This is a genomic window from Streptomyces sp. NPDC001381, assembly GCF_042895685.1.
Classification (GTDB): Bacteria; Actinomycetota; Actinomycetes; order Streptomycetales; family Streptomycetaceae; genus Streptomyces.
The window spans coordinates 1,444,043-1,497,708 of sequence record NZ_JBIAWO010000001.1 but is presented as its reverse complement, the minus strand read 5'-3'; the positions used below and the strand labels follow the sequence as shown (position 1 = coordinate 1,497,708).

The 53,666-nt window shown below is 71.4% G+C and carries 58 protein-coding genes, 1 tRNA gene and 1 pseudogene (1 of these 60 cut by a window edge); 33 read left to right on the top strand and 27 right to left on the bottom strand.

Going from position 1 to position 53,666, the window contains the following annotated elements:
- Positions 1–105 precede the first annotated feature (105 nt).
- A complete protein-coding gene (locus ACFY2L_RS06695) occupies positions 106–588 on the bottom strand; it encodes an Lrp/AsnC family transcriptional regulator (protein ID WP_390660285.1) in 483 nt (160 codons plus the stop codon).
- Positions 589–710: 122 nt separating this feature from the next.
- Here ACFY2L_RS06695 and hppD point away from each other — a divergent pair, with 122 nt between their 5' ends.
- Positions 711–1,856 (top strand): 4-hydroxyphenylpyruvate dioxygenase, encoded by a 1,146-nt coding sequence (gene hppD / locus ACFY2L_RS06690; protein ID WP_390821648.1) that lies wholly within the window; start codon positions 711–713, stop codon positions 1,854–1,856.
- A gap of 76 nt (positions 1,857–1,932) precedes the next feature.
- Here the strand turns inward: hppD and ACFY2L_RS06685 are convergent, their stop codons facing one another.
- Positions 1,933–3,531: a tetratricopeptide repeat protein gene (locus ACFY2L_RS06685; RefSeq protein ID WP_390821647.1), complete on the bottom strand. Its 1,599-nt coding sequence runs from the start codon at positions 3,529–3,531 to the stop codon at positions 1,933–1,935.
- Positions 3,532–3,623: 92 nt separating this feature from the next.
- On the opposite strand from ACFY2L_RS06685, the gene ACFY2L_RS06680 reads away from it, so the two are divergent.
- Entirely contained in the window at positions 3,624–5,030 is a 1,407-nt protein-coding gene (locus ACFY2L_RS06680; RefSeq protein ID WP_390660203.1) for an FAD-binding oxidoreductase, read from the top strand.
- Positions 5,031–5,050: 20 nt separating this feature from the next.
- Here the strand turns inward: ACFY2L_RS06680 and ACFY2L_RS06675 are convergent, their stop codons facing one another.
- Positions 5,051–5,527 (bottom strand): SsgA family sporulation/cell division regulator, encoded by a 477-nt coding sequence (locus ACFY2L_RS06675; RefSeq protein ID WP_390821646.1) that lies wholly within the window; start codon positions 5,525–5,527, stop codon positions 5,051–5,053.
- Between the two features lie 254 nt (positions 5,528–5,781).
- Between ACFY2L_RS06675 and ACFY2L_RS06670 the strand changes: the two genes are divergently transcribed.
- Together ACFY2L_RS06670 and ACFY2L_RS06665 are read left to right on the top strand one after the other, a co-directional pair.
- On the top strand, positions 5,782–7,338 hold the full coding sequence (locus ACFY2L_RS06670) for an RDD family protein (protein ID WP_390821645.1): 1,557 nt from the start codon (positions 5,782–5,784) through the stop codon (positions 7,336–7,338).
- Between the two features lie 156 nt (positions 7,339–7,494).
- The gene (locus tag ACFY2L_RS06665; protein ID WP_390660200.1) at positions 7,495–8,223 is read left to right on the top strand and encodes an RDD family protein; all 729 of its coding nucleotides are present in this window, start codon (positions 7,495–7,497) and stop codon (positions 8,221–8,223) included.
- A gap of 70 nt (positions 8,224–8,293) precedes the next feature.
- Here ACFY2L_RS06665 and ACFY2L_RS06660 read toward each other — a convergent pair whose 3' ends face one another.
- The gene (locus tag ACFY2L_RS06660; RefSeq protein WP_390660199.1) at positions 8,294–8,584 is read right to left on the bottom strand and encodes a hypothetical protein; all 291 of its coding nucleotides are present in this window, start codon (positions 8,582–8,584) and stop codon (positions 8,294–8,296) included.
- 373 nt (positions 8,585–8,957) lie between these two features.
- Here ACFY2L_RS06660 and ACFY2L_RS06655 point away from each other — a divergent pair, with 373 nt between their 5' ends.
- Both ACFY2L_RS06655 and ACFY2L_RS06650 read left to right on the top strand, forming a co-directional pair.
- Positions 8,958–11,309 carry an immune inhibitor A domain-containing protein gene (locus ACFY2L_RS06655; RefSeq protein ID WP_390660198.1) on the top strand — a complete coding sequence of 784 codons (2,352 nt, stop codon included), beginning with the start codon at positions 8,958–8,960 and terminating at the stop codon, positions 11,307–11,309.
- A 132-nt stretch (positions 11,310–11,441) separates the two neighbouring features.
- Complete coding sequence (locus tag ACFY2L_RS06650; RefSeq protein ID WP_390821644.1) at positions 11,442–11,774, top strand: hypothetical protein; 333 nt, start codon at positions 11,442–11,444, stop codon at positions 11,772–11,774.
- 86 nt (positions 11,775–11,860) lie between these two features.
- Here ACFY2L_RS06650 and ACFY2L_RS06645 read toward each other — a convergent pair whose 3' ends face one another.
- Both ACFY2L_RS06645 and ACFY2L_RS06640 read right to left on the bottom strand, forming a co-directional pair.
- Complete coding sequence (locus tag ACFY2L_RS06645) at positions 11,861–12,448, bottom strand: isochorismatase family protein (protein WP_390660196.1); 588 nt, start codon at positions 12,446–12,448, stop codon at positions 11,861–11,863.
- A 204-nt stretch (positions 12,449–12,652) separates the two neighbouring features.
- Entirely contained in the window at positions 12,653–13,990 is a 1,338-nt protein-coding gene (locus tag ACFY2L_RS06640; protein WP_390660195.1) for a nicotinate phosphoribosyltransferase, read from the bottom strand.
- Positions 13,991–14,047: 57 nt separating this feature from the next.
- On the opposite strand from ACFY2L_RS06640, the gene clpS reads away from it, so the two are divergent.
- The 9 genes from clpS (at position 14,048) to ACFY2L_RS06595 (ending at position 20,595) form a co-directional block, all read left to right on the top strand.
- Complete coding sequence (gene clpS / locus ACFY2L_RS06635) at positions 14,048–14,365, top strand: ATP-dependent Clp protease adapter ClpS (RefSeq protein ID WP_327320744.1); 318 nt, start codon at positions 14,048–14,050, stop codon at positions 14,363–14,365.
- 11 nt (positions 14,366–14,376) lie between these two features.
- Positions 14,377–14,985: a DUF2017 domain-containing protein gene (locus tag ACFY2L_RS06630; RefSeq protein ID WP_390821643.1), complete on the top strand. Its 609-nt coding sequence runs from the start codon at positions 14,377–14,379 to the stop codon at positions 14,983–14,985.
- Positions 14,986–15,351: 366 nt separating this feature from the next.
- Entirely contained in the window at positions 15,352–16,785 is a 1,434-nt protein-coding gene (locus ACFY2L_RS06625) for an amino acid permease (RefSeq protein WP_390660193.1), read from the top strand.
- A gap of 133 nt (positions 16,786–16,918) precedes the next feature.
- A complete protein-coding gene (locus ACFY2L_RS06620) occupies positions 16,919–17,341 on the top strand; it encodes a Mov34/MPN/PAD-1 family protein (RefSeq protein WP_390660192.1) in 423 nt (140 codons plus the stop codon).
- A 67-nt stretch (positions 17,342–17,408) separates the two neighbouring features.
- Positions 17,409–18,437: a LacI family DNA-binding transcriptional regulator gene (locus ACFY2L_RS06615; RefSeq protein ID WP_390821642.1), complete on the top strand. Its 1,029-nt coding sequence runs from the start codon at positions 17,409–17,411 to the stop codon at positions 18,435–18,437.
- 97 nt (positions 18,438–18,534) lie between these two features.
- Positions 18,535–18,630, top strand: a complete 96-nt coding sequence (locus tag ACFY2L_RS06610; protein WP_390660190.1) for a putative leader peptide — start codon at positions 18,535–18,537, stop codon at positions 18,628–18,630.
- Positions 18,631–18,729: 99 nt separating this feature from the next.
- Positions 18,730–19,008 (top strand): MoaD/ThiS family protein, encoded by a 279-nt coding sequence (locus ACFY2L_RS06605; protein WP_390660189.1) that lies wholly within the window; start codon positions 18,730–18,732, stop codon positions 19,006–19,008.
- Positions 19,009–19,024: 16 nt separating this feature from the next.
- A complete protein-coding gene (locus ACFY2L_RS06600; protein WP_390660188.1) occupies positions 19,025–19,975 on the top strand; it encodes a PLP-dependent cysteine synthase family protein in 951 nt (316 codons plus the stop codon).
- A gap of 131 nt (positions 19,976–20,106) precedes the next feature.
- The gene (locus tag ACFY2L_RS06595) at positions 20,107–20,595 is read left to right on the top strand and encodes a hypothetical protein (protein WP_390660187.1); all 489 of its coding nucleotides are present in this window, start codon (positions 20,107–20,109) and stop codon (positions 20,593–20,595) included.
- Between the two features lie 6 nt (positions 20,596–20,601).
- On the opposite strand, the gene ACFY2L_RS06590 is transcribed toward ACFY2L_RS06595, so the two are convergent.
- Positions 20,602–21,060: a type II toxin-antitoxin system PemK/MazF family toxin gene (locus ACFY2L_RS06590; RefSeq protein WP_390660186.1), complete on the bottom strand. Its 459-nt coding sequence runs from the start codon at positions 21,058–21,060 to the stop codon at positions 20,602–20,604.
- Positions 21,061–21,275: 215 nt separating this feature from the next.
- On the opposite strand from ACFY2L_RS06590, the gene ACFY2L_RS06585 reads away from it, so the two are divergent.
- Positions 21,276–22,028, top strand: coding sequence for an MBL fold metallo-hydrolase (locus ACFY2L_RS06585; RefSeq protein ID WP_390660185.1), 753 nt, complete (start codon positions 21,276–21,278; stop codon positions 22,026–22,028).
- A 228-nt stretch (positions 22,029–22,256) separates the two neighbouring features.
- Here ACFY2L_RS06585 and ACFY2L_RS06580 read toward each other — a convergent pair whose 3' ends face one another.
- Positions 22,257–23,510: a PTS transporter subunit EIIC gene (locus ACFY2L_RS06580; RefSeq protein ID WP_390660184.1), complete on the bottom strand. Its 1,254-nt coding sequence runs from the start codon at positions 23,508–23,510 to the stop codon at positions 22,257–22,259.
- Between the two features lie 114 nt (positions 23,511–23,624).
- Positions 23,625–24,917, bottom strand: coding sequence for a PTS transporter subunit EIIC (locus ACFY2L_RS06575; RefSeq protein WP_390821641.1), 1,293 nt, complete (start codon positions 24,915–24,917; stop codon positions 23,625–23,627).
- 127 nt (positions 24,918–25,044) lie between these two features.
- On the opposite strand from ACFY2L_RS06575, the gene ACFY2L_RS06570 reads away from it, so the two are divergent.
- From ACFY2L_RS06570 to rdgB, 4 genes are all read left to right on the top strand, one after another.
- The gene (locus ACFY2L_RS06570; protein ID WP_030782705.1) at positions 25,045–25,278 is read left to right on the top strand and encodes a glucose PTS transporter subunit EIIB; all 234 of its coding nucleotides are present in this window, start codon (positions 25,045–25,047) and stop codon (positions 25,276–25,278) included.
- Between the two features lie 77 nt (positions 25,279–25,355).
- On the top strand, positions 25,356–26,093 hold the full coding sequence (gene rph, locus ACFY2L_RS06565) for a ribonuclease PH (RefSeq protein ID WP_390821640.1): 738 nt from the start codon (positions 25,356–25,358) through the stop codon (positions 26,091–26,093).
- Between the two features lie 96 nt (positions 26,094–26,189).
- On the top strand, positions 26,190–26,603 hold the full coding sequence (locus ACFY2L_RS06560) for a hypothetical protein (RefSeq protein WP_390660284.1): 414 nt from the start codon (positions 26,190–26,192) through the stop codon (positions 26,601–26,603).
- 34 nt (positions 26,604–26,637) lie between these two features.
- Positions 26,638–27,240 carry an RdgB/HAM1 family non-canonical purine NTP pyrophosphatase gene (rdgB, locus tag ACFY2L_RS06555; protein WP_390660181.1) on the top strand — a complete coding sequence of 201 codons (603 nt, stop codon included), beginning with the start codon at positions 26,638–26,640 and terminating at the stop codon, positions 27,238–27,240.
- Between the two features lie 53 nt (positions 27,241–27,293).
- Here the strand turns inward: rdgB and ACFY2L_RS06550 are convergent.
- The 4 genes from ACFY2L_RS06550 to bcp form a co-directional block, all read right to left on the bottom strand.
- Positions 27,294–27,368 (bottom strand) — tRNA-Leu (locus ACFY2L_RS06550).
- Positions 27,369–27,418: 50 nt separating this feature from the next.
- Positions 27,419–27,667, bottom strand: coding sequence for a chaplin (locus tag ACFY2L_RS06545; protein WP_390660180.1), 249 nt, complete (start codon positions 27,665–27,667; stop codon positions 27,419–27,421).
- Between the two features lie 100 nt (positions 27,668–27,767).
- On the bottom strand, positions 27,768–28,472 hold the full coding sequence (locus ACFY2L_RS06540; RefSeq protein ID WP_390660179.1) for a 2OG-Fe(II) oxygenase: 705 nt from the start codon (positions 28,470–28,472) through the stop codon (positions 27,768–27,770).
- 223 nt (positions 28,473–28,695) lie between these two features.
- Complete coding sequence (gene bcp / locus ACFY2L_RS06535) at positions 28,696–29,163, bottom strand: thioredoxin-dependent thiol peroxidase (protein WP_390660178.1); 468 nt, start codon at positions 29,161–29,163, stop codon at positions 28,696–28,698.
- Between the two features lie 132 nt (positions 29,164–29,295).
- On the opposite strand from bcp, the gene ACFY2L_RS06530 reads away from it, so the two are divergent.
- Positions 29,296–29,625, top strand: coding sequence for a DUF3618 domain-containing protein (locus ACFY2L_RS06530; RefSeq protein WP_390660177.1), 330 nt, complete (start codon positions 29,296–29,298; stop codon positions 29,623–29,625).
- 107 nt (positions 29,626–29,732) lie between these two features.
- A complete protein-coding gene (locus tag ACFY2L_RS06525; RefSeq protein ID WP_162252535.1) occupies positions 29,733–30,035 on the top strand; it encodes a co-chaperone GroES in 303 nt (100 codons plus the stop codon).
- A 50-nt stretch (positions 30,036–30,085) separates the two neighbouring features.
- Here the strand turns inward: ACFY2L_RS06525 and ACFY2L_RS06520 are convergent, their stop codons facing one another.
- Complete coding sequence (locus ACFY2L_RS06520; protein WP_390821639.1) at positions 30,086–32,488, bottom strand: transglycosylase domain-containing protein; 2,403 nt, start codon at positions 32,486–32,488, stop codon at positions 30,086–30,088.
- Between the two features lie 213 nt (positions 32,489–32,701).
- On the opposite strand from ACFY2L_RS06520, the gene ACFY2L_RS06515 reads away from it, so the two are divergent.
- The 4 genes from ACFY2L_RS06515 (at position 32,702) to ACFY2L_RS06500 (ending at position 36,100) form a co-directional block, all read left to right on the top strand.
- Positions 32,702–33,502 (top strand): ABC transporter permease, encoded by an 801-nt coding sequence (locus tag ACFY2L_RS06515; protein ID WP_390821638.1) that lies wholly within the window; start codon positions 32,702–32,704, stop codon positions 33,500–33,502.
- An 85-nt stretch (positions 33,503–33,587) separates the two neighbouring features.
- Positions 33,588–34,352, top strand: a complete 765-nt coding sequence (locus ACFY2L_RS06510) for an ABC transporter permease (protein WP_390660283.1) — start codon at positions 33,588–33,590, stop codon at positions 34,350–34,352.
- A 2-nt stretch (positions 34,353–34,354) separates the two neighbouring features.
- Entirely contained in the window at positions 34,355–35,377 is a 1,023-nt protein-coding gene (locus ACFY2L_RS06505; protein WP_390821637.1) for an ATP-binding cassette domain-containing protein, read from the top strand.
- Positions 35,378–35,386: 9 nt separating this feature from the next.
- On the top strand, positions 35,387–36,100 hold the full coding sequence (locus tag ACFY2L_RS06500; RefSeq protein ID WP_390660173.1) for a DUF1707 domain-containing protein: 714 nt from the start codon (positions 35,387–35,389) through the stop codon (positions 36,098–36,100).
- A 98-nt stretch (positions 36,101–36,198) separates the two neighbouring features.
- Here ACFY2L_RS06500 and ACFY2L_RS06495 read toward each other — a convergent pair whose 3' ends face one another.
- Positions 36,199–37,527, bottom strand: a complete 1,329-nt coding sequence (locus tag ACFY2L_RS06495) for an SGNH/GDSL hydrolase family protein (protein ID WP_390660282.1) — start codon at positions 37,525–37,527, stop codon at positions 36,199–36,201.
- Between the two features lie 208 nt (positions 37,528–37,735).
- Between ACFY2L_RS06495 and ACFY2L_RS06490 the strand changes: the two genes are divergently transcribed.
- Both ACFY2L_RS06490 and ACFY2L_RS06485 read left to right on the top strand, forming a co-directional pair.
- A complete protein-coding gene (locus ACFY2L_RS06490) occupies positions 37,736–39,031 on the top strand; it encodes a DUF445 domain-containing protein (protein ID WP_390660172.1) in 1,296 nt (431 codons plus the stop codon).
- Positions 39,032–39,097: 66 nt separating this feature from the next.
- The gene (locus ACFY2L_RS06485) at positions 39,098–40,630 is read left to right on the top strand and encodes an MFS transporter (RefSeq protein ID WP_390821636.1); all 1,533 of its coding nucleotides are present in this window, start codon (positions 39,098–39,100) and stop codon (positions 40,628–40,630) included.
- Between the two features lie 191 nt (positions 40,631–40,821).
- On the opposite strand, the gene ACFY2L_RS06480 is transcribed toward ACFY2L_RS06485, so the two are convergent.
- Together ACFY2L_RS06480 and ACFY2L_RS06475 are read right to left on the bottom strand one after the other, a co-directional pair.
- Positions 40,822–42,234, bottom strand: coding sequence for an alginate lyase family protein (locus ACFY2L_RS06480; protein ID WP_390821635.1), 1,413 nt, complete (start codon positions 42,232–42,234; stop codon positions 40,822–40,824).
- A 109-nt stretch (positions 42,235–42,343) separates the two neighbouring features.
- Positions 42,344–42,709 (bottom strand): annotated as a pseudogene (locus ACFY2L_RS06475) (hypothetical protein); the annotation flags it as partial.
- Between the two features lie 32 nt (positions 42,710–42,741).
- Between ACFY2L_RS06475 and ACFY2L_RS06470 the strand changes: the two are divergent.
- Together ACFY2L_RS06470 and ACFY2L_RS06465 are read left to right on the top strand one after the other, a co-directional pair.
- Complete coding sequence (locus ACFY2L_RS06470) at positions 42,742–42,891, top strand: hypothetical protein (RefSeq protein ID WP_390821711.1); 150 nt, start codon at positions 42,742–42,744, stop codon at positions 42,889–42,891.
- A gap of 90 nt (positions 42,892–42,981) precedes the next feature.
- Positions 42,982–43,893 carry a hypothetical protein gene (locus ACFY2L_RS06465; RefSeq protein ID WP_390660167.1) on the top strand — a complete coding sequence of 304 codons (912 nt, stop codon included), beginning with the start codon at positions 42,982–42,984 and terminating at the stop codon, positions 43,891–43,893.
- A 30-nt stretch (positions 43,894–43,923) separates the two neighbouring features.
- Here the strand turns inward: ACFY2L_RS06465 and ACFY2L_RS06460 are convergent, their stop codons facing one another.
- Complete coding sequence (locus tag ACFY2L_RS06460) at positions 43,924–45,165, bottom strand: hypothetical protein (protein WP_390660166.1); 1,242 nt, start codon at positions 45,163–45,165, stop codon at positions 43,924–43,926.
- A 211-nt stretch (positions 45,166–45,376) separates the two neighbouring features.
- Positions 45,377–45,679 (bottom strand): hypothetical protein, encoded by a 303-nt coding sequence (locus ACFY2L_RS06455; protein ID WP_390660165.1) that lies wholly within the window; start codon positions 45,677–45,679, stop codon positions 45,377–45,379.
- Between the two features lie 158 nt (positions 45,680–45,837).
- Between ACFY2L_RS06455 and ACFY2L_RS06450 the strand changes: the two genes are divergently transcribed.
- Positions 45,838–46,263: an Hsp20/alpha crystallin family protein gene (locus ACFY2L_RS06450; RefSeq protein WP_390660164.1), complete on the top strand. Its 426-nt coding sequence runs from the start codon at positions 45,838–45,840 to the stop codon at positions 46,261–46,263.
- Between the two features lie 73 nt (positions 46,264–46,336).
- The gene (locus ACFY2L_RS06445; RefSeq protein WP_390660163.1) at positions 46,337–46,864 is read left to right on the top strand and encodes a DUF2267 domain-containing protein; all 528 of its coding nucleotides are present in this window, start codon (positions 46,337–46,339) and stop codon (positions 46,862–46,864) included.
- A 158-nt stretch (positions 46,865–47,022) separates the two neighbouring features.
- Here the strand turns inward: ACFY2L_RS06445 and ACFY2L_RS06440 are convergent, their stop codons facing one another.
- Together ACFY2L_RS06440 and ACFY2L_RS06435 are read right to left on the bottom strand one after the other, a co-directional pair.
- Positions 47,023–48,105: a CU044_5270 family protein gene (locus ACFY2L_RS06440; protein ID WP_390821634.1), complete on the bottom strand. Its 1,083-nt coding sequence runs from the start codon at positions 48,103–48,105 to the stop codon at positions 47,023–47,025.
- Positions 48,102–48,785 (bottom strand): RNA polymerase sigma factor, encoded by a 684-nt coding sequence (locus tag ACFY2L_RS06435; protein ID WP_390821710.1) that lies wholly within the window; start codon positions 48,783–48,785, stop codon positions 48,102–48,104. Before ACFY2L_RS06435 ends, ACFY2L_RS06440 begins: the two co-directional genes overlap by 4 nt.
- 331 nt (positions 48,786–49,116) lie before the next feature.
- Between ACFY2L_RS06435 and ACFY2L_RS06430 the strand changes: the two genes are divergently transcribed.
- The gene (locus ACFY2L_RS06430) at positions 49,117–50,289 is read left to right on the top strand and encodes a serine hydrolase domain-containing protein (RefSeq protein ID WP_390821709.1); all 1,173 of its coding nucleotides are present in this window, start codon (positions 49,117–49,119) and stop codon (positions 50,287–50,289) included.
- Here ACFY2L_RS06430 and ACFY2L_RS06425 read toward each other — a convergent pair.
- The 6 genes from ACFY2L_RS06425 to ACFY2L_RS06400 all read right to left on the bottom strand — a co-directional run.
- A complete protein-coding gene (locus tag ACFY2L_RS06425) occupies positions 50,222–50,680 on the bottom strand; it encodes a hypothetical protein (protein WP_390660161.1) in 459 nt (152 codons plus the stop codon). The two genes, ACFY2L_RS06430 and ACFY2L_RS06425, sit on opposite strands and share 68 nt — an antisense overlap.
- A gap of 78 nt (positions 50,681–50,758) precedes the next feature.
- A complete protein-coding gene (locus ACFY2L_RS06420; RefSeq protein ID WP_390660160.1) occupies positions 50,759–51,226 on the bottom strand; it encodes a hypothetical protein in 468 nt (155 codons plus the stop codon).
- A gap of 201 nt (positions 51,227–51,427) precedes the next feature.
- Complete coding sequence (locus tag ACFY2L_RS06415) at positions 51,428–51,841, bottom strand: hypothetical protein (RefSeq protein ID WP_390821632.1); 414 nt, start codon at positions 51,839–51,841, stop codon at positions 51,428–51,430.
- Positions 51,838–52,296 carry a hypothetical protein gene (locus ACFY2L_RS06410; RefSeq protein ID WP_390821631.1) on the bottom strand — a complete coding sequence of 153 codons (459 nt, stop codon included), beginning with the start codon at positions 52,294–52,296 and terminating at the stop codon, positions 51,838–51,840. The genes ACFY2L_RS06415 and ACFY2L_RS06410 overlap by 4 nt, the downstream gene beginning before the upstream one ends.
- A gap of 87 nt (positions 52,297–52,383) precedes the next feature.
- Positions 52,384–53,232, bottom strand: coding sequence for a helix-turn-helix domain-containing protein (locus tag ACFY2L_RS06405; RefSeq protein WP_390821630.1), 849 nt, complete (start codon positions 53,230–53,232; stop codon positions 52,384–52,386).
- Positions 53,229–53,666 carry the 3' portion of a DUF6879 family protein gene (locus ACFY2L_RS06400; protein WP_390821629.1) on the bottom strand. The gene runs 303 nt beyond the window's last position, so 438 of the gene's 741 nt are visible here — the last part of the coding sequence; its start codon lies off the right edge, out of view; the stop codon is at positions 53,229–53,231. Before ACFY2L_RS06400 ends, ACFY2L_RS06405 begins: the two co-directional genes overlap by 4 nt.

Below are 53,666 nucleotides of genomic sequence, written 5' to 3'. Positions count from 1 at the left end.
GGTCGACGCTTCCCGGGTGCGCGTCCGCGTCGCCAGGGGAGGCGCTGCCGCGGAAGATCATCAGGTGCTCCCGGAAGCTCACAGGCCCTCACCACCCCAGGTCGGCTATGTCCTCTCCCGGCCCTCGGAGGCGGCCTGCTCCACCAGCGGGATGATCCGCAGCGGAACGGCGTTCTCCATCACGATCGCGGTGGAGGCCCGGACGATTCCATCAAAACCGACAACCCGGTCGATGACCCGCTGGAGATCGGCGTTGGAGCGGGCCACCAGCCGGCACAGCATGTCCCCGCTGCCGGTGGTGGTGTGCAGCTCCAGCACCTCCGGCACGGTCGCCAAGTAGGCCCGTACGTCCGCCCCTTGCCCCTGCCGGATCTGCAGGGTGGCGAACGCCGTCACCGGGTAGCCGAGCGCCGCCGGATCCACCTCGGGCCCGAATCCCCGGATGACTCCGTTCGACTGAAGACGGTCCAGCCGGGCCTGCGCGGTCCCCCGGGCCACCCCCAGCCGCCGGGACATCTCCAGGACCCCGATCCTCGGCTCCCGGGCCAGCAGCACGATGATCCGCGCGTCCAGATGATCGATCGCCACGCCCGCCTCCGAGATGGTCACCCTGTACAGAAAGCCCGCCGAAACCGCCGTACCGCTGAACACATTGCCCAGCCCCACAGCGAACTGTTGCGCACCTTGCGCCCCGGAGTGAGGCTTCCGCTATGACGCAGACCACACACCACGCTCCCGACACCGCCCGGCAGGCCGACCCCTTCCCGGTCAAGGGAATGGACGCGGTCGTCTTCGCCGTGGGCAACGCCAAACAGGCGGCGCACTACTACTCCACCGCCTTCGGCATGAAGCTGGTCGCGTACAGCGGCCCGGAGACCGGCAGCCGCGAGACCGCGTCGTACGTGCTCACCAACGGCTCGGCCCGATTCGTCCTCACCTCCGTCGTCAGGCCCACCACCCCCTGGGGCCGGTTCCTCGACCGGCACGTGGCCGAGCACGGCGACGGCGTGATCGACCTCGCCATCGAGGTCCCCGACGCCCGCGCCGCGTACGCCTACGCGATCGAGCACGGCGCCCGCTCGGTCGCCGAGCCCTACGAGCTGAAGGACGAGCACGGCACGGTCGTCCTCGCCGCGATCGCCACCTACGGTGAGACCCGCCACACCCTGGTCGACCGCTCCGGCTACGACGGCCCCTACCTGCCTGGCTACGTGGCCGCGGACCCGATCGTCGCACCGCCCGCCCAGCGCACCTTCCAGGCGATCGACCACTGCGTCGGCAACGTCGAGCTCGGCCGGATGAACGAGTGGGTCGGCTTCTACAACAAGGTCATGGGCTTCACGAACATGAAGGAGTTCGTGGGCGACGACATCGCCACCGAGTACTCCGCCCTGATGTCCAAGGTCGTCGCGGACGGCACGCTCAAGGTCAAGTTCCCGATCAACGAGCCCGCCGTCGCCAAGAAGAAGTCCCAGATCGACGAGTACCTGGAGTTCTACGGCGGCGCGGGCGTCCAGCACATCGCGCTCAACACCAACGACATCGTCGCGACGGTGCGCACCATGCGCGCGGCCGGGGTGCAGTTCCTCGACACCCCGGACTCGTACTACGACACCCTCGGCGAGTGGGTCGGCGACACCCGGGTGCCCGTGGAGACCCTGCGCGAGCTGAAGATCCTCGCCGACCGCGACGAGGACGGCTACCTGCTGCAGATCTTCACCAAGCCGGTCCAGGACCGCCCCACCGTGTTCTTCGAGATCATCGAACGCCACGGCTCGATGGGCTTCGGCAAGGGCAACTTCAAGGCCCTGTTCGAGGCGATCGAGCGCGAGCAGGCGAAGCGGGGCAACCTGTAGGCGGCCGGACACGACCCCGCGGTCCGCGGGGTCTGCCACCGCCGCCGGCCGGCGCACAGGTCGTCGGCCGGCGCGCTCACCCGGACGCGGGCGGCGCGGGCAGCGGCACGTCCGCGGGCTCTCCCAGGGCCTTGAGCGCGGCCCGCGCCGCACGCGCGTGCAGCGGGGAGAAGTACGGGTTGATCTCCAGCGCCTCCCGCAGATGACGGCGGGCGGACGCGGTCCGCTTCAGGCCCCGCTCGATCATGCCCCGGTGATACGCGTACGACGCGCTGAACACCGCGCCGCCGTGCACCCGGTCGGTGGCGATCGCGGCGAACCGCAACGCCTCCTTGTCGTCACCGGCCCGGTGCAGCGCCCAGCCCAGCGCGTCCGCGACCGCGATACCCGGCTGGCGCCGCCACTCCGCCCGCAACCGCCGCACCGCCGACGCCGGATCACCGTGGTCCGCCTCCGTCAGACCGAGCACCAGCTCCCCGTCCACCCCGCCCGCCGCGTCCGCGCGCACCCGCTCGCGCACCAGGGCGTACTGCGCCCTGGCCGCCGACGTCCGCCCCGACGACTCGTACAGTTCGCCCAGTTCGAGCGCGTACTGCGGCAGCGGCTGCCCCTCCAGCGCCGCCCGGTACGCGGTCACCGCCCGCGAGGTCCGGCCCAGCGCCGCCAGCGCCCGTCCCTGGCCCGCCTGCGCGGCCCGCTGGTCCGGGTCCCGCCGCAGGGCCGCCCGGAAATGCCGCAGCGCGTCCTCCCGCTCACCGCGCTCCCAGGCCAGCTGCCCGGCCCGCTCCAGCCAGGCGGCCTCCTCGGCGGGGGAGGAGGCCCCGGCCGCCGCGTCGGCCAGCGCGGCCTGCGCGTCCTCCCGCCGGCCCTGCTCCCAGTACACGCCGGCCGCCCGCGCCAGCACGGCCGGCCCGGACCGCAGCTCCCTCAGCCGCTCCAGCGCCCGGCCGGCCTTCTTGTAGTCCCCGAGGCCCGTGTACGCGTCGATGAGCTGCGCATACGTCGTCCAGCGCGCCGGGGCCCGCCTGCGCGCGTCCTCCGCATGGGCCAGCGCCGCCCGGAAGTCCCGGCGCGCGTTGGCCAGCGCGGCCAGTCCGTCGAGGGCCTCGGGGTTGTCCTTCGGCCGCACCTTCAGCGAGGTGCGCAGCGCACGCTCGGCCTTCGGGTAGAGGACGTCCGCCCCGGCGGTGCGCCGCCCCTGCTCCAGGTAGGCCGCGCCGAGCACCGCCCACGACCGGGCGTCCCGGGGATGCTCCCGCACCCGGCTCTCGCGCTGGTCGATCAGCGCCTTCAGACCGGGCAGCGCGGCCGGTACCCCCGCTCCCACCGCCGCGTGCGCCAGCGCCCCGGGAGCCGGTGCCGACGCCGTGCCGCGTCCCGCCCGCTCCCCGGGCAGACACAGCAGCACCGCCCCGCCGGCCAGCACGAGAGCCCCGACGAGCGAGCAGACCGGCGCCCGCCGCCGGTACCAGGGGGCGGTCCGGGAAGCCTCTCGCGGCGCGGGGGCGGTGTCCTTCCCACCGGCTTCCTCTTCCACGGCACCCTCGCCACCGGCACCCTCGCCACCGGCACCCCCGTCACCGGCACCCCCGTCACCGGCGTCCTCTGCAACGGCGCTCGCTTCCGCCACGTCCTCTTCGCCCGTGTTCTTTTCATTCGGTACGACGCTGTCCATGGCGCTCACTGTGCGGCAGCGCCCGCACCGCACCCGGGCAGGTGACGGCCACCGGGGACGGGGTTCACACCGATGGCCCCGGGTGCGAACCTGTGATCATGAGCCGTATCGAAGCGCCACGCGACGAGGTCACGGGCAACCTCGTCGACCGTCTGCTCGCCGGCCTGCCCGCCGACGCCGTCCTCACCGACCCGGACGTCACCGTCTCCTACGCCAACGACATGGCGAGCTTCTGTCCGGCCGGCAGCCCGGCCGTCGTGGTGCTGCCGCGCACGGTCGAACAGGTCCAGCACGTCATGCGCACCGCGACCGGTCTACGCGTCCCGGTCGTCCCGCAGGGCGCCCGCACCGGCCTGTCCGGCGGCGCCAACGCGACCGACGACTGCATCGTGCTGTCGCTGACGAAGATGGACCGGATCCTGGAGATCAACCCGGTCGACCGCATCGCCGTCGTCGAACCGGGTGTCGTCAACGCCGTCCTCTCCCGCGCGGTGGGCGACCACGGCCTGTGCTACCCGCCCGACCCCTCCAGCTGGGAGACGTGCACCATCGGCGGCAACATCGGCACGGCCTCGGGCGGCCTGTGCTGTGTGAAGTACGGGGTGACGGCCGAGTACGTGCTGGGGCTCGACGTGGTGCTGGCCGACGGACGGCTGATGTCCACCGGGCGCCGTACCGCCAAGGGCGTCGCCGGGTACGACCTGACCCGCCTGTTCGTGGGCTCCGAGGGCTCGCTCGGCATCGTCGTACGGGCGGTCCTGGCCCTCAGGCCGCAGCCGCCCCGGCAGCTGGTGCTGGCGGCCGAGTTCGCCTCGGCGGCCGCCGCCTGCGACGCGGTGTGCCGGATCATGGCGGGAGGGCATGTGCCGTCCCTGCTGGAGCTGATGGACCGTACGACGGTCAAGGCGGTCAACGACCTCTCGCGCATGGGTCTGCCGGAGTCGACCGAGGCCCTTCTGCTGGCCGCCTTCGACACCTCCGACCCGGCCGCCGACCTCGCCGCCGTGGGGGCGCTGTGCGAGGAGGCGGGCGCCACCCAGGTGGTCCCCGCGGACGACGCGGCGGAGTCCGAACTCCTGCTGCGGGCCCGCCGGTCGTCGCTCGTCGCCCTGGAGGCCGTCAAGGGCACGACGATGATCGACGACGTCTGTGTGCCCCGGTCGCGGCTCGGCGACATGATCGAGGGCGTGGAGCGCATCGCGGAGAAGCACCGGCTGACCATCGGGGTCGTCGCCCACGCCGGCGACGGCAACACGCATCCCACCGTCTGCTTCGACGCGCAGGATCCCGACGAGTGCCGCCGTGCCCGCGAGTCCTTCGACGAGATCATGGCCCTCGGCCTGGAACTCGGCGGCACGATCACCGGCGAACACGGCGTGGGCGTCCTGAAGAAGGAGTGGCTGGCGCGCGAGATCGGCCCGGTGGGGCTGGAGATGCAGCGGGCGGTCAAGCAGGTGTTCGACCCGCTGGGGATCCTCAACCCGGGCAAGCTGTTCTGAGGTTCCCGGACCCGGACGGCTCACTCACCCTCCTTCGCCTCGTCCGCCGGCCACGGGCCGCGTGGCCACGGATCGTCCGCCGGGGTCGGCGCGAGCAGTTCGGCGAGCCCCTCGTCGAGACCGAGCCGCTCGCCCTCCCACCCCGGGGGCACCACCCGCAGCGTGCGCTCCAGCCAGGCCGAGACCTGGGCGGCCGGGGCCTGGAGGAGGGCCTCGCCGCCGGGAGAGCTGAGCGCCATCAGCACGACGCTGCGCCCCTCCGCCTTCGTCGGCCACACCCGTACGTCCCCGTGACCGCACGGCCGGAACACGCCTTCCACCAGCAGTTCGCGGGCGAAGGTCCAGTGCACGGGGTGCTCGGAGTCGATGTGGAAGGTGACGTGCACGGCGAACGGGTCGTCGACCCGGTAGCCCAGCCGGGCCGGGACGGGGATGCTGCGCTCCGGCGACAGGATCAGCTTCAGCTCCAGCTCGCGCTCCACCACGGTGTGATGCATGGTCGTTCTCCTCTCGGTACGGATGTGTACGGAGGGAGAGAGCGCTAGGGATGCGGAGTATTACGCGGGTTCGCCGAACTTTTTTCGCGCGTTCCGACGGCTGAACCCGCGGCGGACGGTTCCGAACGTGTGAAGGGAGTGCACGGGGTTGCCCGGAAAGGGGCGGGTACGGCGGGAGTGGCGGTGGGGGTTGCGTCCGTCTGATAGATGTGGATGCCCCCATCCCACCTCCGAGCAGATACGGGACGACGGACATGAGCGCCCCAACCCCGGCACCCGGCGACGACAGGCCCCGCGAGGGGTATTACCCGGACCCGTCCATTCCCGGATATGTCCGGTACTGGAACGGCTCCGCCTGGGTACCGGGCACCAGCCGCCCGGCCCCGTCGGACGGCGCGCCGCTCACCCCTCCGGCGTCGCCCGTGGAGGAGACCGGCCCGCACTTCTTCGACGAGGACCCCGACCCGGCGCAGCAGTACGGCGGCGGCCGCCCCGAGCCCGCCTCGGCCTGGGGCGCCGACCGCTCCCACCAGTCCGGCTTCGGCGGCGACCAGGACCGCCGGATCTCCTGGGGCGCGGCACCCGAGGCCGATCCGAGATCCCGGCTGACCGGCGGTCCCCAGCCGGGGTCCGCGGAGCGGCCCGGGGTTCCCGGTCCGGCGGCTCCGGCCCAGCCCGACGGCCGGTCGGCCAGCACGGACGGCACGGCGACGATCCCCCCGGCGGAGCCGGAGGCCGGCGCGGGTGACGTGGCGTCGGGCGGCACGTTCGTCTTCCGCCGCCCCACGTCCAGGGACGCGGCCGCGGGCCCGTCCGCCGGCACCGCACCCGACCCGAGCACGATGACCTTCGGCCCCCCGAACCCGCGCGCGGGCGGCCCGAGTCCGGCGGGACCCGTCACGGCTCCGGGCGGCGCGGACGCGGCGGCCCCCGCCCACCCCGCTCCCACCACCGCCAAGCCGGGATTCGCCGCGGGCAAGGCCGCCGCCGAGCGGGCGGCCGCCGCCCAGGCGGCCCAGGCGCAGGCCACCCCGGGACTCCAGGGCCCCGCCCAGCAGGGCCCCGTGGGATTCCCGCCCGCCGCCGGGCAGACGGGTGGCCTCGCCGGGGCCCCGCAGGCCGCGCAGGGCGTCCCGCAGCAGTCCGCTCCGGCACCCGCCCCGGCACCCGCGCCCGCGCCCGCGTCCACGCCCATGGCCGCCGGTCCGGGCGGCGGGCAGTCCTCGTGGGCCCAGCAGGTGCACCGGCTGGCGGGGGCCGACGAGCAGCCCGCGCCCTGGAAGCCGCCCGTGGAGGACATCTTCCAGGCGGCCGCGCGCCGGCAGGCGGCCGCCCGGCCGGCCGGGCTCGGGAAGCGGTTCGCCGCCCGGCTCGTCGACACGCTGGTCCTCGCCGCCGTCACCTCCGCCGCGGCCGTGCCGCTCGGCCTGAAGGCCGTCGACCACGTCAACGACAAGATCGACGAGGCCGAGCTCACCGGACAGACCGTCACCGTGTGGCTGCTCGACGGCACGACCTCCGTCTACCTCGGCATCGTCCTCGCGGTCCTCCTCGTCTTCGGGATCGTGTACGAGGCCCTGCCCACCGCCCGGTGGGGGCGCACCCTGGGCAAGAAACTGCTCGGTCTGGAGGTCCGGGACATCGAGGGCCACGAGCCCCCGTCCTTCGGGGCCGCCCTGCGTCGCTGGCTGGTCTACAGCGTGCCCGGGCTGCTCGTGATCGGTGTCGTGGGCGTCGTATGGGGTCTGTTCGACAAGCCGTGGCGGCAGTGCTGGCACGACAAGGCCGCCCACACCTTCGTGGCGGGCTGACACCCGTAGGGGCACCCCGCCCTCGCGGCGACAGCCGTACGGGGCACACCCGTGTCCTTCGGCGACAACCGTACGGGCACACCCGCGCCCCGGCGGCAACACCCGTACGGCCGCTCGCCGGATGCGGCGGCCTGGGCCGCGGGTTCCACTCGGGCCATGACCACCGAACCGCCCCCCGGCTCCGGCGGCCCGCCGGAGGAGGACCCGCTCCGGAAACAGCCCCCGCAGGAGCCGCCGCAGGAGCCCTCGCGGGAGCCCCCGCAGGGCCCGCCGCCCTCGTCCGGCCAGGGCCGGGGCGGCTCGCCGTACGACACCCCGTACGACGGGGAACCGCCCCCGCCCTACTCGGGAGGCGGCGGCCCCTACGCGGGCGGCGGCCCCTACGGGGGTCAGGGCGGTGACGCGTACGGCGGCTACCCGCCCGATCCGCTCGCCGGTATGGCCCCGCTCGCCGACAGCGGCAAGCGCACGCTCGCCCGGATCATCGACATGGTCCTCGTGTACATCGTGGTGGCGCTGCTGGTGTGGGCCTTCCGCGTCGACCAGTACACCGTCGACGCCGACGAGATCGAGTTCGGCAAGACCTTCGGACGCGAGGTCATCACGGTCGTCCTCTACGTCGCGTACGACACGATCCTGATCGCCCGCACCGGCCAGACCCTCGGCAAGAAGTGGCTCGGCATGCGGGTCGCCAACCTGGACGACGGCTCCACGCCGTCCGTGCAGACCTCGCTGATCCGCGCCCTGGTGCTGTGGGTTCCGTTCGCGTTCTGCTGCGCCTGCGTCTGGACCGCGATCGCGGGCGGCTGGAGCTTCTTCGACAAGCCCTACAAGCAGGGCCTGCACGACAAGGCGGCCAAGACGGTGGTGGTCAGCACGACCTGACGCACCGGCGGGCGGGCCACGGCGCGGTGGAGGGCCCGCGCCGCACGGCACGGGCCCTCCACCGGGTCGTTCAGGGCGCCGTGGGTTCCCGGACGGGCTCGGGTGCGCCGGACGCCGCGGCGACGGAGGCGGGTACGGGCACCGGCTCGGGCGCCGCCGGCTGCTGCGGGGCCACGGGGGCGGGCGACGACCGCGTCACCGGCACCGTCAGCGCGACGAGCACGCCGAGCGCGAGTGCGGCGACGGCGACGACCGCGATCCCGGGTCCCGAACTCGTCTGTGACAGCAGCAGCATGGCGAGCGTCGAGAAGATGACGGTGCAGGAACCGTACGTGAGCTGTGCGACAGTCGGACGAGGCATGGCAATCGTGTCCTCGGAAGCGGGGGAGATCTCGACTCTAACGGCTGCATGCCCGAGCGGAACGAACGGTAAGCGTGACCTAACCCACGGTGCCGGTGCACAGGGGGCGCACGGAGTCATGGCGTCCAGCAAGTGGACTGTCCCGCGCGCCCGTTCGAAGCCTTCGGCGGCCGGTCACGTTACGGTCATGTGTCCGCAATGCGAACACCGGCTCTCATTAATGCACTTGATCTGTCCAAGTCAAGGTCTGTTTTTTCTCGTAAACCAGTAGTCAAATGGCGTCACTTGACTACACGCGTATAACCGCGCGCGGATTTTCCTTGACAGGGGACCCCCTTCCGCGCGGACGGGCGCGTGAGTGGGAGGACATCAAGTGACCAGTAGATCCTGGACGTTCAGGACGGCCGCGACGGTCGTCGCCCTCGCGGCGGCCTCGGCGACGTTCACGACGTTCGCCGTGGCGCAGGCCGCCGAGGGCAGTGCGGCGGGAGCGGCGGCGGTGGACCGGCAGGACCCGCAGCCGGCCAAGGCCAAGGAGCACGACTTCGACGGCCCGCTCAGCAAGACGCAGGAGGCGCAGCGCGAGGAGGCCCTCAAGCAGGTCATATCCGGCGAGGCCACGGTCAAGGACCGTGACGGCTCGAAGGTGGTCAGGCTCGACAGCCGCAAGGGCGACAGCAAGTACGTCGAGCTCGGCCGGGAGAAGACCGACAAGATCTTCACCATCCTGGTCGAGTTCGGCGACCAGATCGACAGCCGCTACGGCGGCACCGTCGGCCCGCTGCACAACCAGATAGCCGCGCCGGACCGCACGAAGGACAACTCCACGGCCTGGCAGGCGGACTACGACCAGGCGCACTTCGAGGAGCTGTACTTCGGCACCGGCAAGAAGACCGAGTCGCTGAAGAAGTACTACGAGAAGCAGTCCTCGGGCCGCTACTCGGTCGAGGGCGAAGTGACCGACTGGGTCAAGGTGCCCTACAACGAGGCCCGTTACGGCTCCAACGACGCCCCCACCGGCGCCTGGTACGCCGTCCAGGACGGTGTCAACGCCTGGGTCGCCGAGCGCGAGGCCGCCGGTGACACGGCCGCCGAGATCAAGGCGGAGCTGGCCGAGTTCGACCAGTGGGACCGCTACGACCACGACGGCGACGGCGACTTCAACGAGTCCGACGGCTACATCGACCACTTCCAGATCGTGCACGCCGGCGAGGACGAGTCCGCGGGCGGCGGCGCACAGGGCGAGGACGCCATCTGGGCGCACCGCTGGTACGCCTTCGGTACCGACGCCGGCGCCACCGGCCCGGACAGCAACAAGCTCGGCGGCACGCAGATCGGCGACACGGGCATCTGGGTCGGCGACTACACCATCCAGCCGGAGAACGGCGGCCTGGGCGTCTTCGCCCACGAGTACGGCCACGACCTCGGCCTGCCCGACGAGTACGACACCACCGGCGGCGGCGAGAACTCCACCGGCTTCTGGACCCTGATGTCCTCCGGTTCCTGGCTGGGCACCGGCAAGGAGTCCATCGGCGACCTCCCCGGCGACATGAACGCCTGGGACAAGCTGCAGCTGGGCTGGCTGGACTACGACGTCGCGGCGGCCGGCAAGAAGTCGACGCACAAGCTGGGCGTCGCGGAGTACAACACCAAGAACCCGCAGGCCCTCGTGGTCCAGCTGCCGGAGAAGACGGTCACCACCGAGGTGGTCGCCCCGGCGCAGGGTGCCACGCAGTGGTGGAGCGGCAGCGGCGACGACCTGCGCAACACGCTGACCCGCACGGTCGACCTGACCGGCAAGACGTCGGCGTCCCTGACGCTCGACGGCTGGTGGGACATCGAGCAGGACTACGACTACCTGTACACCGAGGTCTCCACCGACGGCGGCGCCAGCTACACGCCGATCGACGGCACCCTGGCCGACGGCACCGCCATCCCGCGTGACGGCAGCGACAAGCCCGCCCTCACCGGCACGGTGGCCGCCTACCAGAAGCTGACGTTCCCGCTGGACGCCTACGCGGGCAAGCAGATCAGCCTGCGCTTCCGCTACGCCACCGACGGCGGCGTGGCCCAGAAGGGCTTCGCGGCCGACGAGATCACGGTGACCGCCGACGGCGCGACCCTGTTCTCCGACAACGCGGAGACCGCCGACGCGGCCTGGACGGCGAACGGCTTCTCCCGCATCGGCGCGTCCATCACGGACGACTACGAGCAGTACTACATCGCCGAGAACCGGCAGTACGTGTCGTACGACAAGACCCTCAAGGTCGGCCCGTACAACTACGGCTTCTCGACGACCCGTCCGGACTGGGTGGAGCACTACGCGTACCAGAACGGTCTGCTGATCTGGAAGTGGGACACCTCCCAGGCGGACGACAACACCAGCGCCCACCCGGGTGAGGGCCTGATCCTCCCGGTCGACTCGCACCCCACCCCGCTGAAGTGGGCCGACGGCACCCTGATGCGCAACCGCATCCAGGCCTTCGACTCCACCTTCAGCTGGTACCCGACGGACGCGATCACGCTGCACAAGGCGGACGTCGCGACCAAGATCAAGTCCCGTCCGGGCGTCCCGGTCTTCGACGACGGCAGGTCGACGTACTACGACGCGTCGAACCCGCTCGCCGGCGTCAAGATCACTGACACCAACACCTCGATCAAGATCGTCAACGAGCCCCTGAGTGGTTCGACGGTCACGGTCAAGGTCGGCCCGTCGGCGAAGTAGTCTGCATAATCGCAGGTCAGAAGCGTATCGGCGGCAACCCCTGGCGGGTTGCCGCCGATCGTGTTTAGGTGCCTCCTGTGTTTCCCTTATTGACGCCGACCTCGACACCGACTCGCACGGGGGTGTGACCGCATGGCCGCAGGAGGGTTCTGCAAGCTGCCGAACGGCAGAGTGGTGGTGGCCCTGAACCTCCCCAGCCCCGCCCACCCGGACTCCTCGGGCGTACGGGTCCTCGTCCATGCCCAGAACCGCGCGCGGGCCCTGACCCGGCTGCGCAACCTCGGTCTGCGCGCGGTCTACCTCCGCGGCAACGGGGCGCCGCCGACGCCGGACGAGATCACGGCCGTACTGCACCACCCGGACGGCCTGATATGGCGCGCGGCCCAGGACACGGTGCTCACCCCGGTGACGGTCCCGGAACTGTGGCGTCCGATCAGGTCACTGCTGAGAGGCGCGGCGGCCTAGGGAGGGGTCGCACGGCGCCGCGCGGCCGCACTTCGGGCGGCGGCGCCACTTTCGCAGCAGGCCCTGGCCGGCCGCTCCCGGAGGGCTCAGTGCACGACCGGCTTCCCGGTCAGCTCCACCCCGGCCTCGCGCAGCTCCTCCAGGGCCCGCTCGGTCGTCTCCGCGGCGACTCCGGCCGTGAGGTCGAGCAGGACCTGGGTGCGGAAGCCCTCGCGGGCCGCGTCCAGGGCGGTGGCCCGGACACAGTGGTCGGTGGCGATGCCGACCACGTCCACCTCGTCGATGTGCCGGGCCCGCAGCCAGTCGCCCAGCGTGACGCCGTTCTCGTCGGCGCCCTCGAAGCCGCTGTACGCGGCCGCGTAGGCGCCCTTGTCGAAGACGGCGTCGATGGCGCCGGAGGCGACCGCCGGGGCGAAGTTCGGGTGGAACCCGACCCCCTCCGTGCCGGCGACGCAGTGCGCGGGCCAGGAGTGGACGTAGTCGGGGTTGTCGGCGAAGTGGCCGCCGGGGGCGATGTGGTGGTCGCGGGTGGCCACGACATGCCGGTACCCGGCGGGGGCCTGCCCGATCAGCTCGGTGATCGCGGCGGCGACATCGGCACCCCCGGCCACCGCGAGGCTGCCCCCCTCGCAGAAGTCGTTCTGCACGTCTACGACGATCAAGGCGCGGCGCATGGTCGGTGTCCTTCGACTCTGGGTGAAGTAAGCAAGCCTAGAGATTTTCCGGGCCGGGCGACAGTGCCGGGCAAGGAGGGCCCGGCCCCCGAGGGCGGCGGCGCCACCCGGGGGCGGGGCCCCTGCGGCCCTGGCGGCCCTTGCGGTCCCTGGCGGCCCTTGCGGCCCTCGCGGTTCCGGAGGACCGGAAGGTGAGGGCAGGGCCTAGCGGTCCTGGAGGTACTCGGTCGGCAGGACGGGCTCGCCGCGGGAGAGCTGGGTGGCGGACAGCGGCAGGTTGGCGCGCGCCGCCGCGTGCCGGTCGCGTACGACGTCCAGGGGCTCGCGGGCGACCGTCGCGCCCCCCTTGACCAGCTCCGCCAGCAGCAGGCGGTCGGCCAGCGAGGCGGGCACCGGGCCGGTGCCGATCACCTCGGCCTCCGCGACCCCGTCCGCGTCCAGCCGCCGCGCCGCCCACTTGCGCCCGCCGATGGACGTCTTGCCGCCGGACGACTTCTTCGCCACCGGCACCAGGGGGGCCTTCGGATCGGCGGACTCGGCGCGGGCGACCAGTTTGTAGACCATCGAGCAGGTCGGGTGCCCGGACCCGGTCACCAGCTGCGTCCCGACGCCGTACGCGTCCACGGGCGCCGCGGCCAGCGAGGCGATGGCGTACTCGTCGAGGTCGGAGGTGACGATGATCCGTGTGTCCGTCGCCCCCAGCTCGTCCAGCTGCTGGCGCACCCGGTGCGCGACGAGGAGCAGATCGCCGGAGTCGATGCGGACCGCGCCCAGCTCGGGCCCGGCCACCTCCACCGCCATCCGGACGGCCTCGGCGACGTCGTAGGTGTCGACGAGCAGGGTGGTGCCCCGGCCGAGGGAGTCGACCTGGGCCCGGAAGGCGTCCCGCTCGCTGTCGTGCAGCAGGGTGAAGGCGTGGGCGCTCGTGCCCACCGTCGGGATGCCGTAGCGGAAGCCCGCGGCCAGGTCGGAGGTGGTGGTGAAGCCGCCGATGTACGCGGCGCGGGCGGCGGCGACCGCGGCCAGCTCATGGGTGCGGCGGGCGCCCATCTCGATCAGCGGCCGCTCTCCCGCGGCGGAGGACATCCGGGAGGCGGCCGCCGCGATCGCGGAGTCGTGGTTGAGGATGGACAGGATCACGGTCTCCAGGAGCACGCACTCGGCGAACGTGCCCTCCACCCGCATGACCGGGGAGCCGGGGAAGTAGACCTCGCCCTCCGGGTAGCCCCAGATGTCACCCGAGAACCGGTAGCCGGCCAGCCAGTCCAGCGTCTCCGCGTCGACGATGCCCCGCTCGCGCAGGAAGCGCAGGACGCCGGCGTCGAAGCGGAAGTTCTCGACGGCGTCCAGGACCCGCCCGGTGCCCGCGACGACGCCGTAGCGCCGTCCCTCCGGCAGCCGCCGGGTGAAGACCTCGAACACGCTGCGCCGCTCGGCCGTTCCGGCCCTCAGGGCGGCCTGCAGCATCGTCAGCTCGTACTGGTCCGTGAAGAGCGCCGTGGAGGGGACGTCCACCGGCAGCCCAAGGTCCGCTGTGTTCATGGCAAGGATGCTACACCCCTTTGCGTCAGTGTGACGATTTGTAGGGCTCGTGGCAGCATGGGCCTTGTGACGTCACCCGCTCCCCTAGAGATCGAACGCACCGAGTCGGCGGAGGAGGTCTTCGCCGTCCCCGAGCCGGACGTCCCCTGGGTCACGATCGTCCACAACGACCCGGTCAACCTCATGAGCTATGTGACGTACGTCTTCCAGACGTACTTCGGCTACTCCAAGGACAAGGCCACCAAGCTCATGCTCGACGTCCACCACAAGGGCCGGGCGGTCGTCTCCAGCGGCTCTCGCGAGGAGATGGAACGCGACGTGCAGGCCATGCACGGCTACGGACTGTGGGCCACCCTCCAGCAGGACCGGAAGTAGCCTCCTCACTGATGCCTGGACACTTCGAACCGCTCCCCGGCGGCGGCGCGGCCGTCGCGCTCGACGACGTCGAGATCTCGATCATCCGGTCGCTGGCCGTGCAGCTCCTGGAGCTGATCGGCCCCGGCCCCGCCGGTGACGCCCCCGACGACCCGCTCGCCGAGCTCTTCGCCGAGGGGCCGAGCGAGCCCCCCGCCGATCCCGTCCTGCGCCGCCTGTTCCCGGACGCCTACACCGACCCGGAGGGCACCCAGGGGCCGAAGCAGGCGGACGAGCAGAAGGAGCACTCCGCCGAGTTCCGCCGCTACACCGAGAACGACCTGCGGGCCGGCAAGCGCGACAACGCCCTCGCGGTGATCCGCTCGCTGGACGCGCTGGCCTCCGAGGCGGCCGCCGCCGGCGGGGCGGTGCTCGAGCTGGCGCCGCGCGAGTCCCAGCAGTGGCTCGGCGCTCTCAACGACCTGCGGCTGGCGATCGGGGCCCGGCTGGAGATCACCGACGAGGAGGACACCGACGTCCTCTACCGGCTTCCCGACGACGACCCGCGCAAGCCGATGGTGATGGCGTACCTGTGGCTGGGCGGACTCCAGGAAACCCTCGTGACCACCCTTCTGCCGTAGTCTGTGCCGTTTTCGCGCCCGTTGTGCGGGCGCTTCGTGTTCGCTCAGAGGACGCTCAAATCCGGATAACGATCGCATCACCGCGACGGCCGGGAGTGTCCTCTTTGTGTCTGATTCATCCCCTTCTCCCTGTGTCGTGCGCCACACCCGTCCCGGGCGATCAATATTTCAGCCGTGATAAATCTTCACGACCGCCCGGCGAACACCACCCGTATGTTCCGCCGGGTGCGCCACCGAGCCGACCATCGTCGGCCAGGCACGGGCGGGCCCGCGTAGCCCGCCCAGCTCCATCAATCCGGGGGGATCGAAACCCGATCCGAGGCCGACGAGAGGCCCGGGTCGGCATGGAGAAAGGCGCACCACACCATGACCTCCGCTCAGGTCAACACGGAGAAGACCTCCGCAGAGTCCGAAGAGGGGTACGAGCGCGGGCTCGGCAGCCGTCAGGTCCAGATGATCGCGATCGGCGGCGCCATCGGCGTCGGCCTCTTCCTGGGAGCCGGGGCGAACATCGCCAAGGCCGGTCCCAGCCTGATCCTGATGTACGCCCTCGCGGGCGCGATCGTCTTCTTCATCATGCGGGCGCTCGGTGAGCTCCTGCTCTACCGCCCGGTCTCGGGCTCCTTCGCCGAGTACTCCCGTGAGTTCCTCGGCCCGTTCTTCGGCTACTTCACCGGCTGGACGTACTGGCTGATGTGGGTCGTCACCGGCATGGCCGAGCTCACGGCCGCCGCGATCTACGTCCACTACTGGTTCCCGGACGTCCCGCAATGGGTGACGGCCCTGGTCTTCCTGGTGATCCTCTTCGGGGTCAACCTGATCTCCGTGAAGCTCTTCGGCGAGCTGGAGTTCTGGTTCTCGATGGTCAAGGTCACCGCCCTGATCGGCATGATCGTCATCGGCCTGGGCGTGCTCACCTTCGGCTTCAGCGCCGCCGGTGACACGGCGTCGGTCGCGAACCTCTACCAGTTCGACGGCTTCTTCCCCAAGGGCATCGGCTCCTCCCTGATGACCCTGCAGGGCGTGATGTTCGCCTACCTCGCCGTCGAGCTGGTCGGCGTCACCGCGGGCGAGTCGGAGAACCCCGAGAAGACGCTCCCCAAGGCCATCAACACCCTCCCGTGGCGCATCGCGCTGTTCTACGTCGGCGCGCTCACCGTCATCCTCTGCGTCGTGAAGTGGACCGAGTTCGCCCCCGGTGTCTCGCCCTTCGTCGAGGCCTTCGCCAGGATCGGCATCCCGGCGGGCGCGGGCATCGTCAACTTCGTCGTGCTCACCGCGGCCCTGTCCTCCTGCAACTCGGGCATGTACTCCACCGGCCGCATGCTGCGCACCCTGGCGGACAGCGGCGAGGCCCCCGGCGCCTTCAGGAAGCTGTCCTCGACGAAGACCCCGGCCTTCGGCATCACGGTCTCGGTCCTCTTCATGGGCATCGGCGTGGTCCTGAACTACGTCGTCCCGGAGAAGGCCTTCGCGTACGTCACCTCCGTCGCCACCGCGGCCGGCATCTGGACCTGGCTGATGATCCTGGTCAGCCACGTCCGCTACCGCCGCGCGGTCGTCGCGGGCCGGCTGCCCGCGTCCTCCTTCCCCGCTCCGGGCGGCGCCGCGTTCAGCTGGGTGGCCATCGTCTTCCTGCTGTTCGTCACCGGCCTCATCGCCTACGACGCCGACTCCCGCATCTGCCTGTACGTGATGGCCGGCTGGGCCGCCGCGCTCGGCATCGGCTGGGCCGTGCTCAAGGGCCGCAACCCGGAGGTCGCGAGCCGTCGCGAGCCGGAGCTGGAGAAGATCGGCTGATCCTCCCCAGGACGTCCGGCCGCACGGAGCACTCGTGGCGCCCCGCCGCGGCAGCCGCTCAGGACGTCCGGCATACGGGCCGCCCCGTACCGCACTTCGGTACAGGGCGGCCCCTCTGCTTATCCTGACCAGCATGCTGACCATCACCCAGGCCCTGTACGACCAGATCGTCGCGCACGCGCGCAAGGACCACCCCGACGAGGCGTGCGGCGTCATCGCGGGCCCGGCGGGATCGGACCGCCCCGAGCGCTTCATCCCGATGCTGAACGCGGCCATGTCGCCCACGTTCTACGAGTTCGACTCCGGGGACCTGTTCAAGCTCTACCGCGAGATGGACGACCGCGACGAGGAGCCGGTGGTCATCTACCACTCCCACACCGCGACCGAGGCCCACCCCTCCCGCACGGACATCTCCTACGCCAACGAGCCCGCCGCCCACTACGTCCTCGTCTCCACCGCCGACACCGACGGCCTGGGCGACTTCCAGTTCCGCTCGTTCCGGATCGTGGACGGCGTGGTGACGGAGGAGGACGTGCGGGTCGTCGAGGCCTACTGATCCGCACGGCCGCCTCGGCTACCGTTTCCGGCAAGCGCTTCCACAACGGGACCCCACGGAGACGGTGTTGACGCAACGGACGACGGCGAACTTACGGCGGCCCACCCTCGAGGACGTGGCCCGGCAGGCCGGGGTGTCGAGGTCGACCGTGTCGCGGGTGGTCAACGGAGAGGCCCGGGTCAGCGCCGAGGTCGCCACCCGGGTCCGTGCGGTGATCGCCGCGCTGGGGTACGTCCCCAACCAGGCCGCCCGGCAACTGGTCACCCGCCGCACCAACGCCGTCGCGGTCGTCGCGACCCCGCCGGAGGGCCGGCTCTTCCTCGACCCGTTCTTCGACCTCCTGCTGCGCGGGGTGCGCCGCGAACTCGCCGGACACGGCGCCCAGGCGGTCCTGCTCCTCCTGGAGGAACCGGACGACCGGGCCAGGGTGGCCGACTACCTCGGCGGCGGCCATGTCGACGGCGCCGTGCTGTTCTCGCTGCGCCCCGGCGACCTGCTCCACACGATGATCGGCCGGCTCGACATCCCCGCCGTCTTCGGCGGCCGTCCCCTGCTGCGGGACGGCGACACCGTCCCCGGACACGCCTACGTCGACGGCGACAACCGCGGGGGAGCGCGCCAGGCCGTCCGCCACCTCGTCTCCCTCGGCCGCCGCCGCATCGCCACCGTCGCCGGACCCTACGACCAGGAGAACTCCGCCGCCGACCGCCTCGCCGGCTACCGGGACGTCCTGCCGGACGCCACGTCCCACCTCGTCGAGCGGGCCGACTACAGCCGTCAGGGCGGCGCCGACGCCATGGCCGCCCTGCTGGACCGCTGCCCGGACCTCGACGCCGTCTTCGTCGCCTCGGACTTCATGGCCTCCGGAGCCCTGCAGACCCTGCGCGAGCGAGGGCGGCGGGTGCCCGAGGACGTGGCCGTCGTCGGCTTCGACGACCTGACGTCCATCGCCGAGACCACCGACCCGCCCCTGACCACCGTCCACCAGGACGTCGGGGAGATGGGCCGCCGCATGGCCCGGCTGCTGTTCGAACACACCGGCCCCGAGGCCTCCGTGGTGGTGCCGACCCGGCTGGTCCGACGGCGGTCCGCCTGACCGCCCCGACCTGTCCGGTCTCACTGGGTGGCCCGATTCCGTCCGCCATATGGGATCACATTCCGGGAGGCGGGACGGGAATCGATACGATGAGCCCATGGTTTTGAACGACGTGAGCATAAAGACGCCGGGCGCACTGCTCGTGGCGCGGCTGCACGTCGACCTGTGCAGGCTCGCCAGCGCCATCTGTTGACGCAGGCCCCTGCTCGCCGTACGGCCGTGAGCCGCGGCGCTGTCTCACACGCACGTATCCCGCGCTGCCCACACCACCTCCCGACAGGAGCCCTGAGCCATGGCCATCGAGGTCCGCATCCCGACCATCCTCCGCCAGTACACCGACGGTCAGAAGGCGGTGGAGGGCAGCGGTGACACCCTCGCCGACCTGTTCACCGACCTCGAGACCCGGCATGCGGGCATCCAGGCCCGCATCGTGGACGGCGGCCAGCTGCGCCGCTTCGTCAACGTCTACCTGAACGACGAGGACGTCCGCTTCGTCGACGGCATCGACACCAAGCTCGCCGACGGCGACACCGTGACGATCCTGCCGGCCGTGGCCGGCGGCATGGCCTAGGCCGGCAGACCCGGTCATGCGTTACGACTCCCCGCTGGCCGCGGTGGGCAACACCCCTCTGGTGCGCCTGCCGCGGCTGTCGCCGTCCCCCGACGTCCGCATCTGGGCGAAGCTGGAGGACCGCAACCCCACCGGCTCGGTCAAGGACCGCCCCGCCCTGTACATGATCGAGCAGGCGGAGAAGGACGGCCGTCTGACGCCGGGCTGCACGATCCTGGAGCCGACCTCCGGCAACACCGGCATCTCCCTCGCCATGGCGGCCAAGCTCAAGGGCTACCGCATCGTGTGCGTGATGCCGGAGAACACCTCGCAGGAGCGCCGGGACCTGCTCGCGATGTGGGGCGCCGAGATCATCTCCTCGCCGGCCGCGGGCGGCTCCAACACCGCCGTACGCGTCGCCAAGGAGCTCGCCGCCGAGCACCCCGACTGGGTGATGCTCTACCAGTACGGCAACCCGGACAACGCCGGCGCCCACTACGCGACGACCGGCCCGGAGATCCTCGCCGATCTCCCGTCGATCACCCACTTCGTGGCGGGCCTCGGCACCACCGGCACCCTCATGGGCGTGGGCCGCTACCTGCGCGAGCACAAGCCCGACGTGAAGATCGTCGCCGCCGAGCCGCGCTACGACGACCTGGTGTACGGCCTGCGCAACCTCGACGAGGGGTTCGTGCCGGAGCTGTACGACGCCTCCGTCCTCACCACCCGCTTCTCGGTCGGCTCGGCGGACGCCGTGACCCGCACCCGGGAACTCCTCCAGCAGGAGGGCATCTTCGCCGGCGTCTCCACCGGCGCGGCGCTGCACGCCGCGATCGGCGTCGGCAGGAAGGCCGTCAAGGCGGGGGAGAGCGCGGACATCGCGTTCGTCGTCGCGGACGGCGGCTGGAAGTACCTCTCCACCGGCGTCTACACGGCGGCCACCACCGAGGAGGCCATCGAGACCCTCCACGGCCAGCTCTGGGCCTAGGACGGGCCCGGGGCCCGGGGCCCGGGGCGCGCGGCCGGGGCCGAGGTCCGGGGCCGGTCTCCCCGTCACCCGTACGTCCGGCACGGATCCGGACGTACGGGTGGTACGTCGAAGGGGGAGAGGAGGCCTCCATGCGCCGTACGACCCGTTCCACGACCCTCGCCCTGGCGGTGCTGACGCTCGCCTTCGCCGGCTGCGGCACCGAGCGCGACGGTGCCGCGGCACCCCCGTCCTCGTCGGCCCCGCCGGCCCCGCCGTCTTCCTCCCCGTCCTCGCCGGCCGGTGACCGGGACTGCGCGGCGTCCGCGCCCGCCGAGCTCACCACCGCCGACGACGGCCGCACCGTCTGCCTGGCCGTCGGCGGGCAGCTCCGCCTGAACCTCGACGGCACGGCGAAACGCCCCTGGTCGACCGTCGCCGCCACGGGCGACGTGCTGAAGCCCGCCAACGCGGGCATCGTCGTCCTGCCGGGCGACGCCGTCGCCGCCTACGACGCGGTGGCGGCCGGGACGGCCCGGCTGACCGCCTCCCGTCCGCTGTGCGCCGTCGCCACCGGGCCCGGCCAGGTCTCCTGCAAGGGCGTCCAGGAGTGGGCCGTCACCGTACGGGTCACCCCGTGACCGGGCTCAGGTCGCCAGGTGCCTGACCTGGTCCCACAGCACCGGGTCCACCACGCCCACCCGGCGGCGGAAGTCCCGCACCGGGACCTGCCGCAGCTCGTCCGTCTCCAGGAAGCTCGGGCGCCCCCGCGCGTCACCGACCGCGCCCGGCGGCAGCGGGATCACACCGGCCCGCTCGTCGCGGTACCTGCTGGTGATCTTCGCGACCGTCACCCGTTCGCCGCGCACCCCGAGGACCAGACAGGGCCGGTCCTTCGCGGCCGGCCCGTCCTCGAACGGCACGTTCGCCCACCAGATCTCCGCGGGCTGCGGCCGCCCCCGGGCCCCGGGCCCCCGCGCCGGCCGCCCCGGCGGCCGGGTCCTGCGCCCCTGCGGGCGCCGCCCCCGCCCCCAGCCGTCCACGAGCGTGGCGGCGAACGCCAGCAGTACCACCGCCGCGAGCGCCAGCCACCAGGACGTGTCCATACGACGACGTTACCGGCGCGCGCACGTCAACGCGCGCCCTCTCCTGCACCTCGTACGCCGCTGTTCCAGCCGAACCGGTGACAGCACAGGTGAGTTCGCCCACAACAGCCCCTGGTGGAGGAGCGACCCGGGGTTTTGCGCCTTACGCTCGACGAACCGCACGACCCCCGTCGCCCCCTATCTCTCGATTTCCCGCCAGCGGAGGTTTCTGCTTTATGAAGCTCACCGTCGTCGGCTGCTCGGGGTCGTTCCCGTCCGCGGAATCGGCCTGCTCGAGCTACCTCGTCGAGGCCGACGGCTTCAGGCTGCTTCTCGACATGGGCAACGGCGCCCTGGGCGAGCTGCAGCGCCACTGCGGTCTCTACGACCTCGACGCGATCTTCCTGAGCCATCTGCACGCCGACCACTGCATCGACATGTGCGCCTATTTCGTCGCGCGTTACTACCGCCACGACGGCGGGCGCTGCGACCCCCTGCCGGTCTACGGCCCCGAAGGCACCGAACACCGCCTGACCACGGCCTATGCCGACACCCCCTCCGCCTCCTCGATGAGCGAGGTCTTCGACTTCCACACCGTCAAGCCGTCCACCTTCGACATCGGCCCGTTCACCGTGCACACCGAACGCGTGGCCCACCCCGTCGAGGCGTACGGCATCCGGGTCGAGCACGGCGGCCGGTCGCTGACCTACTCCGGTGACACCGGACTCAGCCCGGCGCTGGACGAACTCGCCCGCGACACCGACCTCTTCCTGTGCGAGGCCGCCTTCACGCACGGCAAGGAGAACATCCCCGACCTGCACCTCAACGGCCGTGAGGCGGGGGAGACGGCGAGCCGGGCGGGCGCGAGGAAGCTCGTGCTGACCCACATCCCGCCGTGGACCGACCCCCAGGTCAACCTCGCCGACGCGCGCGCGGTCTACGACGGCCCGGTGGAACTGGCGGTGCCGAGGGTGTCGTACGAGATCTAGGGGGTGTTTCGAAAGTCCTGTGCGGTGCCCGCGGTGTTCGGTGCGTGCCCTCGGCGTGCCGGACGAAGGCCCTCGTAGCGGAGCTACTTGGGTCTTTGGCCGGTGCGGCGAGGGTGCGTGCCGGGCGCCGCGGGTACTGTGCGGGACTTTCGAAACACCCCCTAGGCCCACGCACGAGGCCCCCGGAGCGGTTCAGGGCTCCGGGGGCCTTCGTGTGCGGACGGGCGGCTACGCCTTGGTGAGGTCCTCGACCTCCTCCTCGGGCTCGCGGCCCGGGGTGGCGATGTTGAACCTGATGATGGCGAAGCGGAAGACGACGTAGTAGATCGCCGCGAAGACCAGGCCGATCGGGATGATCATCCAGGGCTTGGTGGCGAGGTTCCAGTTGAGGAAGTAGTCGATCGCGCCCGCCGAGAAGCTGAAGCCGTGGTGGACGCCCAGGGACCAGGTGACGGCCATGGACAGGGCGGTCAGCAGCGCGTGGATCACGTACAGCACCGGCGCGATGAACATGAACGCGAACTCGATCGGCTCGGTGATGCCGGTGACGAAGGAGGTGAGCGCCAGCGAGACCATCATGCCGCCGACGGCCTTGCGGCGCTCGGGGCGGGCGCAGTGCGTGATGGCGAGGGCGGCGGCCGGGAGGGCGAACATCATGATCGGGAAGAAGCCGGTCATGAACTGTCCGGCGGTCGGGTCACCGTGGAAGAAGCGCGGCAGGTCACCGTGCCAGACGGCGCCGGAGGCGTCCTTGAAGGAGCCGATCTCCTGCCAGGCCACCGTGTTGACGAACTGGTGCATGCCGACGGGGAGCAGCGCGCGGTTGATGGCGCCGAAGATGCCCGCGCCCACGGCGCCGAGGCCGGTCATCCACTCGCCGAAGTTGGTGATCACCTCACCGATGGGCTCCCACACCAGGCCGAAGAAGACGCCGACGGCGGTGCCGATGAAGGCCATCAGGATCGGCACCAGACGGCGGCCGTTGAAGAAGCCCAGCCAGTCGGGGAGCTTGGTGCGGTGGAAGCGCTGCCAGGTGACGGCGGCTATCAGGCCCATCACGATGCCGCCGAGGACCTTGGGGTCGTTGTAGGTGGCGGCGACGTCCGCCCCCTTGGTGATCTTCGCATCGGTGATGGGGAACGCGGTCAGTACGTTCTTGTAGACCAGGAAGCCCACGAGCGCGGCGAGCGCGGTCGAGCCGTCGGCCTTCTTGGCGAAGCCGATGGCGATGCCGACGCAGAACAGCAGCGGCAGGTTGGCGAAGACGGCGTCGCCGGCGGTCGCGAACACGTCCGCGACCTTGCCCCAGCCGAGACCGTCCTTGCCGAACACGTCGGGCTGACCGAGGCGCAGCAGGATGCCCGCCGCCGGCAGTACGGCGATGGGAAGCTGCAGGCTGCGGCCCACCTTCTGCAGACCCTGGAACAGACCTGATCCCCACTTCTTCGCGGGGGCCGCCGTAGGCGCGGTGGCGGTGCTCATAGACTTCCTCCATCGGGTGGTGGTCTACACCACTCAGTGGTGTAGACCATGTTGTAGCACGATGAAGGTGGCATAAGGAACCCGCAGTTCCTGTGTTCGCACCGCTACTTTGGGCTATGCCTTCGTGACGTCCTCCCGCTCCTCCTCCGCCTCCCGGCCAGGCGTCTTCAGGTCGAAGCGCGTGATCGCGAAACGGAAGACGACGTAGTAGACCGCCGCGAAGCACAGACCGATCGGGACGATCGCCCACGGCTTCGTTGCCAGGTTCCAGTTGATGACGTAGTCGATCAGCCCGGCGGAGAAACTGAAGCCGTCGTGCACCCCCAGCCCCCACGTCACCGCCATCGACACACCCGTCAGCAGGGCGTGCACCACGTACAGGAGCGGCGCCACGAACAGGAACGAGTACTCGATCGGCTCCGTGATCCCCGTGACGAACGACGTCAGCGCGACCGACAGCATCAGCCCGCCGACCTCCTTGCGGCGGCTCGGCCGCGCGCAGTGCGTGATCGCCAGCGCGGCCGCCGGGAGCGCGAACATCATGATCGGGAAGAAGCCCGAGGTGAACTGGCCCGCGTCCGGATCGCCCGCCAGGAACATGTTGATGTCGCCGTGCACCACCGTCCCGTCCGGCTTGGTGTAACTGCCGAACTGGAACCAGATGGGCACGTTCAGGAACTGGTGCAGACCGATCACCAGCAACGCCCGGTTCGCCACCCCGAAGATGCCCGCACCCCACGCGTCCAGCCCGTCCAGCCAGTCGCTGAAGCTCTCCAGCCCGTCACCGATCGGCGGCCACACCCACAGACACAGCGCGGCGAACGCGATCGCCACGAACGCCATGATGATCGGCACCAGCCGCCGCCCGTTGAAGAAGCCCAGCCAGTCCACCAGCTTCGTCCGGTGGTACCGCTGCCAGAAGAACGCCGACAGTAGCCCCATCACGATCCCGCCGAACACCCCCGGGTTCTGGTAGGTGAACGCCACCACCGTCTGGTCCACCGTCGCCTGACAGCCGACGTTCGGGATCGCCGCCGACCCCGAGGGGCAGTCCTCCGGGAACTGGCGCAGCACGTTGTAGTAGACGAGGAACCCCGCCACCGCCGCCAGCGCCGTCGACCCGTCCGCCTTCTTCGCCATCCCGATGGCCACGCCCACGCAGAACAGCAGCGGCAGCCCCAGCTCGCCGTTGAGCAGCGCCCCGCCCGCGCCCGCCATCACCTTCGAGACGTCGTCCCACCCCAGCCCCTCGTCCCCGAACACATCAGGCTGCCCCAGCCGGTTGAGGATGCCCGCCGCCGGCAGCACCGCGATCGGCAGCTGCAGGCTGCGCCCCATCTTCTGCAGCCCCTGGAACGCGCGCTGCCGCCGTGCCCGGGCGGGACTCGCCTCACTGCCGGAGCTCATGGGTTGGCGACCGCCTGTCCTGTGGTGTAGACCAGTTACCGACGATTGGGTTGCTGTGACGTCATCTTTCGGTACGCACGACACAATCGCTCGCGAAGTTGGGCCAACAGTGCGTGAGGAGACCGACATGGCCAGCAAGGCAGAGAAGATCGTCGCCGGACTCGGCGGCATCGACAACATCGAGGAGATCGAGGGCTGCATCACCCGCCTGCGCACCGAGGTCTCCGACCCCTCGCTGGTCGACGAAGCCGCCCTCAAGGCCGCCGGTGCCCACGGCGTCGTCAAGATGGGCACCGCCATCCAGGTCGTCATCGGCACCGACGCCGACCCCATCGCCGCGGAGATCGAAGACATGATGTGAGCCTCCGGCCCACCGCACAGGGGCTCCTTCCCACCGGGGGAGGAGCCCCTGCCTCCGGTACGGCTAGGCTCGGCGCCATGTCACGCATCGACGGCCGCACCCCCGACCAGCTCCGCCCCGTCACCATCGAACGCGGCTGGAGCAAGCACGCAGAAGGCTCCGTCCTCGTCTCCTTCGGCGACACCAGGGTCCTCTGCACCGCCTCCGTCACCGAAGGCGTCCCGCGCTGGCGCAAGGGCAGCGGCGAGGGCTGGGTCACCGCCGAGTACTCCATGCTCCCCCGCGCCACCAACACCCGCGGCGACCGCGAGTCCGTCCGCGGCAAGATCGGCGGCCGCACCCACGAGATCTCCCGCCTCATCGGCCGCTCCCTGCGCGCGGTCATCGACTACAAGGCGCTCGGCGAGAACACCGTCGTCCTCGACTGCGACGTCCTCCAGGCCGACGGCGGCACCCGCACCGCCGCCATCACCGGCGCCTACGTCGCCCTCGCCGACGCCGTCACCTGGGCCCAGGGCAAGAAGCTGATCAAGGCCGGCCGCCAGCCGCTCACCGGCACCGTCTCGGCCGTGTCCGTCGGCATCGTCGGCGGCGTCCCCCTCCTGGACCTCTGCTACGAGGAGGACGTCCGGGCGGACACCGACATGAACGTCGTCTGCACCGGCGACGGCCGCTTCGTCGAGGTCCAGGGCACCGCCGAAGCCGAGCCCTTCGCCCGCGAGGAACTCAACTCCCTGCTCGACCTGGCCGTTTCCGGATGCACGGAGCTGGCGGCACGGCAGCGCGCGGCACTTGATACCGTCCTCGGAAAGTAAAGGGCGTGCCAAGCGGGGTGCTGACCGGACGCAACCCGGCAGCGCCCCCCGGCGTCTTCGCCAGTACCACCAACGGGGAGGAACACAGCAATGGCCATGTCCGCGAGCCGCCGACACCGGGGCCGAGGCCGCCGTACCGCCATCGCCGCGGGCGCCGCGGCCGTCGCGCTCACCCTGGGCTTCACCGTCACCGGCTGCGACGCCGTCAACAAGGCCCTGGACTGCGTGCAGACCGCCGACGCCATCGCCGACAGCGTCACCGACCTCCAGCAGGCCGTGGAGAGCGCCGCGAACGACCCGACCCAGCTGGAGGAGTCCCTCACCTCCATCGAGAACAACCTCGACAAGATCGGCGACAAGACCGACAACGCCGACGTCAACAAGGCCGTCGACGACCTGAGCACGGCGGTCGCCAACGTCCGTACGGCCGTGGACAAGGGCGACACCACGCCCGACCTCAGCCCCGTCACCGACGCGGCGGGAGAACTGACCAAGGTCTGCACACCGTGACGGACGGGCGAGGCGAGTCGGGATACTGGGGGGCATGACCCGCCTGATCCTCGCCACCCGCAACGCCGGAAAGATCACCGAACTCCGGGCGATCCTCGCCGATGCAGGCCTCACCCACGACCTCGTCGGCGCGGACGCGTACCCCGAAGTCCCCGACACCAGGGAAACCGGCGTGACGTTCGCCGAGAACGCGCTCCTCAAGGCCCACGCCCTCGCCCGGGCCACCGGCCTGCCGGCCGTGGCCGACGACTCCGGCCTCTGCGTGGACGTCCTCAACGGCGCCCCCGGCATCTTCTCCGCCCGCTGGTCCGGCAAGCACGGCGACGACAGGGCCAACCTGGACCTGCTGCTGGCCCAGCTCTCCGACATCGCCGACGAGCACCGGGGCGCACACTTCGCCTGCGCGGCGGCCCTGGCCCTCCCCGACGGCACGGAACGCGTGGTCGAGGGCCGGCTGCCGGGCGTCCTGCGCCACTCCCCGACCGGCACGAACGGCTTCGGCTACGACCCGATCCTCCAGCCCGACGGCGAGACCCGCACCTGCGCCGAACTGACCGCGCAGGAGAAGAACGCGATCAGCCATCGGGGGAAGGCGTTCCGGCAACTCGTCCCTGTCGTAAGGGAATTGCTCGGCTGAGTGGGCAGAAGAAACCCCGCACCTGAACCAAGGCGCGGGGTCTGCCTTTCCGGTGGGCCCGGTGGGACTCGAACCCACGACACACCGGACCTAAACCGGCGCCCTCTTGCCAGCTGGGGTACGGGCCCGCAGCGCTGCCTACTCTACTGGGCGCCGAGGGCCGTTCACGCGAAGGCTCCTACACGCTCGGGCTGGGAGGAGGTCCTGGTGGCCCCGGAGGGGGGGTGAACAGGTTGAGGACGCTTCCCAGGATGTCGGGTGCGAAGACGTACGTGTTGCCGCAGGCGCCCATGACCGCCTCCTGGGCCAGGGCACACACGACTTGGGGCGAGCCGGACTGTTCGCCCGAGTCGGCCACAGCCCAGCCGGCGTCGGCGAGGACGAGACCACCGGCAGCTGCCGCGATGACGGCCGCTTTCCTGATCACTGTGCATCCTTTCCATGTCGGTGTTTTCCGACCACGGTTCCAGGACCGCGCACGACGCACCGGCAGCAGGGACCGGCCGGCGCCGGATCCGGCCCCTATTTCACCCATGCTGCTCAACGGCGCCGCCGGGGCGTCGGCACAGCCAGCCGTTCACGGCGAAGCGGCTGTCCTCCGGCCGTCCGCTCGGGCAGCTGACCTCGCGGACCTCGTGCCATGCGGTGGGCCGGAAGAACACGATGCTGTCGTGCTCGGGCTCCCAGTCCCGCCAGGTGCGGTCCTCCCACCTCCCCACCCTGTCCTCGCCCAGCGGGAGCGCCACGTCGAACACCCGCAACGCGCCGCCCTGGAAGGGCCGGGGTGTGCCGTGCAGGTAGTAGACGAAGGTCAGCAGACGGTCGGAGGCGTAGCCGACCCCGTCGGTGTCCTGATGAGCCTGGTAGAAGTCGCCGTCGTTGTGCACGTTGAGGCCGTAGCTGGGCACGGCGTCGCGGCAGGAGACGCCCAGCGTGTGCTCCACGGCCTCCAGCACCTCGTCGACGGCTTCCAGCAGCTCCGGCGCGGCGAAGCCGCCCGAGCGGGAACGGCGCACGGTCGGCATCAGCCTGCTGCCCTCGACGGTGGACGGCGCCAGAGCACCACCGGCCGCGGCGACGGCCCGCTCCAGCAGGGTGGCCGACGTCCGCTCGCCCAGGAAGCCGGTGATGCGGCACACCGTCACCGGAAGCCGCCAGACCGCGTCCATGGACACGGGCGACAGCCGCTGCTCCGCCTCGGAGGGCGCCATGGTGGTGTCCTGCACTGTCATCGTGTCCCGCCTTCGTGATCGCATGGGCGAGCCGCCCGGAGGCCGGCTCACCCAAGGGGTGCCGGATGGTGCTCTGTCGAAGCCCCCCTCACGGCAACGAGCGCTCCGGCCGGCCGGTCACCGCGCCGCACACGGTTGGCGGACGGACCGGTGGTGCCCGCAACGTGAAGCGGCCCGCGCCGGGTCACCGGCACGGGCCGCTCAGCGGCAGCGGGGCGGACTCTCAGATGCCCAGGTCCTTGATGATCTTGGCGACGTGGCCGGTCGCCCGGACGTTGTAGAGGGCGTGTTCGACCTTGCCCTCCTCGTCGACCACGATCGTGGAGCGGATGACGCCCATGTACGTCTTGCCGTAGTTCTTCTTCTCGCCGAAGGCGCCGTACGCGTCGAGGACGGTCTTGTCGGGGTCGGCCAGGAGGGTGACCCTCAGGGACTCCTTCTCGCGGAACTTGCCGAGCTTCTCGGGGGTGTCCGGGGAGATGCCGACGACGTCGTAGCCGGCGCCGGCCAGGAGGTCGAGGTTGTCGGTGAAGTCGCAGGCCTGCTTGGTGCAGCCTGGGGTGAGGGCCGCCGGGTAGAAGTACACGATGACCTTGCGGCCCTTGTGGTCCGACAGGGACACCTCGTTGCCGTCGGCGTCGGGGAGGGTGAAGGCGGGGGCCACGTCGCCGGGCTGGAGTCGCTCGCTCATCGGTCCAGCGTAACCGGGGGTCCTGGCAGTGCGGGGACGACAGGAACTGACAGACTGTGCAGAACAAGCATCAGCAGCAGGTATCACCATCAGGTATCAGCAACAGGCATCGGTGATTTCGGAGGCCTTACCGTGGCGGACACGTCGGACACCAGAACCCCGGCGCAGATCGAGGCGGACATCAGGGCCCGCCGCGCAGTGCTGGCCGAGACGCTGGACGAGATCGGGGTGCGGGTGCACCCCAAGACGATCGTCGGAGACGCCAAGGCCAAGGTCGTCGCCAACGTCGATCACACCCTCGGGAAGGCCTACGTGCAGGTCAACCGGGTCGTGACGGACGTCAGGGCGCAGTTCGTGGACGAGGACGGGGCGCCCCGGCTGGAGCGGGTCGTGCCGGTCGCGCTGGTCGTGGTCGGTGTGGTCGGGCTGCTCGCCCTGAGCACCCGGCGCCGGAAGCCGTGAGGGCCCACCCGGCGGCGAAACCGTACGGCGAAGGCAGGTAGGTTCGAGGCGTGAGCGGTAACAGAAGCGACCACAGCGGTCCCCAGCACGACAAGCTTCCCATCCGGATGCTCCACGACCGTGTCCTCGTGCGGCAGGACACGAGCGAGGGCGAGCGGCGTTCCGGCGGCGGGATCCTGATTCCCGCGACGGCGGCCGTGGGCCGTCGGCTGGCGTGGGCGGAGGTCGTCGCGGTGGGGCAGAACGTACGGACCGTGGAGCCGGGTGACCGGGTCCTGTACGACCCGGAGGACCGGGCCGAGGTGGAGGTGCGGGGCGTGGCCTATGTGCTGATGCGTGAGCGCGACCTGCACGCGGTGGCCGCGGACCGGTTCGAGGGCTCGGAGGACACGACGGGTCTGTACCTGTAATCGAAGGCGGGAGGGGCCGGTGACCATGGTCACCGGCCCCTCCCGCCGTTCTAGTCGATCTCTCTGCGGGTGGTGAGCTGGGTGCCCGTGCCCGTCGTCGTGCCCGCCGAGCCGCCCGGGGTGCCGCCGTCGGTGGTGCCGGCCGTGGTGCCTCCGTCGGAGGTGCCGGTGGAGGTGCCGCCGTCGGTGGTGCCGGTGGAGGTGCCGCCGTCGGTGGTGCCGCCGTCGGTGGTGCCGGTGGAGGTGCCGCCGTCGGTCGTGCCGCCGGAGGTGTCCGTGCCGGAGGTCGTCGAGCCGCCGTCCGTCGAGCCTCCGGTGGTCTGTCCCTGGGTCTGGCCCTGCGTCTGCCCGTCGTCCTGCCCGCCGGTGGTGGCGTCCTGGCCGCCGGTCGTGGCGTCCGGGGAGGAGGGGGCGGAGGGGAGGGCGGTCTCCGCGGAGCCGGCCTGGACGTCGAGGTCGAAGTCGTGGGCCGGGGTGTTCTTCAGGGCCTCCTTGGTGAACTGGGCCCAGATCTGGGTGGGCGCGCCGCCGCCGTTGATGCGGGCCAGGCCCAGGGCGCCCTTGAGGGACTTGTGGGCGGCGGTCTCGGGGTCCTGGCCCATGACGGCGACGACGGTGGCGAGGTCGGGCGTGTAGCCGGCGAACCAGGCGGCCTGGTCCTCCTCCGCGGTGCCGGTCTTGCCGGCGGCGGGGCGGCCGGCGGCGAGGGCGGCGGTGGCGGTGCCGTTCTGGACGACGCTGCGCAGGACGGAGGTGGTGGTGTCGGCGGCCTCGCGGCTGACGGCCTGGCTGGTCTTCCGCTTGGGCAGGGCGACGGCCCGGCCGTCCTTGGTGACCTTGTCGATGATCGTGTACGTGCCGTGCTTGCCGTGGTTGGCGAGCGTGGCGTAGGCCTCGGCCATGTCGAGGACGCTGGCGGTGGCGGTGCCCAGGGCGATGGACGGGTAGGGCTGCAGGTCGGGGGTGTCGGTGGGCAGGCCCAGGTCGATCGCGGTCTGCTTGACCTTGGCGGGGCCGACGTCGACGGCCATCTGCGCGTACACGGAGTTCACGGACTTGTCGGTGGCCTGGCGCACGGTGATGTTGCCGTAGTTGACGTAGTCCTCGTTCTCGGGGGCGTAGGTGCCGCCGCTCCAGCCCTGGACGGGGCGCCTGTTGGTGCCGTCGTACACGGTGTTCGGGGTGATCGTGCGGCCGTCCTGGGTGGTGGAGTCGTTCTCGACGGCCGAGGTGAGGACGAAGGGCTTGAAGGTGGAGCCGACCTGGAAGTCCTGGCGCGTGGCGTTGTTGGTGTACTGCTTGATGTAGTCGATGCCGCCGTACAGGGCGAGGACCTTGCCGGTCTTGGGGTCGACGGCGGCGCCGCCCGCGCGGACGTAGGTGTCGACCTTGCGGTTCTTCTTGTCGAGCTTGTCCATCAGCTGGTCGTCGACGGCGTCGACGAAGGCGTTCTGCTTCTTCTTCTGCAGGGTGGTGGTGATGCGGTAGCCGCCGGCCTCCAGGTCCTCGGAGGTGACGATCTTGTTGTCCTTCAGGTAGTCCTTTATCGCGGTGACGAGGTAGCCGCGCTGTCCGGACATGCCCGTGTCGGCGCCGGAGGTCTCCTTCGGGGTGGGGAACTTCATGCCCTGGCGCCTGGACTCGGTGAGCCAGCCCTTGGTGACCATGCCGTCCAGGACGTAGTTCCAGCGGGCCTCGGCGGCCTTCCGGTTCTCGGGGTGCGCGATCACGTCGTACTCGCTGGGCGCGTTGACCAGCGCGGCGAGGTAGGCGCCCTGGGCGGGGGTGAGTTCGGCGGCGTCGATGTCGTAGTAGGCCTTGGCGGCGGCCTGGATGCCGTAGGCGTTGCGGCCGAAGTAGCTGGTGTTGAGGTAGCCCTCGAGGATGTCGTCCTTGGACTTCTCGCGGTCCAGCTTGATCGCGATGAAGAACTCCTTCACCTTGCGGGTGACGGTCTGTTCCTGCGCGAGGTAGTAGTTCTTGACGTACTGCTGGGTGATCGTGGAGCCGGACTGCTTGCCCTTGCCGGTGGCGGTGTTCCAGCCGGCCCGGAGCATGGCCTTGGGGTCGATGGCGGACTCGGTGTAGAAGTCGCGGTCCTCGGCGGCGAGTATGGCGTGCTGGGCGTCCTTGGAGATCTGCGAGAGGTCGACGTTCTCCCGGTTGACGGTGCCGTCCCGGGCGATCTCGGTGCCGTCCGCGTACAGGTAGACGTTGGACTGCTTGGTGGCGAGGGCGTTGGCCGGCGGGATCTTGACCGTGGAGTAGCCGAGGTAGAACAGGCCGGCGAGGAGGAGCACACCGAGGACGAAGGTGCCGAGCACCATGCGCCAGGTCGGGATCAGGCGCCGCCAGCCGGTGCGCTTGGGGCGCTTGGGCTTCTCGGCGTCCCCCGGAGGTTCGCTCGGTGCCCAGCCCTCGGTCGGCTGCTGCGGCTGCGGCTCGTCACTCATGTGCTGCTCGGACTCCTGTTTCGCGTCGTACGTGTCGTACGCCTCGTTACGCCTTCTGCGCCCCCTCTTGAAGACTCTCGCACCAAGCGTTCCGTTCCCGGCAATCGGCACGCGTTGTGCCGGAAAACGCGTAGCACGTCACTGTGCCTGCGGACTAGGCTCCTGCGCTTCGGTGTCGTAGAGGTGGACGAGCGGGCGAGGAGGAAGGTTGCCGTGGGTTCGGCGCGGTTGTACGCGGCCGTCGCAGCGGGGGGTTTCAGAAGGTACGCGACCTATCGGGCGGCGACTGCCGCGGGGGTGTTCACCAACACCGTTTTCGGCCTGATCCTCGTCTACACATACCTGGCGTTGTGGGACGAGCGGCCGCACCTCGGAGGCTATGACCAGGCACAGGCGGTCACCTTCGTGTGGCTGGGGCAGGCCCTGTACGCGACGCTGGCCATCCAGGGCGGCGGCTTCGAGATCGATCTCATGGAACGCGTCCGTACGGGTGAGATCGCGATCGACCTGTACCGGCCGGCCGACCTGCAGGCGTGGTGGCTGGCGAACGACCTGGGGCGGGCGCTGTTCCAGCTCCTGGGGCGCGGGGTGATCCCCTTCGTGTTCGGGGCGTTGTTCTTCCCGTCGGCGCTTCCGCGCGATCCGGTGACGTGGCTGGCGTTCGCGGTGGCGCTGCTGCTCGCGATGCTCGTCAGTTTCGGGATCCGCTTCCTGGTGGCGCTGAGCGGGTTCTGGCTGATGGACAGCCAGGGAGCGTTGCAGGTGCTGATGGTCACCGGCATCTTCTGCTCGGGGATGACGCTGCCGCTGAACGCCTTCCCGGGCGGGCTCGGCGAGGTCGTACGGGCGCTGCCGTGGGCGGCGCAGCTGCAGATGCCCGCGGATCTGCTGATGGGGGAGGCGGACGCGCTGCCCGTCTTCGCCTTCCAGGCGGTGTGGGCGGTGGCGCTGCTGGCGGCCGGGCGGCTGGTGCAGTCGGCGGCGACTCGGCGGGTGGTGGTGCAGGGTGGGTGACGGCATCCGGCCGGCGGAGGAGGTCCGGCCCACCGGGTACCGCCGGGTCACGGAGGGGCTGCGGGCCTACCGGCTGATCGCCGGGATGTGGATCCGTTCCACGCTGGCCTACCGGGTGTCGTTCGTGATGACGGCGTTCGGCGGGGCGCTGGTGACCGGGCTGGACTTTGTCGCGATCTTGCTGATGTTCTCCCGGGTGGACACGCTCGGCGGCTACACGCTGCCCGAGATCGCCCTCCTGTACGGGCTGTCGGCGACGTCGTTCGGGCTCGCGGACCTGGTGATCGGTTCGGCGGGCCGGCTGGGCACGCGGGTGCGCGACGGCACGCTCGACACGCTGCTGGTGCGGCCGGCACCGGTGCTGGCGCAGGTCGCCGCGGACCGGTTCGCGCTGCGCCGACTGGGCCGCATCACCCAGGGGCTCCTGGTGCTGGGCTACGCGCTGGCCGCGCTGGACGTCGGCTGGACGCCGCTGAAGGTGCTGCTGGTACCGGTGATGGTGGTCTGCGGCGGGGTGATCTTCTCCGCGGTGTTCGTGGCGGGCGCGGCCTTCCAGTTCGTGGCGCAGGACGCCTCCGAGGTGCAGAGCGCGTTCACGTACGGCGGTCAGACGCTGCTGCAGTACCCGCCGACGGTGTTCGGCAAGGAGCTGGTGCGCGGGGTGACGTTCATGTTCCCGCTGGCCTTCGTCAACTGGGTGCCCGCCGCCCACGTGCTGGGCCGGCCGTATCCCGTGGGGCTGCCCGAGTGGGCGGCGTTCGCCCCGCCGCTGGTGGCGGTGGTGTGCTGCGTCCTGGCCGGGCTGGCGTGGCGGGCGGGGCTCAGGTCGTATCGGAGTACGGGGAGTTAGCCGTGGCAGAGAGTGCGTTCATCGAGGTGGACCGCGTCGAGAAGGTCTTCGACGTGCGCAGGAAGACCGGCTTCCTGAAGCGGGAGGTGCGGCAGGTGCGGGCGGTGGACTCGATCTCCTTCACCGTGTCGCGCGGCGAGATGGTCGGCTACATCGGGCCGAACGGCGCCGGGAAGTCGACGACGATCAAGATGCTGACCGGCATCCTGGTGCCGAGCGGCGGCCGGCTGCGGGTCGCGGGGATCGACCCGTCGCGGGAGCGGACCTGTCTGGCGCACCGCATCGGGGTGGTGTTCGGGCAGCGTACGACCCTGTGGTGGGACCTTCCGCTGATCGACTCCTACCGGCTGATGCACCGCATGTACCGCATCCCGGACGGCCGTTACCGCGAGAACCTCGACCGTCTGGTCGAACTCCTCGAACTCTCGGCCCTGCTGGACGTCCCCGTGCGGCAGCTCTCGCTGGGCCAGCGGATGCGCGGCGACATCGCGGCGGCCCTGCTGCACGATCCCGAGGTGCTCTACCTCGACGAGCCGACGATCGGCCTGGACGTCGTCTCCAAGGCGCGGGTGCGGGAGTTCCTGCGCGAGCTGAACGCCGAGCGCGGCACGACGGTCCTGCTCACCACCCATGACCTCCAGGACATCGAGCAGCTCTGCTCCCGGGTGATGGTCATCGACCACGGGCGCCTGGTCTACGACGGCGCGCTCGCCGGGCTGCACGAGGCGGGCGAGAGCGAGCGGACCCTGGTGGTGGACCTGGAGCGCGAGCTGCCGCCGATCGAGGTGGTCGGCGCGCAGGTGGTGAAGGTGGAGGGGCCGCGGCAGTGGCTGGCGTTCCCGGCGTCGGAATCGGCGGCTCCGCTGGTCGCCCGGATCGCGGCGGAGTATCCCCTGCTGGACCTGTCGGTCCGCGAGCCCGACATCGAGGCCGTGATCGCCCGGATGCTGTACCCGACGGGGGACGCCGCCGCCGGGCCTCCGCCGCCCCGGCAGACCGTAGTGCCCGGCGCGCAGAGCTCGTAGGCTGCTGACATGACCGACGACGCAGTCCCGGACCTCCGTGCCTCCGACGCCGATCGGGAGCGGGTCGCCGAGGTCCTGCGGGACGCCCTGGCCGAGGGCCGTCTCGACCTCGAGGAGTTCGAGGAGCGGCTGGAGCAGACGTACAGGGCGCGGACGTACGGGGAGCTGGCGCCGGTCACCCGGGACCTGCCGGCCGCCGGGGTCACGCCCCCGCCGCCCGTGGTGTCGCTGCGCAAGGAGCCCGCCGCGGACGGGAGTTGGGCCGGGCGGATCGTGGGCGACGAGGACTCCTCGGCCTGGGCCGTGGCCGTGATGTCCGGCTTCCAGCGCAAGGGCCGCTGGACGGTGCCCCGGCGGTTCCACTGCGTGGCCTTCTGGGGTGGCGGGGAGATCGATCTGCGCGAGGCGGACTTCGCCGCCGGGGAGGTCGAGATCAACTGCGTGGCGATCATGGGCGGGGTGCAGATCGTGGTGCCGCCGGGGGTGGAGGTCGTCGTCCGGGGGATCGGGATCATGGGGGGTTTCGACCAGCGGGAGACGGGGGTGCCGGCGGGCCCGGGGGCGCCTCGGGTGGTGGTGACCGGGTTCGCCCTCTGGGGCGGGGTCGGTGTGGAGCGCAAGGAGACGCGGGCGGCCCGGCGGCAGGCGAAGCTGGAGCGGAGGGCCGCACGGGCGGAGCTGCGCGAGGGGCGTCGGGACAGGGGCCGTCACCTGGGGCACTGAGCCCGTACCGGGCCGGCCGGGGGCGGGTGCGGGGGAGCGACCCCCGCCGCCCCCGGCGCCCCGCCGCCCCGCCGCCCCGGCGGCCCGCGGCCACGGCGCTATGCCGACGCGACCGTGCCCTTGAGTTCCTCCAGGTCCAGTGTCTCCGCCATCTCCCGGTAGCCCCGGTCGCTCGGGTGGAGGTGATCGCCGGAGTCGTGGTCGGGACGCAGGCTGCGCGGGTCGTACGGGTCCCTCAGCGCCTTGTCGAAGTCGACCACCGCGTCGAACACCCCGCCCCCGCGGATCGCCTCGTTGATCCGCTGCCGTACGCCCTCGCGGGCGTCGGTGTAGCCGCGGTGGCCGTGGAACGGCGTCAGGGTGCTGCCGACGACCTTGACGCCGTGCGCGTGGGCCTGCTCCACGAGGGTGCGCAGCCCGGCCACGACCGCCTGCGGGTCGGCCAGCCGGGGGTTGCGCAGGATGTCGTTGACGCCCAGGTCGATGACGACGACCTTGACGTTGGTGCGGCCGAGGACGTCCCGTTCGAAGCGGTGGAGGCCGCTGGCGCCGCGGCGGGGGTCGTCGGCGAGGACCTGGTTGCCGCTGATGCCCTCGTTGACCACGCCGTAGCGGGGCGCGTCGGCGCCGGACCGTACGGCGGTGCGCAGGCGGTCGGCGAGGACGTCCGGCCAGCGCCGGTCGGCGCCCAGCGTCGAGGTGATGCCGTCGGTGATGGAGTCGCCGAACGCGACGACGGTCCCGTCGGCCTCGTCGCTGAGCACGTCGAGCGCCGTCAGGTAGCGCCAGTACTCGGTGGTGCCGGTGTACGCCGTGCCCGTCTCGTCCTCCGTGTGCTCGCCGTCGGCGACGTAGCTGGTCTGCCGCCCGTGCGGGTGGTAGGTGACCGGGCCGGAGGAGGTGGGGGAGTAGGTGCTGACGAGGATGTCGGCGTCGTGCGGGACGGCGACCTGGACCGCGTCGCTGACGGTCTGGCCGCCGGGCGGGACGGTGACCGTGGTGGCACCGCCGAAGGTGAGCCGGCGCAGGGTCCCGCCGGCCGCCGCCGGGCCGTCGTCCTCGGCGGCGACGGCGAGGGTGGCGTGGGTGACGGTCAGCGGGCGGGTGCCGTAGAGATTGGACAGCGTGACGCGGGCACTCGTACCTCCGACGCTGGTGTGCACGACGTTGCGGACCGTGCGGCCCGCCATGCCGGTGGTCCCGGTGCCCGGCTCGCCGCCGACCGGGGCGGCGGCCCAGGTGCCGGCCCAGACGCCGGCCGAGACGGGGGCGGCGGAATGGCCGGGTGCGGCGGGTGCGGCCAGCGCGCTGTTCGTGCGGTGGCCGGATCCGTGGTCGGCGGCGACGCCGACGTACAGCGCGCCGGACAGGGCCACGACAAGCGCGACGAGCGCGCACAGCAGGGCATAACCGTATTGCTTGGTCATGCGGGTCTGGTTCTCCTCGGTGAGGGAGCCGGGTGAGGCTCCGGAAGTCATGCGCAGGAGTTCTCACCGTTGAGCTCCCCCACCCGTCAGACGCCGGGAACTCTTGTTCCGTTCCAGGAGTCGGTCGAGCAGGGACAATGTGTGCGTGCGGGACGCAGGGGATCGGGAACGGGTGGAGTTGATGGATCGTACGGAAGCGGGACCGATCATGACCGACCCGGCACGCGCGTCGTATCGCGCGATGACCGTGTTCAGCGCCGCCGACGAGGAGAAGCAGCGCGGGGTGCGGCGGATGAAGCTGACCGCGGCCGGGCTGCTGCTGTTCGTCGCCGTGGTGTACGTGCTGGCCGAGCTGGCGTCCCACCACGGCGCCGGTCCCTGGGCGGGGTACGTGGCGGCGGCCGCGGAGGCGGGCATGGTGGGCGCGCTAGCCGACTGGTTCGCGGTCACGGCCCTGTTCCGGCATCCGCTGGGCCTGCCCATCCCGCACACGGCGATCATCCCGAACAAGAAGGACCAGCTCGGCGTCTCCCTCGGCGAGTTCGTCGGCGAGAACTTCCTCTCCGAGGACGTCGTACGGCAGCGGCTGCGCACCGTCGGCATCGGCACCCGACTGGGTGCATGGCTGGCCGAACCGGATCACGCCGACCGGGTGACGGCGGAGCTGGCGACGGCGCTCAGGGGCGCCCTGACGGTGCTGCGCGACTCGGACGTGCAGGCGGTGGTCGGGGAGGCGATCACCCGGCGGGCCGACGCCCAGGAGGTCGCGCCCGGCATCGGCAAGATGCTGGAGAAGGTCGTCGCGGACGGCGGGCACCGCCGGGCCGTGGACCTGGTGGTGTCCCGGGCGCACGACTGGCTGGTGCTGCACGCGGACTCCGTGATGGACGCGGTGCAGGGCGGCGCGCCCGGCTGGACGCCCCGTTTCGTCGACAGGAAGGTCGGCGAGCGGGTCTACAAGGAACTGCTGCGCTTCTGCGCGGAGATGCGGGACATGCCGTCCCACCCGGCCCGGGCCGCCCTGGACCGCTTCCTCACCGACTTCGCCTCCGACCTCCAGTCCGACACGGACACCCGGGCGCGGGTGGAGCGGCTCAAGGGCGAGGTGCTGGGCCGGGGCGAGGTGCAGGACCTGATCGCCTCCGCCTGGACCGCCGTACGCTCCATGATCGTGGCGGCGGCGGAGGACGAGCGCAGCGAGCTGCGGCTGCGGGTGCGCGCCTCGCTGCTCTCGCTGGGCCGGCGGATGGCGACCGAGCCCAAGGTGCAGGAGAAGGTCGACCGCTGGGTCGAGGGCGCGGCGGTGCACGTCGTGACGACGTACCGGAAGGAGATCACCTCCCTGATCACCGACACCGTGGCGAGCTGGGACGCGGAGCACACGACCCGCAAGATCGAGGCCAACATCGGCCGTGACCTGCAGTTCATCCGGATCAACGGCACGGTGGTGGGCTCGCTGGCGGGCCTGCTGATCTACACCGTGGCGCGGGCCCTGGGGGCGTAAGGCGGTCCGGCCCGGGCACCCGATCGAGGTCCGCTCGATGAGGTCGCCTCGATGGGGAGGGAGCCCATGACCACCGCGCAGGCCGAGACCGGTCGCACGATCACCACCGACATTCCCGCACGCCTCGACCGGTTGCCCTGGTCGCGCTGGCACTGGACGATCGTCATCGGTCTGGGCACCGTGTGGATCCTCGACGGCCTGGAGGTCACGGTCGTCGGGAACATCGCCGGACGGCTGTCCGAGCCCGGCAGCGGCCTGCCGATCACCTCCGGCCAGGTCACCGGCATCGCGGCAGCCCTGTATGTCGCGGGCGCCTGCCTCGGAGCCCTGTTCTGGGGCCGTCTGACCGACCGCTGGGGGCGTAAAAAACTCTTCATGATCACCCTCGCGGTGTATCTGGGGGCCACCGCCCTGACCGCGGTCTCCTTCGACACCTGGTGGTTCCTGCTCTTCCGCTTCCTCACCGGCTTCGGCATCGGCGGCGAGTACGCGGCGATCAACTCCGCGATCGACGAGCTGATCCCGGCGCAGTACCGGGGGCGGGTCGACCTGCTCATCAACGGCAGCTTCTGGCTGGGCGCGGTCGCCGGCTCGCTGCTGTCGATCGTCGCGCTGAACACGGCGATCTTCGCGGCGGACGTGGGCTGGCGGCTGACCTTCGCGCTCGGCGCCGTCCTCGCCCTGGTGATCCTCCTCGTACGGCGGCACGTCCCGGAGAGCCCGCGCTGGCTGCTGATCCACGGCCGGGACCGGGAGGCGGAGGAGATCGTGACGTCCATCGAGCGGCAGGTGCGGGCCGAGCGGGACGTCCCGCTCGCCCGCCCCGAGGGTGAGCTCACGATCCACCAGCGCCGCAGCGTGTCCTTCCTGGAGATCGGCCGCACGGTGTTCTCCGACTACCGCCGGCGCGCGATCCTCGGCTTCTCCCTCTTCATCGGCCAGGCGTTCCTCTACAACGCGATCACCTTCGGCTTCGGCGCCATCCTGACCAAGTTCTTCGACGTCCCGAGCGGCAGCACCGGCTACTACTTCGCCGTCATCGCGATCGGCAACTTCTGCGGCCCGCTGCTGCTGGGCAAGCTGTTCGACACGGTCGGCCGCAGGGTGATGATCTCCTCGACGTACCTGCTCTCGGGTCTGCTGCTCTTCGGCACGGCCTGGCTGTTCGACCGGGGCTCGCTCACCGCGACCACGATGACGGCCTGCTGGTGCGCGGTCCTGTTCTTCGCCTCGGCCGGCGCCTCCAGCGCGTACCTCACGGTCTCCGAGGTCTTCCCGATGGAGACCCGCGCCATGTCCATCGCCTTCTTCTACGCCCTCGGCACCGCCGCCGGCGGCATCAGCGGCCCCCTGCTGTTCGCCGACCTCACCGAGACCGGCAAGGTCGCCGACACGGTCCTCGCCTTCTGCATCGGCGCGGCCCTGATGTGCGCGGCGGGGCTGGTCGCCGTCTTCCTCGCGGTCAAGGCCGAACGCCGCTCCCTGGAGGACATCGCCCGCCCCCTGACAGCGGCGGCGACGAAGGCGAAGGCCGCGACGAAGAGCAGGGCGAAGCCGGCCCCGACGACCGGCCCGACCTCCCCGGCGAAGCCGGCCTAACCGCTCGGCGGCTACGCGGGAGCTGTGCTCTGCCGGGGCTGTGCTCTGCCGGAGCTGCGGGCGGTCGTGCCGCTGGGGCGGCACGGGTGGGCGATGGGGGTCCCCCCGCTCGAGCGAAGCCGAGAGTGGGGGAGGCACCTTTCAGCGGGCAGCGGCTCACCCACCCCCCGGCCCGCACCGGCGGGCGGTGCCTACTCGGCCGTCCCCCCGGCCCGGCCCCGGCGGCGCAGCAACAGCAGACCGCCCGCGAGAGCGGTGATACCGGTGGCCGCGGTCCACGCGACGGCATCGCCGGACCCGGTGGCCGCAAGATCACCGCTCTCGCCCGAGGCCGCCGCGGCCGCCGAAGCCGACGGAGCCGCGGAAGGAGCGGCGGAACCCCCGGAGAGAGCGGCGGAACCCCCGGAGGGAGACGCCGTCGCCCTGTCCCGCGTGAACGCCAGCGTCCCGAACCCGAGCTGGTCGTACCCCCCGCTGTTGGGCCCGTAGTCCCCGCCCCCGCCCTCGGGCGCCGCCTTCGCGGCGATCCGCGTGAGGTAGGGCGCGGAGAGCCCCCGCCGCCTGGTGTAGTGGTTGGCGATCATCGCCCAGATGGGCCGGGTCATCGTCGGGTCGACACCGGCCGCGCCGGACGCGGTCTCCGTCCCCGACCACCCGCCGATCGCACCCTTCGCGCGGGTGTTGGCGGTGTACCCGACCTCGCCGCCCATGCTCCACTTGGCCACGTACTGGGCGCCCTTGAGGAAGCGGCTGTCGTCGTAGCCGTACAGGTCGATGCCCTGGTTCCAGGCCATCTCGCAGACCGTGCCCATCAGCCCGACCCCGAGCAGCGCGTGCCCCTGGTCGCGGCCGGCCTCCAGCCACTCGGCGAGGCCGTCCTCCCGTACGACGGGGATGGCGTTCCTGACCGAGCCGAGTCCGGCGCCCTTCTTGAAGTACTCCACGGCCCGCTCCACGCGTGCGCTGTCGTCGCAGAAGATGCCGGTGGCGAGGACGCAGGCCAGGGCGGCGAGGTCCCAGTTGGGCCAGTAGTTGGTGACGACGGCGTTGTTGTGGTCGGTGAGGAAGCTCTCGCTGAGCGGGGCGAAGACCGCCGTCAGCATCTTCCGGAAGCGTTCCAGCTCGAAGTCCGGACGGTCGCGGACGAGTTCGGCGGCGTTGGCGGCCTGGTAGCCGTACAGTCCGGCGGCCAGGAAGCGGTCGGCGCTGCCCGCGAGCGAGGTGAGCTTCGCCGACCAGGCGTTGAGGATCGCGACGGCGGTGTCGGCGTGCGCGCTGTCGCCGCCGACGTGGTACCGCAGGCCGTTCTGGTAGGCGGCGTGGATGTCGTTGTAGAGGATCGCGTAGTTCTGGCCGGTCCCTCCTCTGACCACCGTCGTCTGCGGGTTCGGCGTCCAGCCGCTCTGCGCGTGCCGGTTGGCGGTCAGCCTGGCGTATCCGGCGGTGTGGGGCGCGGCCCCCGCCTTCACCTTCGCGGCCATGCGGTCCAGGTCGGCGCGGGTGTGCATTAGACCGGGGTGCGCGTAGCCGGCGGCGGACGCCGACGGGGCGGCGGTCACACCGACGGCGGTGGCTCCGGCCGCCACACCCGCGGCCTTCAGCATGCTGCGGCGGCTGATCTGTCGAGGTCGAGTCAGGTGCATGCCCAGGGAGACGGGCGGCGTCCGCGCGGATAACGAAAACCGGCGTGCACCCCGCCCGTGCCGGGGAGCGTCACGCGCCCGTGGTGGACCCCGGCCGCACGATCATCAGCACCGTCACCGTCGCCCACAACAGGTTGAAGATCCCGGTGAACATGGCGAGCCGGACGGTGGTCTCCCGGGTCCCCCGCCCCTCGGCCAGGACTTCCTGCCGGGGCAGGACCAGGACCAGCAGAACGCCCGCGGCCAGCACGGTCAGCACGGTCGACGCGATCAGCCAGGCGTCGCCCGTCACGCCCATCGCGCCCGCCGTGGCGAACCCGAAGACGGGGACGGCGACGCCGACGGCCGCGTACACCTGGCAGATGCGGTGCAGCAGTCGTACGGTCGCGCCCGCCCGTTCGTCCTCGGGCGCGGCGAGGAACCGGCGGGCGGCGGGCGCAGCACCTGCTGGAGACGACGGCGCACCCTGTGGAGCGGATCGCCGTCCAGACGGGTTTCGGCTCGCCGACGGCGTTCCGGGAACGCTTCCGCACCGTGGTGGGCACGAGCCCGCAGGGATACCGGCGGGCCTTCCGGTCGGGGGCGGCGGGGCCCCTGCCGGACTGGACGAACGCATGATCACCCGAGAGGTGAAGATCGGATAAGGTGTCCCGCCGTGGCACGTGCGAACACGTGAACCACCGTCACGTACTCGGGGGAGACACACGCGTGAACAGCACCGGCCGGACCCTGTCCGCGCCCTTCCGCTCCATACCCAACCCGCACGCCGTCGCCACGCGCCTGGCCGCGTCGTCCCGGCCCGACCGCATCGAGGACCCTGTGGTCAGCGGGCTGCAGTGGGCCCGTACCGTCGTCGGGCTGGTGGCGACGGTGTGGCTGGTGATGGCCTACCCCATCACCGAGGGCCGCGAGCAGTTCGTCATGGGCAAGCTGGAGGACCTGCTCTTCGCCTGCGCGATCATGTTCACGACCGCGTTCCTCGCCGTGACGGTGTTCATCTGCGTGGCCCGCTCCCCGCTCACCGGCGTGTACGCGCGCCGCCTGGCCGGCCCGCTGATGACCGTCGGCGCGATCCTCGGGGGCTTCGGGGCGTGCTGGTTCCTGGTCGCGTGCCTGAAGGGGGACATCGTCTCCACCGCCGACATCGGGTACCACGGCATCCTCGTCGGCCTGCTGGTGATGCTGCTGTTCCTGATCGGCGGCCTGGCCTGCCTCGTCGCCCTCTTGCTCGCGGTGCCGCTGACGCTGCTGCTCATCGTCTACGGCGTCAACTCCAGCTTCCGCGTGGGCGACGTCCACGAGCTGCTGCCGCCGCTGCTCTCCCCGCTCCTGGTCTGGTCCCTCTTCGCCCTCGGCATGCTCGACGACCCCGAGGTGGCCGCCCCGCCCCTAATCCTCTACACCTTCCTCCTCGGCGGCCCGCTCTCGGTGACGGCCCTGTCGGTGTGGGAGATACGGCGTCTGAAGCGGCGGTGGGGGGTGACGCTGCGGTCGGCGCTGGGACGCGGACCGGCGCCGGAGCCGACGTACGCGCCCCAACCTGCGTACGCGCCGGAACCGACGTACGCGCCGCAGCCGCAGTACCCGACGTACCCCCCGAACCCGCCGCAGTCCTACTAGGACCAGGGCCACGGCCGGGGAGCTGCGAGGCTAGGAGCCGTCCGCGCGGACCGCGTACACGTAGCGCTTCCTGGCGTACTCGCTGACGTTCCAGATGACGTGCTCGCGGTACTTCCAGCCGGACGCGTCCTTGCTGTGGAAGCTGAGGTCCTCGCAGCCGACGGCCAGGCCGGCGACGGTGCTCGCGGTGGAGGCGCTGGAGGTGAAGGTACGCAGGGTGCCCTTACGGGACGGGCCGTCGCTCACCGAGAGGTAGTGCCGGGACTTGCGGGAGACCGCGCCCTGGATCTTCTTCTGCTTGACCGTCACGGCCTCGGTCGGGGTGAGCGAGGACAGGTACCGGCTGGACTGGTCGAGCGGCCAGCGCACCACCTTGGGGACGGCCGTGCTGGGCTTGCCCGTGCCGATGAAGGCGTCCTCCCCGTAGTCGACCGTGCCGGAGAGCGAGTACTCGGCGATCACCAGGCTGTCGGGGTCACCGGCCCGGTCGAGCCCGATCGTCGAGTAGCGCAGGAACGTGCCCGCGTTGTCGTAGGCGTGGCTCTGCGGCAGGACGTACTGGTAGCCGTAGCCGTGGTACCGGCCATCGGTGTGCAGACCGCACACGTCCTTTTCGGTGGTGGCGACCTTGAAGAGGGTGCGCAGGTCGAAGATCCGCAGCCCCTTGTAGGTGTCGACGACGTACAGGAAGTCGCCGTACCACATGATGCCGCCGGCGTGCTTGCGCAGGGGCCGGAAGGACGGCGCGCCCGAGCTGGTCCTGACGGGCTCGACCAGGAGGACGTGCCGGTACGTCGGCGCGGCGGCGTTGTTGTAGTCGACGAAGGTCAGCCGCATGCCCTTGTCGAGCGGGTGGTCGACGACCTTGTCGCCGTCGGGGTCGGACTCGAAGTACCACGAGACGAGGATGACCTTGTCGCTGCCGCCGTAGTACCCGCTGTTGTGGGCGTCGGCGCTGGTGGTGACGCCCTGCGGAATCCAGTAGCTGACCGCCTGGTCCGCGCTGTCCCAGGCGAAGCCGGCCTGGAACGCGGCGGCCGTGCTGGGGGCGCCGGTGAGCCGCTTGGCCTTGCGGTCGGCGCCTGCGAGCACGGTACCCACGCTCACCTTGGGCAGTCTGGCCGCCAGGTCGGCGTTCATGTCGGCGAACGTGCCGTAGCCGTTGGATGCCCGTGCGGCGAGCCGGAACTGGCTCCGGCCGACGGGGGCCGCGTGAGCGGCGGAAGGGGAAAGCACGGTTCCGGCAGCACCGGCGAACGGTACGGCCGCCATGCCCCTGATGATCGCTCTGCGCGCCATGGTCATGACGCGCAAAACTATGCGAACTCGAAAAGGCGGCGCAATTGCGTATGTGCGCAAGGGTGGTGAGGGGGCGTCAGTCGATGCGATCCCCGCCGGTCGGCACCGCGCGGTCGGGCCCCGTCGGTCGGGCTCCGCGCGGCCGGGCCCCGCCGGTCGGCCCCGCGCTGCCGGCTCCGCGCGGTCAGCCCCGCCGGTCCGCCACCGCCCACGAGGCCAGCGCGACGGCGCCCGCCACCCCGAAGACGGCCGGCCAGGCGCCCACCTTCTTCGCCAGCGGATGGGACCCGGCGAAGGCGGCGACATACGCGGCGCCCAGCGCCCCCGCGGCCTTCCCGCCCGCCCGCTGACGCCACTGCTGAGCGGCCGCGGCCCCTGCCACGGCCAGCACGGCCCCGCCGAGCTGCCGCTTCCTCGTCCACCGGGCCACCCCGTACCCACCGACGAGCCCGCCCGCGGCGATCACCGAGCTGGGAACCTTCGCCATGTCTGCCTCCTCTGGATCTCCCGTTCGGCCACGAGGCTAACGCTCAGGACAGTCGAAGCAACGAACCTGAGTCGATGGTTGTCAAGTTTCCTCCGACGAGCTATATAAGAAGGCGTAGGGCATCGCACCCGACAGCACCTTCGAAAGGAGTGACTGTGATGCTCATGCGTACCGACCCCTTCCGTGAATTCGACCGGCTCGCGCAGCAGATCTTCGGCACCGCCGAACACCCCGCCGTGATGCCGATGGACGCCTACCGGTCCGGGGACGACTTCCTCGTCCACTTCGACCTCCCCGGCATCGACCCCGAGACGATCGAGCTGGACGTCGAGCGCAACGTCCTCAACGTCCGCGCCGAGCGCCGTTCCCCCGCCCCCGAGGGCGCGGAGACGATCGTCGCCGAGCGCCCGACGGGCACCTTCACCCGCCAGCTGTTCCTCGGCGACACCCTCGACACGGACCGCATCGACGCCTCGTACGAGGCCGGTGTCCTCACCCTGCGCATCCCCGTGGCCGAACAGGCCAAGCCGCGCCGCATCCAGATCTCGGGCGGCGGCGAGGGACGCAAGCAGATCAGCGGCTGAGCGCAGCCGGAGCATGAGCCGCGCCGAGACGAGCAGTCGGGTGGTTCGGACCCCAGGAGGAAAAACCGAAGCGATGAACGCGACGACGACCACCGCCACAGCGCCCCCGAGGGTGGTGCTGCCCGCCCCGGGGAGAGACAGGTTCCGGCCCGCCTCCGTCCGCGGGGGCGGCCGGAGCCGCGGGGGGAGCGACGGCGGGAGCGACGGCTGGAGCGAACTGGTCGACTCGGTGAAGGAGGCAGGCGGGTACCCGACCAGTGCGCAGGCCGAACGCGTCACCCGTATCGTCCTCGCCGCCCTGGGCGGTCATCTCACCGGCGACGAAAGGGTGGACCTGGTCCGCGCCCTCCCCGAGGAGGCGGCCCGGGTGGTCGCGTCCCAGATCCCGGTCACCCGCCCGCAGTCGGCACGGGAGTTCGTGGAGACGGTCGCGACCCGGATCGGCGACGCGACGCCGGCGACGGCCCGCTGGGACGTGAGTTCGGTGCTCGGCGTCCTGCCGACCCTGGCGGGCGAGCAGCTGACCGACCGCGTCCTGCGCCAACTCCCGCCGGGATACGCCCTGTTGTTCGGCAGGGCGGAACTGGCGCCGCGCGCCTGAAGTCCACGAAGGACGAGGCCGCGAGGGCGGTGCGGTGACGAGCGAGGCCACCGCCGGCGTACGGCCGTACCGGCTACGGCACTACGCCGGCGGCGGCCGCGGGGGGACGTGCGAGACCGTCGCCGTGCCCCCGGCCGTACCCGCCCCGCCGGAAGGCCCTAACTCCGCTTGGCCCGTCGGCGTTCGCCGGGCTCCTGCCCCTTCTTGTCGACGACCGCGCGTTCCAGTACGGCGCGGGTGTCGAACACGGTTCCCGCCTCGCCCATCGCGGAGTCCCGGGTGAGAACGGACCGTTCCCCGAGGTAGCCGAGGGTGTCCGGGTCGAAGATCCACTCGGTGCGCAGGCCGAGTCGGGTGTCCTCCCGCGCGATGGCGATGCCGTGCCGCCCCGCCGCGTCCACCGCGTCGTCCACCTCGGTCACCCCGGGAATCCGCGCGGTGGCCTGGTAGAACGCGGCTGCCGTGGCGGGCGGCATGATCTGCTCCCGGACGAGCTCGCCGATCCGGGAGAAGACGGCCTGGTCCCTGTCCTCCCCCTCGGAGACGGGGGTCTGGGCGTACAGCTTCTTCAGCAGTGCGCCGGGATCGGTGGGCAGGGAGGCCAGCCAGGTGTAGGTGGGCCGGTCGATCCCGGCCCGCTCCCCGTCGGAGCCCTCCGGCACCAGGATCCGAATCGGGAAGTCGTCCCCGTTCTCGCGGATCAGCCCGTACTCGACCAGCGGCCCCGGCTTCTGCGAGAACCACACCTCCCGGTCGTGCAAGGAGCCCGGCCGCACCGGCTGCCCCCAGTCGGCCTCGTTCTCGGAGGCCCGGGTGCGCACGTACACGAACTGGCTCTCCCCGACCTCCTCGACCTCCGTCCGCATCGCCACCGCGGCGATCCGGTCGAGCGTGACGACCGCGCTACGGCTCCCCCCGCCGGGTGCGCCGCTCGCGCCGGCCCGCACCGGCGCGGAGCCGCCCGCGTCCCGCCCCGCACCGATCCCCACGGTCAGCCCGGCGGCCAGCGCGACGGCGACGGCCCCCGCGATCAGGGCGGGCCGGACGAACCCGCGGGGCTTGGGCAGGGAACGGGTGCGGCCGCTCCGAGCCGCCTGGTCACGATCGATGAGCTGCATCAGTACGTCCTTGTGATGGGAGTGACGCCCGGACGGCAGCCCCCGCTCGACGGGACCGGCGGGCAACCACCGCGCCAGCCCGTCGAGTTCCTCCCGCTCGCGTCGGTCCGGAGTGGAGTTCATCGGGCTTCCTCCTGAATGGGCAGGGCCACGAACGCGGCCTCACTCCCTACCTCTCCGCGACGGGCCCGCGGTTCCATAAATCCTGTATGCGAGGAACGTTCCCTGCGCTCCCGGCGCTCCCGGCGCTCCCCGCGTCCCGCGCGCTCTTCCCCCTCGACGAACGTCCGCAGCCGGGCCCGCGCCCGCGACAACCGCGACCGCACGGTGCCGACGGGCACCCCGAGCGCCTCGGCGGCCTGCGCGTAGTCGAGCCCGCCCCACACGCACAGCGCGAGGACCTCCCGCTCGTGCCGCCGAAGCCGCCCCAGCACCCGCCGTACGTCGGCGAGCCGCCGCGCGTCGTCCACCCGCCCCGCCACGTCCTCCGCGAAGTCGCCGACCGCCTCGGCCTCCGCCTCCGGGGCCCGCCGGGCCAGGAAGGCGAGCCGCCGCCGCAGGCCGCGGTCGGCGTTGCGCGCCTTGTTGGTGGCGATCCCGAACAACCACGGCCGCAGCGAACCCCCTTCGGCCTCCACGTCCCCCCGCCCCCGCCAAGCGGCCAGGAACGTCTCCGACATGACCTCCTCGGCCGCCGACCAGTCGCCGGTCAGCCGCAGGGCATGGTGGTAGACGGCCGTGGCGTGCTGCTCGTACAGCTCGGCGAACGCCTCACGTTCCCCGCCCCGCACCCGCCCGCGCAGACGGCCGTCGTCGTCATCGTTGGATGTCACACATGTACCTCTCCGGCCCTCCGGGACCGGTTCCCGTGGCGTGGCTCACACGGCACCCGTGCCACGCACGCGCCCACCGGAGACGCCCGCCCGGCCGTCGGCCACCGCTCCCCCTTGGGCAGGGACCCCAACCGCTCCACCCTCAGCAGGACCCCCGGGCCCACACCGGACGAAGCCCTTCGACGAGCCGCGGGCCGACCCCTGAGCGCGGCGCGCGGTGATCCCGTGATCCCGTGATCCCCGCCCCCGCACAATCCTCCCCCCGAGGATGTCTCGCGCTGCCAGCATGGTCACCATGACGATGACGACGGTCGAAGGTGAGGTCGCGCCCGGTTTCGAGCCGGTGCGCGAGGCGTTCGCGGCGAACTTCGAGCGGCACGGGGACATCGGCGCGGCGGTGTGCGTCTATCACCGGGGCCGCCCGGTCGTGGACCTGTGGGGCGGGACCGCCGACCCGGAAACCGGCCGCCCCTGGACACGCGACTCCCTCCAGCTGGTCTACTCGGCGACCAAGGGCGCGACCGCGACGGCCGCCCATCTGCTGGCGCAGCGCGGCACCCTGGACCTGGACGCCCCGGTGGCCGAGTACTGGCCGGAGTTCGCGGCGAACGGCAAGGCGCGGATCACGGTGCGCCAACTGCTGTCGCACCAGGCGGGCCTGGTGGCGCTGGACGAACCGGTCCCGCTGGCCGACGCGCTGGCCTGGCACCCGATGACGACCGCCCTGGCCGCCCAACGCCCCCTGTGGGAGCCGGGCACCGCCCACGGCTACCACGGCCGCACCTACGGCTGGCTGGTCGGCGAAGTCATCCGCCGGGTGTCCGGCCGCACGCCGGGCCGCTTCTTCGCCGACGAGATCGCCGCCCCGCTGGACCTGGACCTCTTCATCGGCCTGCCGGCGAGCGCACGCGACCGGGTGACCCGCATGGCGTACCAGCAGCCCACCGTCGACCTCGCCACCGTCCCACCGGAGGCCGTCCCCGAGGAGTACCGCGACCTCGTCGCCGCCATGCTCGACCCGGACTCCCTCGCCAACAGGGCGTTCGCGGTCACGGCTCCGCCCGAGATCGACTTCAACGCACCGGAGGTCCAGGCCGCCGAAATCCCCGCCTCCAACGGCATCGCGACCGCCCGCGCCCTGGCCCGCATGTACGCGGCCCTGGTCGGCGAGGTGGACGGCATACGCCTGCTGACCCCCGACACCGTCGCCGCGGCGGCCGAGGAACAGTCCGCCGGCCCGGACCGGGTCGTCATGACGCCGACCAGATTCGCCTCCGGCTACATGCTCCCCACCGACACCCTCCCCCTGACCGGCCCGAACGCCTTCGGCCACCCCGGCCGAGGCGGCTCCCTCGCCTTCGCCGACCCGGACCACGACCTCGCCTTCGGCTACGTCATGAACCACATCATCGAGGACCCGACCGACGCGCGGGCGGGGGCACTGGTGGAGGCGGTGCGGAGGTCGCTGGGGTAGGGACTCCCGGCGGAACGTCGTTCGGCGGGGAGAGCCGGATCCGGCCGGTCATGAGGACTTCGTGGTTCGCGAAGAGCGCGTCGAGTTCGAAACGTCGACGGATGTGGGCCGTCCACCTGGCGTCCGGAAGGTCGGTGTACGACGTGACCATACGGGCGCGGCCGGCCTGCGTGAGGAGCCATCGGGCCTGGTCCCCGTCATGGACGCGACCGCCGAGGTCACGGGCGAGGCGCCACAGTTCCTCGCCGTCGGCGCGTCCGTCGACGACGGTGACGAGACCGATGTCGCCGAGACCGCGCGCGTCGCTGGACCGGGTCGTGTAGGCGACGGTGAGGTTGTCGAGGGGGAACACGGTGACGCGGCTGATGGCGGTCAACTCGGTCAGGGGCACGGGGCGGGTCCGTTCTGGCGCGGGGGAACGGGCGGGCCAACCCTGCTCAGGTTCGACCCGCCCGCAGGGGGAGGCAGGTCAACAGCCGTCGCCGTCGCCGCAGCAGGCCGGCGGGTTGCACTCGGCGGCCGTGCCCCACAGCCGCTCGTCGACCTCGAACCCGGCGGCCCGCAGGCGGCCCACGACGTCGACCATCAGCCCGCGGGTACGGACCTTGCCGTTCGGCTGGTGGTGCAGGAAGTAGCCGAAGCTCCGCTCGCACCACTGCGCGTACCAGCCGGTGTGCAGGATGAGCGTGTGCCAGCCGGGGTCCACCTGCTCCGACGGCGCCATGTTCGCGCCCTCCCCGCTCGTCCCCATCACGAAGACGAGCGCGAGGGCTTGATCGACGACCCGGTCGGCGACGCAGCGCTCCAGGCCGTACTCGTCCGCGCAGAACGCGGCGAGTGTCTCGAACTCGACTTCGGTCACGAGGGAGCGGCCGGTGCGGGGCCTGGCGGCGGCGACGGCGGCGGAGAGGCCGGGAGCGGGGATCGTGTGGAGCACGGGGTTCACCTCACAGTGGGAGGACCTTCGGACAGCCCTCCCCCGGAGTGCAGAAGTCGTCGTGCGCTCGGGGAGAGGGAATTGCAGCGCGCCGCACAGCCCGGCGAGGGGCTTCGAGCGTGGCGGGAACCAACAGGACGTAGATCGAGCGGACTGCCGCGGCGGGGCCGGGCCGAGCGCCGAGGAGGGGCTGTTCAGGTATCAGAGCCGTGTGCCGATGGCGATCCAGTCGTTGCGGGCCAACCGCATCACCGCCTGGAGCACGATCTTCAGCCGGCGATCGTCGAGGTGCTCCACGGAGTGGAGGTGACTCTTCCGTAGGCCCGCCATCGACAGGACGAGCCCGAGAAACGCCCTCTCGCAGTCGTCGAGCCCGAGCGAGTGGAGACGTCCGGTCAGGCCCTCCCACCGGCACGTCATGACCCCGTCTTGTTTCGCCACGAGTGCGGCGCGGACGTCGTCCCTGGCGAGGAGCTCTGCCTCTTCGACGAGAGCCCGCACTGCGGTGCGGTTGCGGAGGCCGACTGCCGACCGTACGAGAAGTTCGCCGAGTGACGGGTGCTGGGCATCGCGTTCGGCGGCCCTCACGGGCGAGGAGGCCGGGGCGTTCGTCATCCGGCGGCCTCCGCGCGAGGTCGCCCGTCCTCGCCGAACGCGGTACCCAAGGCTGTGGGGTCGGTGAGGCGTCCGGACCCGTCGGGATGTTCCAGCCACCCGCGCTCACCGAGTGAGTACAGGACAGGCGGACAGGCGAGGGCCCAACCGGGCGGATGGACGGTCAACTGCCGTGTGCCGTCCAGTTCGTGACCGACGCCGATGGGCAGAAGCCACCAGGCCTGTCCTGCTGATACGTCCGCCAGGACGGGACCGAGCCGTGCACGCTCCAGGCGCTTCATGGCTCCGAGCGACGGCAGCAACGGACCTTCCGCCACACGCCAGTGCTCACCGCTCGGAATGCGGGCGCATTCCTCTTCGGCCCATGCGCGACGTACGGCGGTGGGGTTTCGAGCGCAGGCCAGGAGCCAGTCCTGACCTGCCTGCCGGTCGAACCGGGCGGGCTTCGTGGCCATGCCCCGGACGTTAGGTCCGGCCGTTGCGCGCCCGCTCTGAGATTGCGCGCGATTGCGCACGCAGCCGCGGCGCTTGCGTCTGATTGCCTACGACAGATCCAACGACGCCCTCGCCCTGCCGATCAGCCGGCGAGCGGGTGCCCCGTACTCGGCGGACTCGGCAAGCCAGTCCCACGCCCGCTCGTACAACCGGATGTCCTCTTCTCCGGTGAGCCACAACTCCTCGCTGATCGTCTCGACGATGACCAGGCGCCGGTCGTAGATCCAGAAGGCGTGCGGCGCGGTACGGCGCAACTGTGCGCCGAAAGGCAGGATGCCGAGTTCGATCCGGCGGCGGCCCACCAGGTTGTACAGCCGGTCCAGTTGTTCGGCCATCACGTCCGCAGGACAGGAGCGGTGGTACAGCGCGGCCTCGCACAGGAGGAACCGGAACGTCTTCTCGGGGTCGTACAGCGCCTCCTGGCGGCGCATGCGCGCCTCCACCGCCGCCTCGGTGGTCGGCGTGATCCCCCGGAACTCGGCGTTGGAGTCGAAGACGACACGGGCGTACTCCGGCGTCTGGAACAGCCCGGGCACGCGCGACACCTCGAGCCCGCGGATCGCCTTGGTGGCCTCCGTCTGGCGTACGGCGATCTCCTGGCGGCCTCGGTGCCCGCCGGCCAACTGGCGCCGCCAGGAGCGGTGCCGCTGCTTCATCTCCAGACCGGCCCGGAGCCCTTGTAGCTCGGCCTCGACGTCCGGCCGTCCGCAGGCTTGGGCCCACTCGGTCAGATCGGCCGCGGTGGGCGTCTGCTTGCCGTTCTGCAAGCGGGAGATCTTCGACGGCTGGCAGCCGATCCTGTCAGCAAGACTCTTTCCCTCCAGACCGGCCTCGGTGCGCAGTTCGCGCAGCCGCGCACCGAGGGCTTCTCTCGCGGTCTGGTAATCCGTGCTCACACCGTGGAACGTACCTGCCCGGCGAACTCTTCGGTACGGACCGCGTGGTGCCAGGCGGCGTCCCGGGCCTGGCAGGCGGCGAGCACCTCCGCCGGGTCCTCGCTGACGTACACGCCCAGGGTCGTGTCGTCGTCGTCGAACTCGAATCGCGCCACGACCTTGGAGTCGAAGAGCCAGAAGTCGTGGTCGGGCAGACGCAGTTCGCATGCGTGGGCGCGGGTGAGGTTACGGATGTCCTCCCCTGCGGCGACGTTGCCCGGAGCGCTGGCCAGGAGGAACGCCTGCCCCTGTGTGAGGGGCTCGTCGACCAGCCGCACCCGCTCGAACCGTTTGCCCCGCGCGGTCTGCTCGCGGACGTTCGCCCGCCATGCGTTGTCCGGATCGCCGCCGATGTCCTCGCCCGCGAGGAACCGGGACCACTTGGGGTTGTTCCG

Excerpts from the sequence above, each read along its gene's own strand:
- hppD (WP_390821648.1), top strand. The coding sequence starts at position 711 with ATGACGCAGACCACACACCACGCTCCCGACACCGCCCGGCAGGCCGAC.
- ACFY2L_RS06685 (WP_390821647.1), bottom strand. The coding sequence starts at position 3,531 with ATGGACAGCGTCGTACCGAATGAAAAGAACACGGGCGAAGAGGACGTG.
- ACFY2L_RS06675 (WP_390821646.1), bottom strand. The coding sequence starts at position 5,527 with ATGCATCACACCGTGGTGGAGCGCGAGCTGGAGCTGAAGCTGATCCTG.
- ACFY2L_RS06670 (WP_390821645.1), top strand. The coding sequence starts at position 5,782 with ATGAGCGCCCCAACCCCGGCACCCGGCGACGACAGGCCCCGCGAGGGG.
- ACFY2L_RS06665 (WP_390660200.1), top strand. The coding sequence starts at position 7,495 with ATGACCACCGAACCGCCCCCCGGCTCCGGCGGCCCGCCGGAGGAGGAC.
- ACFY2L_RS06660 (WP_390660199.1), bottom strand. The coding sequence starts at position 8,584 with ATGCCTCGTCCGACTGTCGCACAGCTCACGTACGGTTCCTGCACCGTC.
- ACFY2L_RS06650 (WP_390821644.1), top strand. The coding sequence starts at position 11,442 with ATGGCCGCAGGAGGGTTCTGCAAGCTGCCGAACGGCAGAGTGGTGGTG.
- ACFY2L_RS06645 (WP_390660196.1), bottom strand. The coding sequence starts at position 12,448 with ATGCGCCGCGCCTTGATCGTCGTAGACGTGCAGAACGACTTCTGCGAG.
- ACFY2L_RS06640 (WP_390660195.1), bottom strand. The coding sequence starts at position 13,990 with ATGAACACAGCGGACCTTGGGCTGCCGGTGGACGTCCCCTCCACGGCG.
- clpS (WP_327320744.1), top strand. The coding sequence starts at position 14,048 with ATGGGCCTTGTGACGTCACCCGCTCCCCTAGAGATCGAACGCACCGAG.
- ACFY2L_RS06630 (WP_390821643.1), top strand. The coding sequence starts at position 14,377 with ATGCCTGGACACTTCGAACCGCTCCCCGGCGGCGGCGCGGCCGTCGCG.
- ACFY2L_RS06625 (WP_390660193.1), top strand. The coding sequence starts at position 15,352 with ATGACCTCCGCTCAGGTCAACACGGAGAAGACCTCCGCAGAGTCCGAA.
- ACFY2L_RS06620 (WP_390660192.1), top strand. The coding sequence starts at position 16,919 with ATGCTGACCATCACCCAGGCCCTGTACGACCAGATCGTCGCGCACGCG.
- ACFY2L_RS06610 (WP_390660190.1), top strand. The coding sequence starts at position 18,535 with ATGGTTTTGAACGACGTGAGCATAAAGACGCCGGGCGCACTGCTCGTG.
- ACFY2L_RS06605 (WP_390660189.1), top strand. The coding sequence starts at position 18,730 with ATGGCCATCGAGGTCCGCATCCCGACCATCCTCCGCCAGTACACCGAC.
- ACFY2L_RS06600 (WP_390660188.1), top strand. The coding sequence starts at position 19,025 with ATGCGTTACGACTCCCCGCTGGCCGCGGTGGGCAACACCCCTCTGGTG.
- ACFY2L_RS06595 (WP_390660187.1), top strand. The coding sequence starts at position 20,107 with ATGCGCCGTACGACCCGTTCCACGACCCTCGCCCTGGCGGTGCTGACG.
- ACFY2L_RS06590 (WP_390660186.1), bottom strand. The coding sequence starts at position 21,060 with ATGGACACGTCCTGGTGGCTGGCGCTCGCGGCGGTGGTACTGCTGGCG.
- ACFY2L_RS06585 (WP_390660185.1), top strand. The coding sequence starts at position 21,276 with ATGAAGCTCACCGTCGTCGGCTGCTCGGGGTCGTTCCCGTCCGCGGAA.
- ACFY2L_RS06580 (WP_390660184.1), bottom strand. The coding sequence starts at position 23,510 with ATGAGCACCGCCACCGCGCCTACGGCGGCCCCCGCGAAGAAGTGGGGA.
- ACFY2L_RS06575 (WP_390821641.1), bottom strand. The coding sequence starts at position 24,917 with ATGAGCTCCGGCAGTGAGGCGAGTCCCGCCCGGGCACGGCGGCAGCGC.
- ACFY2L_RS06570 (WP_030782705.1), top strand. The coding sequence starts at position 25,045 with ATGGCCAGCAAGGCAGAGAAGATCGTCGCCGGACTCGGCGGCATCGAC.
- rph (WP_390821640.1), top strand. The coding sequence starts at position 25,356 with ATGTCACGCATCGACGGCCGCACCCCCGACCAGCTCCGCCCCGTCACC.
- ACFY2L_RS06560 (WP_390660284.1), top strand. The coding sequence starts at position 26,190 with ATGTCCGCGAGCCGCCGACACCGGGGCCGAGGCCGCCGTACCGCCATC.
- rdgB (WP_390660181.1), top strand. The coding sequence starts at position 26,638 with ATGACCCGCCTGATCCTCGCCACCCGCAACGCCGGAAAGATCACCGAA.
- ACFY2L_RS06540 (WP_390660179.1), bottom strand. The coding sequence starts at position 28,472 with ATGACAGTGCAGGACACCACCATGGCGCCCTCCGAGGCGGAGCAGCGG.
- bcp (WP_390660178.1), bottom strand. The coding sequence starts at position 29,163 with ATGAGCGAGCGACTCCAGCCCGGCGACGTGGCCCCCGCCTTCACCCTC.
- ACFY2L_RS06525 (WP_162252535.1), top strand. The coding sequence starts at position 29,733 with ATGCTCCACGACCGTGTCCTCGTGCGGCAGGACACGAGCGAGGGCGAG.
- ACFY2L_RS06520 (WP_390821639.1), bottom strand. The coding sequence starts at position 32,488 with ATGAGTGACGAGCCGCAGCCGCAGCAGCCGACCGAGGGCTGGGCACCG.
- ACFY2L_RS06510 (WP_390660283.1), top strand. The coding sequence starts at position 33,588 with ATGTGGATCCGTTCCACGCTGGCCTACCGGGTGTCGTTCGTGATGACG.
- ACFY2L_RS06500 (WP_390660173.1), top strand. The coding sequence starts at position 35,387 with ATGACCGACGACGCAGTCCCGGACCTCCGTGCCTCCGACGCCGATCGG.
- ACFY2L_RS06495 (WP_390660282.1), bottom strand. The coding sequence starts at position 37,527 with ATGACCAAGCAATACGGTTATGCCCTGCTGTGCGCGCTCGTCGCGCTT.
- ACFY2L_RS06490 (WP_390660172.1), top strand. The coding sequence starts at position 37,736 with ATGACCGACCCGGCACGCGCGTCGTATCGCGCGATGACCGTGTTCAGC.
- ACFY2L_RS06485 (WP_390821636.1), top strand. The coding sequence starts at position 39,098 with ATGACCACCGCGCAGGCCGAGACCGGTCGCACGATCACCACCGACATT.
- ACFY2L_RS06480 (WP_390821635.1), bottom strand. The coding sequence starts at position 42,234 with ATGCTGAAGGCCGCGGGTGTGGCGGCCGGAGCCACCGCCGTCGGTGTG.
- ACFY2L_RS06460 (WP_390660166.1), bottom strand. The coding sequence starts at position 45,165 with ATGGCGGCCGTACCGTTCGCCGGTGCTGCCGGAACCGTGCTTTCCCCT.
- ACFY2L_RS06455 (WP_390660165.1), bottom strand. The coding sequence starts at position 45,679 with ATGGCGAAGGTTCCCAGCTCGGTGATCGCCGCGGGCGGGCTCGTCGGT.
- ACFY2L_RS06450 (WP_390660164.1), top strand. The coding sequence starts at position 45,838 with ATGCTCATGCGTACCGACCCCTTCCGTGAATTCGACCGGCTCGCGCAG.
- ACFY2L_RS06445 (WP_390660163.1), top strand. The coding sequence starts at position 46,337 with ATGAACGCGACGACGACCACCGCCACAGCGCCCCCGAGGGTGGTGCTG.
- ACFY2L_RS06440 (WP_390821634.1), bottom strand. The coding sequence starts at position 48,105 with ATGAACTCCACTCCGGACCGACGCGAGCGGGAGGAACTCGACGGGCTG.
- ACFY2L_RS06430 (WP_390821709.1), top strand. The coding sequence starts at position 49,117 with ATGACGACGGTCGAAGGTGAGGTCGCGCCCGGTTTCGAGCCGGTGCGC.
- ACFY2L_RS06415 (WP_390821632.1), bottom strand. The coding sequence starts at position 51,841 with ATGACGAACGCCCCGGCCTCCTCGCCCGTGAGGGCCGCCGAACGCGAT.
- ACFY2L_RS06410 (WP_390821631.1), bottom strand. The coding sequence starts at position 52,296 with ATGGCCACGAAGCCCGCCCGGTTCGACCGGCAGGCAGGTCAGGACTGG.